Annotated in this window: 58 protein-coding genes (1 of these 58 cut by a window edge); 27 read left to right on the top strand and 31 right to left on the bottom strand. The window is 62.7% G+C overall.

Annotated elements, in window-relative coordinates:
• The first annotated feature begins 294 nt into the window (after positions 1–294).
• Positions 295–936 (top strand): LysE family translocator, encoded by a 642-nt coding sequence (locus tag ACFFP0_RS13210; RefSeq protein WP_377261270.1) that lies wholly within the window; start codon positions 295–297, stop codon positions 934–936.
• A 34-nt stretch (positions 937–970) separates the two neighbouring features.
• Here the strand turns inward: ACFFP0_RS13210 and rlmN are convergent, their stop codons facing one another.
• Positions 971–2,206 (bottom strand): dual-specificity RNA methyltransferase RlmN, encoded by a 1,236-nt coding sequence (rlmN, locus tag ACFFP0_RS13205; RefSeq protein WP_512699791.1) that lies wholly within the window; start codon positions 2,204–2,206, stop codon positions 971–973.
• 219 nt (positions 2,207–2,425) lie between these two features.
• Entirely contained in the window at positions 2,426–2,929 is a 504-nt protein-coding gene (locus ACFFP0_RS13200; protein WP_377261267.1) for an invasion associated locus B family protein, read from the bottom strand.
• A 335-nt stretch (positions 2,930–3,264) separates the two neighbouring features.
• Here ACFFP0_RS13200 and ACFFP0_RS13195 point away from each other — a divergent pair, with 335 nt between their 5' ends.
• Positions 3,265–3,831 carry a sigma-70 family RNA polymerase sigma factor gene (locus ACFFP0_RS13195; protein WP_377261265.1) on the top strand — a complete coding sequence of 189 codons (567 nt, stop codon included), beginning with the start codon at positions 3,265–3,267 and terminating at the stop codon, positions 3,829–3,831.
• Between the two features lie 21 nt (positions 3,832–3,852).
• On the opposite strand, the gene ACFFP0_RS13190 is transcribed toward ACFFP0_RS13195, so the two are convergent.
• From ACFFP0_RS13190 to ACFFP0_RS13175, 4 genes are all read right to left on the bottom strand, one after another.
• Entirely contained in the window at positions 3,853–4,251 is a 399-nt protein-coding gene (locus ACFFP0_RS13190) for a YkvA family protein (RefSeq protein ID WP_377261313.1), read from the bottom strand.
• 65 nt (positions 4,252–4,316) lie between these two features.
• Positions 4,317–4,619 carry a 4a-hydroxytetrahydrobiopterin dehydratase gene (locus ACFFP0_RS13185; RefSeq protein ID WP_377261263.1) on the bottom strand — a complete coding sequence of 101 codons (303 nt, stop codon included), beginning with the start codon at positions 4,617–4,619 and terminating at the stop codon, positions 4,317–4,319.
• A gap of 19 nt (positions 4,620–4,638) precedes the next feature.
• A complete protein-coding gene (gene thpR / locus ACFFP0_RS13180; protein ID WP_377261261.1) occupies positions 4,639–5,229 on the bottom strand; it encodes an RNA 2',3'-cyclic phosphodiesterase in 591 nt (196 codons plus the stop codon).
• A gap of 66 nt (positions 5,230–5,295) precedes the next feature.
• Positions 5,296–5,961: an arylesterase gene (locus tag ACFFP0_RS13175; protein ID WP_377261259.1), complete on the bottom strand. Its 666-nt coding sequence runs from the start codon at positions 5,959–5,961 to the stop codon at positions 5,296–5,298.
• A 77-nt stretch (positions 5,962–6,038) separates the two neighbouring features.
• Between ACFFP0_RS13175 and ACFFP0_RS13170 the strand changes: the two genes are divergently transcribed.
• The 4 genes from ACFFP0_RS13170 (at position 6,039) to ACFFP0_RS13155 (ending at position 10,936) form a co-directional block, all read left to right on the top strand.
• Positions 6,039–6,749 carry an ABC transporter ATP-binding protein gene (locus ACFFP0_RS13170; protein WP_377261257.1) on the top strand — a complete coding sequence of 237 codons (711 nt, stop codon included), beginning with the start codon at positions 6,039–6,041 and terminating at the stop codon, positions 6,747–6,749.
• Entirely contained in the window at positions 6,746–9,289 is a 2,544-nt protein-coding gene (locus tag ACFFP0_RS13165; protein ID WP_377261255.1) for an ABC transporter permease, read from the top strand. The genes ACFFP0_RS13170 and ACFFP0_RS13165 overlap by 4 nt, the downstream gene beginning before the upstream one ends.
• Before the next feature lie 234 nt (positions 9,290–9,523).
• Positions 9,524–10,270, top strand: coding sequence for a Bax inhibitor-1/YccA family protein (locus tag ACFFP0_RS13160; protein WP_377261253.1), 747 nt, complete (start codon positions 9,524–9,526; stop codon positions 10,268–10,270).
• Between the two features lie 108 nt (positions 10,271–10,378).
• Complete coding sequence (locus ACFFP0_RS13155) at positions 10,379–10,936, top strand: GNAT family N-acetyltransferase (RefSeq protein ID WP_377261251.1); 558 nt, start codon at positions 10,379–10,381, stop codon at positions 10,934–10,936.
• 12 nt (positions 10,937–10,948) lie between these two features.
• Here ACFFP0_RS13155 and ACFFP0_RS13150 read toward each other — a convergent pair whose 3' ends face one another.
• The 4 genes from ACFFP0_RS13150 to acnA form a co-directional block, all read right to left on the bottom strand.
• Positions 10,949–11,338 carry a DUF2794 domain-containing protein gene (locus ACFFP0_RS13150; protein ID WP_377261248.1) on the bottom strand — a complete coding sequence of 130 codons (390 nt, stop codon included), beginning with the start codon at positions 11,336–11,338 and terminating at the stop codon, positions 10,949–10,951.
• Between the two features lie 319 nt (positions 11,339–11,657).
• Entirely contained in the window at positions 11,658–12,407 is a 750-nt protein-coding gene (locus ACFFP0_RS13145; protein ID WP_377261245.1) for a DUF1223 domain-containing protein, read from the bottom strand.
• A 209-nt stretch (positions 12,408–12,616) separates the two neighbouring features.
• A complete protein-coding gene (locus tag ACFFP0_RS13140) occupies positions 12,617–13,354 on the bottom strand; it encodes a TSUP family transporter (protein WP_377261242.1) in 738 nt (245 codons plus the stop codon).
• Between the two features lie 141 nt (positions 13,355–13,495).
• The gene (gene acnA, locus ACFFP0_RS13135) at positions 13,496–16,189 is read right to left on the bottom strand and encodes an aconitate hydratase AcnA (RefSeq protein WP_377261240.1); all 2,694 of its coding nucleotides are present in this window, start codon (positions 16,187–16,189) and stop codon (positions 13,496–13,498) included.
• Positions 16,190–16,462: 273 nt separating this feature from the next.
• On the opposite strand from acnA, the gene ccmA reads away from it, so the two are divergent.
• From ccmA to ACFFP0_RS13110, 5 genes are all read left to right on the top strand, one after another.
• Positions 16,463–17,107 carry a heme ABC exporter ATP-binding protein CcmA gene (gene ccmA / locus ACFFP0_RS13130; protein ID WP_377261310.1) on the top strand — a complete coding sequence of 215 codons (645 nt, stop codon included), beginning with the start codon at positions 16,463–16,465 and terminating at the stop codon, positions 17,105–17,107.
• 265 nt (positions 17,108–17,372) lie between these two features.
• A complete protein-coding gene (ccmB, locus tag ACFFP0_RS13125; protein ID WP_377261238.1) occupies positions 17,373–18,032 on the top strand; it encodes a heme exporter protein CcmB in 660 nt (219 codons plus the stop codon).
• A gap of 43 nt (positions 18,033–18,075) precedes the next feature.
• Entirely contained in the window at positions 18,076–18,834 is a 759-nt protein-coding gene (locus ACFFP0_RS13120) for a heme ABC transporter permease (protein WP_377261235.1), read from the top strand.
• Between the two features lie 4 nt (positions 18,835–18,838).
• The gene (gene ccmD, locus ACFFP0_RS13115; RefSeq protein WP_377261308.1) at positions 18,839–19,030 is read left to right on the top strand and encodes a heme exporter protein CcmD; all 192 of its coding nucleotides are present in this window, start codon (positions 18,839–18,841) and stop codon (positions 19,028–19,030) included.
• Positions 19,027–19,626, top strand: a complete 600-nt coding sequence (locus ACFFP0_RS13110; protein WP_377261233.1) for a DsbE family thiol:disulfide interchange protein — start codon at positions 19,027–19,029, stop codon at positions 19,624–19,626. The genes ccmD and ACFFP0_RS13110 overlap by 4 nt, the downstream gene beginning before the upstream one ends.
• On the opposite strand, the gene ACFFP0_RS13105 is transcribed toward ACFFP0_RS13110, so the two are convergent.
• From ACFFP0_RS13105 to ACFFP0_RS13080, 6 genes are all read right to left on the bottom strand, one after another.
• Positions 19,627–20,217 (bottom strand): DUF2585 domain-containing protein, encoded by a 591-nt coding sequence (locus tag ACFFP0_RS13105; RefSeq protein WP_377261230.1) that lies wholly within the window; start codon positions 20,215–20,217, stop codon positions 19,627–19,629. It lies immediately after the preceding gene.
• Positions 20,214–20,864, bottom strand: coding sequence for a septation protein A (locus ACFFP0_RS13100; RefSeq protein WP_377261228.1), 651 nt, complete (start codon positions 20,862–20,864; stop codon positions 20,214–20,216). Before ACFFP0_RS13100 ends, ACFFP0_RS13105 begins: the two co-directional genes overlap by 4 nt.
• A gap of 52 nt (positions 20,865–20,916) precedes the next feature.
• A complete protein-coding gene (gene ftsY, locus ACFFP0_RS13095; RefSeq protein ID WP_377261225.1) occupies positions 20,917–22,311 on the bottom strand; it encodes a signal recognition particle-docking protein FtsY in 1,395 nt (464 codons plus the stop codon).
• 18 nt (positions 22,312–22,329) lie between these two features.
• Positions 22,330–23,604 (bottom strand): tRNA (N(6)-L-threonylcarbamoyladenosine(37)-C(2))-methylthiotransferase MtaB, encoded by a 1,275-nt coding sequence (gene mtaB / locus ACFFP0_RS13090; protein ID WP_377261222.1) that lies wholly within the window; start codon positions 23,602–23,604, stop codon positions 22,330–22,332.
• Positions 23,601–24,518, bottom strand: coding sequence for a diaminopimelate epimerase (dapF, locus tag ACFFP0_RS13085; RefSeq protein ID WP_377261220.1), 918 nt, complete (start codon positions 24,516–24,518; stop codon positions 23,601–23,603). Before dapF ends, mtaB begins: the two co-directional genes overlap by 4 nt.
• A gap of 212 nt (positions 24,519–24,730) precedes the next feature.
• Complete coding sequence (locus ACFFP0_RS13080; protein ID WP_377261217.1) at positions 24,731–25,315, bottom strand: biliverdin-producing heme oxygenase; 585 nt, start codon at positions 25,313–25,315, stop codon at positions 24,731–24,733.
• Between the two features lie 189 nt (positions 25,316–25,504).
• Between ACFFP0_RS13080 and ACFFP0_RS13075 the strand changes: the two genes are divergently transcribed.
• From ACFFP0_RS13075 to trmD, 6 genes are all read left to right on the top strand, one after another.
• Positions 25,505–26,098, top strand: a complete 594-nt coding sequence (locus ACFFP0_RS13075; protein ID WP_377261215.1) for a hypothetical protein — start codon at positions 25,505–25,507, stop codon at positions 26,096–26,098.
• A gap of 271 nt (positions 26,099–26,369) precedes the next feature.
• Complete coding sequence (ffh, locus tag ACFFP0_RS13070) at positions 26,370–27,947, top strand: signal recognition particle protein (protein ID WP_377261213.1); 1,578 nt, start codon at positions 26,370–26,372, stop codon at positions 27,945–27,947.
• A 12-nt stretch (positions 27,948–27,959) separates the two neighbouring features.
• Positions 27,960–28,277, top strand: coding sequence for a chorismate mutase (locus ACFFP0_RS13065; RefSeq protein WP_377261211.1), 318 nt, complete (start codon positions 27,960–27,962; stop codon positions 28,275–28,277).
• A gap of 63 nt (positions 28,278–28,340) precedes the next feature.
• Positions 28,341–28,706, top strand: coding sequence for a 30S ribosomal protein S16 (gene rpsP / locus ACFFP0_RS13060; protein ID WP_377261209.1), 366 nt, complete (start codon positions 28,341–28,343; stop codon positions 28,704–28,706).
• 115 nt (positions 28,707–28,821) lie between these two features.
• A complete protein-coding gene (gene rimM, locus ACFFP0_RS13055; protein ID WP_377261207.1) occupies positions 28,822–29,388 on the top strand; it encodes a ribosome maturation factor RimM in 567 nt (188 codons plus the stop codon).
• On the top strand, positions 29,388–30,083 hold the full coding sequence (gene trmD, locus ACFFP0_RS13050; RefSeq protein ID WP_377261204.1) for a tRNA (guanosine(37)-N1)-methyltransferase TrmD: 696 nt from the start codon (positions 29,388–29,390) through the stop codon (positions 30,081–30,083). The genes rimM and trmD overlap by 1 nt, the downstream gene beginning before the upstream one ends.
• On the opposite strand, the gene ACFFP0_RS13045 is transcribed toward trmD, so the two are convergent.
• Complete coding sequence (locus ACFFP0_RS13045; protein ID WP_377261202.1) at positions 30,065–30,811, bottom strand: sulfite exporter TauE/SafE family protein; 747 nt, start codon at positions 30,809–30,811, stop codon at positions 30,065–30,067. The genes trmD and ACFFP0_RS13045 overlap by 19 nt on opposite strands.
• Before the next feature lie 258 nt (positions 30,812–31,069).
• On the opposite strand from ACFFP0_RS13045, the gene rplS reads away from it, so the two are divergent.
• A complete protein-coding gene (rplS, locus tag ACFFP0_RS13040) occupies positions 31,070–31,588 on the top strand; it encodes a 50S ribosomal protein L19 (protein WP_377261200.1) in 519 nt (172 codons plus the stop codon).
• A 69-nt stretch (positions 31,589–31,657) separates the two neighbouring features.
• Here the strand turns inward: rplS and ACFFP0_RS13035 are convergent, their stop codons facing one another.
• A complete protein-coding gene (locus tag ACFFP0_RS13035) occupies positions 31,658–32,164 on the bottom strand; it encodes a nuclear transport factor 2 family protein (protein ID WP_377261306.1) in 507 nt (168 codons plus the stop codon).
• A 258-nt stretch (positions 32,165–32,422) separates the two neighbouring features.
• Here ACFFP0_RS13035 and ACFFP0_RS13030 point away from each other — a divergent pair, with 258 nt between their 5' ends.
• Positions 32,423–33,220 carry a transporter substrate-binding domain-containing protein gene (locus ACFFP0_RS13030; protein WP_377261198.1) on the top strand — a complete coding sequence of 266 codons (798 nt, stop codon included), beginning with the start codon at positions 32,423–32,425 and terminating at the stop codon, positions 33,218–33,220.
• A 3-nt stretch (positions 33,221–33,223) separates the two neighbouring features.
• A complete protein-coding gene (locus tag ACFFP0_RS13025; RefSeq protein ID WP_377261196.1) occupies positions 33,224–34,042 on the top strand; it encodes an amino acid ABC transporter permease in 819 nt (272 codons plus the stop codon).
• Positions 34,043–34,052: 10 nt separating this feature from the next.
• On the opposite strand, the gene ppk2 is transcribed toward ACFFP0_RS13025, so the two are convergent.
• A complete protein-coding gene (gene ppk2, locus ACFFP0_RS13020; protein WP_377261194.1) occupies positions 34,053–34,967 on the bottom strand; it encodes a polyphosphate kinase 2 in 915 nt (304 codons plus the stop codon).
• 325 nt (positions 34,968–35,292) lie between these two features.
• Between ppk2 and leuC the strand changes: the two genes are divergently transcribed.
• Entirely contained in the window at positions 35,293–36,702 is a 1,410-nt protein-coding gene (gene leuC, locus ACFFP0_RS13015) for a 3-isopropylmalate dehydratase large subunit (RefSeq protein ID WP_377261192.1), read from the top strand.
• A gap of 140 nt (positions 36,703–36,842) precedes the next feature.
• Positions 36,843–37,388, top strand: coding sequence for a SixA phosphatase family protein (locus ACFFP0_RS13010; protein WP_377261190.1), 546 nt, complete (start codon positions 36,843–36,845; stop codon positions 37,386–37,388).
• 83 nt (positions 37,389–37,471) lie between these two features.
• On the opposite strand, the gene ACFFP0_RS13005 is transcribed toward ACFFP0_RS13010, so the two are convergent.
• Entirely contained in the window at positions 37,472–39,460 is a 1,989-nt protein-coding gene (locus ACFFP0_RS13005) for a PhoX family protein (RefSeq protein WP_377261188.1), read from the bottom strand.
• Positions 39,461–39,585: 125 nt separating this feature from the next.
• A complete protein-coding gene (locus tag ACFFP0_RS13000) occupies positions 39,586–40,140 on the bottom strand; it encodes a L,D-transpeptidase family protein (protein ID WP_377261186.1) in 555 nt (184 codons plus the stop codon).
• Between the two features lie 230 nt (positions 40,141–40,370).
• Between ACFFP0_RS13000 and ACFFP0_RS12995 the strand changes: the two genes are divergently transcribed.
• A complete protein-coding gene (locus ACFFP0_RS12995; protein WP_377261184.1) occupies positions 40,371–41,054 on the top strand; it encodes a response regulator transcription factor in 684 nt (227 codons plus the stop codon).
• A 2-nt stretch (positions 41,055–41,056) separates the two neighbouring features.
• On the top strand, positions 41,057–41,512 hold the full coding sequence (locus ACFFP0_RS12990) for a cyclic nucleotide-binding domain-containing protein (RefSeq protein WP_377261181.1): 456 nt from the start codon (positions 41,057–41,059) through the stop codon (positions 41,510–41,512).
• A gap of 86 nt (positions 41,513–41,598) precedes the next feature.
• On the opposite strand, the gene ACFFP0_RS12985 is transcribed toward ACFFP0_RS12990, so the two are convergent.
• From ACFFP0_RS12985 to tesB, 6 genes are all read right to left on the bottom strand, one after another.
• The gene (locus tag ACFFP0_RS12985) at positions 41,599–42,402 is read right to left on the bottom strand and encodes an exodeoxyribonuclease III (protein WP_377261178.1); all 804 of its coding nucleotides are present in this window, start codon (positions 42,400–42,402) and stop codon (positions 41,599–41,601) included.
• A 107-nt stretch (positions 42,403–42,509) separates the two neighbouring features.
• Entirely contained in the window at positions 42,510–43,166 is a 657-nt protein-coding gene (locus tag ACFFP0_RS12980) for an outer membrane lipoprotein carrier protein LolA (protein WP_377261176.1), read from the bottom strand.
• Between the two features lie 75 nt (positions 43,167–43,241).
• Positions 43,242–45,947 (bottom strand): FtsK/SpoIIIE family DNA translocase, encoded by a 2,706-nt coding sequence (locus tag ACFFP0_RS12975; RefSeq protein WP_377261173.1) that lies wholly within the window; start codon positions 45,945–45,947, stop codon positions 43,242–43,244.
• 247 nt (positions 45,948–46,194) lie between these two features.
• Complete coding sequence (locus tag ACFFP0_RS12970) at positions 46,195–47,595, bottom strand: ammonium transporter (RefSeq protein ID WP_377261170.1); 1,401 nt, start codon at positions 47,593–47,595, stop codon at positions 46,195–46,197.
• A 31-nt stretch (positions 47,596–47,626) separates the two neighbouring features.
• Positions 47,627–47,977, bottom strand: coding sequence for a P-II family nitrogen regulator (locus ACFFP0_RS12965; RefSeq protein WP_377261304.1), 351 nt, complete (start codon positions 47,975–47,977; stop codon positions 47,627–47,629).
• 210 nt (positions 47,978–48,187) lie between these two features.
• A complete protein-coding gene (gene tesB, locus ACFFP0_RS12960) occupies positions 48,188–49,075 on the bottom strand; it encodes an acyl-CoA thioesterase II (RefSeq protein ID WP_377261167.1) in 888 nt (295 codons plus the stop codon).
• A gap of 88 nt (positions 49,076–49,163) precedes the next feature.
• On the opposite strand from tesB, the gene ACFFP0_RS12955 reads away from it, so the two are divergent.
• A complete protein-coding gene (locus ACFFP0_RS12955) occupies positions 49,164–50,378 on the top strand; it encodes a ubiquinone biosynthesis hydroxylase (RefSeq protein WP_377261164.1) in 1,215 nt (404 codons plus the stop codon).
• 80 nt (positions 50,379–50,458) lie between these two features.
• Here ACFFP0_RS12955 and ACFFP0_RS12950 read toward each other — a convergent pair whose 3' ends face one another.
• From ACFFP0_RS12950 to ACFFP0_RS12935, 4 genes are all read right to left on the bottom strand, one after another.
• Positions 50,459–50,647 carry a Trm112 family protein gene (locus tag ACFFP0_RS12950; RefSeq protein WP_377261162.1) on the bottom strand — a complete coding sequence of 63 codons (189 nt, stop codon included), beginning with the start codon at positions 50,645–50,647 and terminating at the stop codon, positions 50,459–50,461.
• 14 nt (positions 50,648–50,661) lie between these two features.
• Positions 50,662–51,339, bottom strand: a complete 678-nt coding sequence (locus ACFFP0_RS12945) for an LON peptidase substrate-binding domain-containing protein (protein WP_377261159.1) — start codon at positions 51,337–51,339, stop codon at positions 50,662–50,664.
• Positions 51,340–51,509: 170 nt separating this feature from the next.
• Positions 51,510–52,496 (bottom strand): thioredoxin, encoded by a 987-nt coding sequence (gene trxA / locus ACFFP0_RS12940; RefSeq protein WP_377261157.1) that lies wholly within the window; start codon positions 52,494–52,496, stop codon positions 51,510–51,512.
• 57 nt (positions 52,497–52,553) lie between these two features.
• Positions 52,554–53,063 carry a prolyl-tRNA synthetase associated domain-containing protein gene (locus ACFFP0_RS12935; protein ID WP_377261155.1) on the bottom strand — a complete coding sequence of 170 codons (510 nt, stop codon included), beginning with the start codon at positions 53,061–53,063 and terminating at the stop codon, positions 52,554–52,556.
• A 297-nt stretch (positions 53,064–53,360) separates the two neighbouring features.
• On the opposite strand from ACFFP0_RS12935, the gene ACFFP0_RS12930 reads away from it, so the two are divergent.
• Together ACFFP0_RS12930 and ACFFP0_RS12925 are read left to right on the top strand one after the other, a co-directional pair.
• On the top strand, positions 53,361–53,819 hold the full coding sequence (locus tag ACFFP0_RS12930) for a (2Fe-2S)-binding protein (RefSeq protein ID WP_377261153.1): 459 nt from the start codon (positions 53,361–53,363) through the stop codon (positions 53,817–53,819).
• 3 nt (positions 53,820–53,822) lie between these two features.
• On the top strand, positions 53,823–55,401 hold the 5' portion of the coding sequence (locus ACFFP0_RS12925; RefSeq protein WP_377261151.1) for a xanthine dehydrogenase family protein molybdopterin-binding subunit. The gene runs 575 nt beyond the window's last position; only the first 1,579 of its 2,154 coding nucleotides appear in the window; its start codon is at positions 53,823–53,825; the stop codon falls past the right edge of the window.

The following is a 55,401-nucleotide window of genomic DNA, read 5'->3' as shown; positions in this document are numbered from 1 at the left end:
CAAGGCATCGAGATCACGATGCCACGCCAGAACCGACCCGGACCAACTCGCAACCGACATTCAACTCCCTCCCGTCAAATGCGGGAAGTGAATCATGATTTCAAATCAAACGCAACTGTAGTACTAATGCATGTCGCGCAAAAGCGTACAGCGGTTTTGCGGCAACGACATGCATGAAACAACCATCTAAAGCCTGTCGCGTGAATCTTTTTTCACGCGACAGGCTTTAGATTGGCATAGCTTCGAAAGCCGGATAAATGGTGCATCCCGTTATCCGGCTATTCGAGCACACCCATGGATTTCCTGCCGAGCCTTGCGACCCTCCTTGCCTTCACCGCCGCCGGCCTGCTTCTGGCGTTGACGCCTGGACCCGACATGACACTGTCGATCGGCCGGGCACTCGCGCAAGGCCGGCGTCCCGCACTTTTCGTCGTTCTCGGCACCAGCCTCGGCGTCGTCTGCCACACGCTGCTGGTCGCCTTCGGCATCTCGGCGCTGATCACGGCTTCGCCGGCCGCGTTCTTCATCCTGAAGACCGGCGGCGCGGCCTATCTTCTCTGGCTCGCGATCCAGGCGATCCGCTTCGGCTCCAGCTTCTCCGTGGAAAAGGTCGAGGGTACAAAGAGCAGCACGCTCGCCAATGTCGCGACCGGCTTCTGGGTGAATATCCTCAATCCCAAGGTCATCATCTTCTTCATGACCTTCCTGCCGCAATTCGTCACGGCGGGCGATCCGTCCGTGACCGGCAAGCTGATCTTCCTCGGCATCTATTTCATCGTGATCGGCATGCCGGTGAACCTGATCGTCGTGCTCGCGGCCGATTGGCTGGCGGGCTGGCTGCAGGCCAACCCGAAAGTCCTGCGCGGCATCGACTACACCTTCGCCGGCGTCTTCTCGATCTTCGCGGCGAAAATCTTCTTCACCCAGGCAAGATAGGAAAAAGCCGGCCTGGCCCTGGCCGGCTTCCTTCTCAATCGTCCTCGCCGTGGCCGGCGATCATCATCGCCTCGAAGGCAAGCCGCTCGGTTTTGCGCATGCGCTCGGATTCCGACTTGAGCTGACCGCAGGCCGCGAGGATGTCGCGGCCGCGCGGCGTGCGGATCGGCGAGGCGTAACCCGCCTGGTTGATGAAATCCGCGAATTTCTCGATCTGCGCCCAGTCCGAACACTGGTAGTTCGTACCGGGCCAGGGGTTGAACGGGATCAGGTTGATCTTGGCCGGAACGCCCTTGAGCAACTGGATCAGCGCCTTAGCGTCTTCCAGGCTGTCGTTGACGTCCTTCAGCATCACATATTCGAAGGTGATGCGCCGTGCGTTCGAAAGCCCCGGATATTTGCGGCAGGCTTCGATGAGTTCCTTCAGCGGATACTTCTTGTTGATCGGCACCAGCATGTCGCGCAATTCGTCGCGCACCGCATGCAGCGAAATCGCCAGCATGACGCCGATCTCCTCGCCGGTCCGGTAGATTTCCGGCACCACGCCGGAGGTCGAGAGCGTGATGCGCCGCTTGGAGAGCGACAGGCCATCGCCGTCGGAGGCGATCAGCAAGGCCGTCTTGACGTTCTCGAAATTGTAGAGCGGCTCGCCCATGCCCATCATGACGATATTGGTGATCTTGCGCTCGCCCGTCGGCACGAAGGCGCCGGGCGGCGTGTCGGTGCCTGGAAAATCGCCCAGCCGGTCGCGCGCCAGCAGCAGCTGGGCGAGGATTTCCTCGGCCGTCAGGTTGCGCACCAGCCGCTGCGTGCCGGTGTGGCAGAAGGAACAGGTGAGCGAACAGCCGACCTGGCTCGAAATGCAGAGCGTGCCGCGCCCTTCCTCCGGAATATAGACGGTCTCGACCTCCACAGGACGGCCCGCCCCGCGCGGCGGGAAGCGCAGCAGCCATTTGCGCGTGCCGTCGTTGGAGACCTGTTCCTCGACGATTTCCGGGCGGGAGATGGTGAAATGCGCCTTGAGCATTTCCCGCATGTCCTTGGCCACATTGGTCATCGCGTCGAAATCGGAAACGCCGCGTATATAGAGCCAGTGCCAGAGCTGGCTGACGCGCATGCGCACCTGCCGCTCGGGCACGCCCTTTTCCTTCAAGGCGTCCGCCATCGCCTCGCGCGTGAGGCCGATCAGCGACGGCTTGCCGCTCATCAGGTCGGGACGCGGCACGAGCGGCGTCTTGAGGGGGGCCATCACGGCCTCGGAAACCGACATCTTGTTATCCCGTCGATACATGGCCCAGTCCCGCGCTCTTGCCGCGGGAGGAAAGGCATGTCTGTCTGTGAAATCCGGATCGGCCCGGAAGGCAATTCAAGCGCCGGACCATCGTCGGGCGCGGCTTTATCATCAAATTGCCGCCGCGTCACTATCTTCCCAAAAGGCGAAAGGCCGGTCGATGACCGGCCTTCACGAAATCGCGCCGCGGAACGGGGCTTACTTGCAGGCTTCGATCTGCTTCAGCGCCGCGGAGATGCCCGACAGCGAATAGGCATAGGAGGTCTTGGTTCCCCGGCCCGAGACGGCGCTCACGCTCATGTTGTGACCGGTCTTCATCGCCGCGACCAGCGCCGGCTCTTCCGCGGCGTTCTCGACCCAGGCAGCCTTGTCCTTGGTGAACATCACGAAATTCTTACCGTCGATGGTCACGGTCACCTTGGAATTCGCCTGCAGGGCATAGCCCATCATCGCCTGCGGCTCGTAGGAAATGTTCTGGCCGGGGCGTTGCGAAACGATGAAGAAGATATCGCCGTGATCGACGCTGGCGGGTTCCTTCGTCGTCGGAACGGACAGCACGTAGCAGACGGTGCTGTTGCCCGACTTGTAGGAATAGGCACCCCATGCCTTGAACTGCTGGATGCGGTTCGGCGTCTGGGCGGAAGCGACGCCGGCGCTCGCCAGCGTCAATGCCAATGCGGTTGCTATTACTCTTACAGACATGGTCTCCTGCCGGTTTTGTCTTCTTTCAACGGCCCGAGCGGGCAAGCCTTGCCAAGCTTGATCCTGATTCGGTTCATTTTGACTTAATTCTGGTTACCAAACCGTCAATCGTGCCGCTGGAATCCTGTGAATGTCCCGATCCGCCACTCCACCCTGCGCGGAATCCTCCTCGCAATGGTCCCCAAGAGCCTCATCCGGCAGGGAATTTCATGCGTTTTGCAGCCCCCAGTGACACAAGGATTGGGGCAAGAGTTTGTCCTTTTCCTAACTGTTCCAATGACATTAGAATGGTCGAATATGACGCGAATCTCATCGGAAAAGTTTGCGTAGAATAAATGGACCTTGACGAGAAAGACCACTTCGCCGGCTTGGCAAAGGCAGTGGCTGATGAGCGTGATCAGACAGCTTTCACGGCGCTGTTCGATTACTTCGCGCCGCGCCTGAAGTCCTGGCTCGTCAAGCGCTCGATGAAGCCGGACGAGGCGGAGGAACTGGTGCAGGAAGTGATGACCATCCTCTGGCATCGCGCGCATCTTTACGATCCCGCGCAATCCTCCCTGTCCACATGGCTTTTCCGCATCGCACGCAATCGCCGCATCGATGCGCAGCGCCGCGCCAGACATCGGAACATGGAAGCCTACGGACCGATGCTTCCCGTCGCCGAGACGCCGGGCGTCGATACCCTGTTCGAAAGACAGGAGCGGGACGAGCGCGTGCGCGCGGCGCTTTCCCAGATTCCGGATGAGCAGATGGAACTGGTGCGGGCAGCCTTCTTCCTCGGCCAGTCCCATTCGGAGATCGCCTCCTCCACCGGCCTGCCGCTCGGCACGGTGAAGTCACGGATCAGGCTCGCCTTCGAGCGTCTTCGCAGGGCGCTGAAGGACCCACCGCCGGAGATATGAGGGCGTCCGCCGCCATCCGCTTTATCTGCTCCGCACCCCGGCACCCATGTCCGGATTGTCCGCCAGGGACCGGTCGGCAGCCTCGTAGTGGCGGTCGGTGATATGTCCCTGGATCATCCGGAAGGCGGCGGCCAGCACCGCGAGATCGTCCGAGAAGCCGACCAGGGCGAAAAAATCGGGTACGAAATCGACCGGCAGGACAAAATAGGCAAGCGCTGCGAGCAGCACGCCGCGCACGCCCGTCGGCGTCTGCGGATCGATCGCGCAGTAATAGGCGGCGACCAGATCGCGGCTGAACGGGACCTGCCGGACGGCGCGCTTCAAGGTCGGCCAGAACCGGGCGCGGACCTGCCGCTCCTGACGGTCCTGCGTATCCTCGTCACCCGGCAGAAGAATCTCGCCGATCTTCACGTCGTCCATGGTCGCTCCGTTCGCCCGGCGCATCTTTCGCGCCGCCATTCAATATGGGCTCTCGACCATGAAGTTCAATTGCGACGCAGGAATGCCTTGTCCATGGCGCGGGCAAGCTTGAAGTCGCGGTCGGTCAGGCTCTTCGTCGCATGCGTGGTCAAAAGCACGTCGATCCGCGAATAGCTGTTGAACCAGTCCGGATGGTGGTTGAGCTTTTCGGCGCTCAACGCACATTCGGCCATGAAACCGAAAGCTTCGATGAAATTTCCGAAGACGAAGCTCTTGAAGATGGCGTCGCCTTCCGGCTTCAACTCCCATCCGTCAAGGGACGTAAGTTCGCGTTCGGCAGCCGCCGCATCCAGTTTCTCGTAGTTCATCGTGAATGCTCCCTCCCTGTTAAAGGAGGCCCTTCACCGGCTCCAGATCGGCGGCATGGGAGTGGCCATAGCTCACGTCCTGCAGCGGAAAGACCTCTTCGGTAAGATAGGGTCCGCCGCCGACCGATTCCTTCGACGACAGCAGCACGAAACGGGAGACCGTGAACGGAGCGGTATAGAAGTTGCCGCGGCCGGAGAGGTAGTGCACCACGTCGTCCAGACGGCAGTTCTTGAGCCGAGCCAGCGTCACATGCGGAGTGAACTTCCGTGGATCGGGGGGCAGGCCAATCCGCTGGCAGATCCGCTCGATTTCCGCCTGGAGCGCGTACATCTCGGGCGATGGAGCCACTCCGGCCCAGATCGAATGCGGTTTTTTCGAACCGAAGGAACCGATCCCGGTCAGTGTTGCCTGGAATTCAGGCCGGTCGATCCGGTCCAGCCTGTCGACGATCTCGTCGGCCGTCCGGCCGTCGACATCTCCGATGAAGCGCAACGTGATGTGATAGTTCTCGACATCGATCCATCGGGCTCCGGGAAGCCCGCCGCGCAGGAGGGAGAGGCTCATGGCCACATTGCGCGGAATTTCGAGGGCGGTGAAAAGTCTCGGCATGGGGACCTCCTCGAATCTTTTGCAGACGCTAACAGCGAATCATGCAATGAAGTTCCGCGCAAGCTGTTATTTTCCCGTAGTATCGATCTCCCCCAGGAAGCGTTCGATAGGCTGGAGCGTCTTTTCGACCATCACCGCCACCCCTTTGGCATTCGGATGCATGCCGTCATCGAGCTGCATGCCAGCGATGGTTGCAACGCCGTCGAGAAAGAAGGGATAGAGCGGAATTCCATATTTGTCCGAAAGCCGCCTGTAGATCGGGTTGAACCGCTCCGCGTAGTCGCCGCCCATGTTCGGTGGCGCCAGGATGCCGACCAGGAAGACCGGTATGCCGCGTTCCTTCAGCCGCGAGATCATCGCATCCAGGTTCTTCTCCGACTGTTCCGGCGAGATGCCGCGCAAGGCGTCATTGGCCCCGAGTTCGAGGATCACCCCTTCCGTGCCGTCCGGCACAGACCAGTCGATGCGCGAAAGGCCTCCGGAAGTGGTGTCGCCCGAAACGCCGGCATTGGTGACGACGACATCGTGGCCTTTCGCCTTCAGCGCCGCTTCCAGCTGCGCCGTGTAGGATTCGGAGGGCGCAAGCTGGTATCCCGCCATCAGGCTGTCTCCGAAACCGACGAGCTGGACCGGCCCGCCCTGATTTCCGCTGCCTTGCGCCGCTGCCGGAAATGCGGCGAAGCCGAGCATGGACATGACGATGAAGTGAAGGAGGCTTGCTTTAAAACTCACGATCCGTCTCCTAGATTGAGCGCTACCGCAATGCGGCATTCGGGTTCGGCTTCACGCCTAATATAGGACGGTTCGCTTTGACTAGAACAATCATCACGCTGAAGAAGGCCGATCTGACGCTGGGCAGCTCGGCAGCCTCCGTGCATGTGCTGAAGAAGATCGACCTGGAAATCCGCGCCGGCGAAGCGGTTGGCATCGTCGGCCCCTCGGGCTCCGGAAAGTCGACGTTGCTGATGGTGCTCGCCGGCCTGGAACGCCTCGACAGCGGCGAGATCGTCATCGACGGCGCTTCGCTTCATACGCTTTCCGAAGACGCCCTGGCGGAATTCCGCGGCCGCAACATCGGCATCGTCTTCCAGTCCTTCCATCTCATCGCCAACATGACGGCGCTCGAAAACGTCGCCGTACCCCTCGAACTCGCCAATACCAAGAACCCTTTCGAGATCGCGAGGCGCGAATTGACGGCGGTCGGCCTCGGCGAGCGGCTGAATCACTATCCGGGCCAGCTTTCCGGCGGCGAACAGCAGCGCGTGGCGATTGCCCGGGCACTTGCGCCATCGCCTTCGGTGCTGATCGCCGACGAGCCTACCGGCAATCTCGACACGGAGACAGGACGGCAGATCGCGGATCTCCTGTTCGCCAAACAGTCCGAACGCGGCATGACCATGCTGCTCGTCACGCACGACAATGCGCTTGCCGCCCGCTGCTCGCGACAGATCCGCGTCCGCTCCGGCGAGATCGTCGGCGATAACGCCGTCCCTGCCCCGGTCCAGATGGTCTCCGCATGAGGCTCTCCCTGCCCCGCCTTTCCATTTCCTTCCGGCTTGCGCTGCGCGAACTGCGCGGCGGCCTCACGGGCTTCTACATATTCCTGGCCTGCATCGCACTGGGCACCGGCGCGATCGCAGCCGTCAATTCCGTCTCCCGTGCCATCACCGATGCCATCGCCAGCCAGGGCCGGGAGATTCTCGCCGGCGACATCCGCTTCGAGCTCAACAACCGGGAAGCCACGGCACAGGAACGCTCCTTCCTCGACAGCCTCGGAACGGTTTCCGTTTCCACGAGCCTGCGCTCCATGGCGCGCAAGCCGGACGGTTCCGAGCAGGCGCTGGTGGAGGTGAAGGCGGTCGATGACGTCTACCCGCTTTACGGCGCCTTCGGATCGGAGCCTGCCGCGCCGCTTGCCGGCCTCCTTGCGAGCGAGGGCGGCACGTTCGGGGCGCTGGCAGCCCCTCTTCTCCTGGAACGCCTCGGCATCAGGGACGGCGACCAGATCCTGCTCGGAAATGCCCGGCTCGTCCTGCGCGGCGCGATCACCGCCGAACCCGACGCGCTGTCCGATGGCTTCGGCTTCGCTCCCCGCCTTCTCGTCAGCCGCGATGCGCTCGCAGCCTCCGGCCTGATCGCCACGGGCAGCCTGGTCGAGCATGCCTACAAGGTGCGGCTCGACGATCCTTCCCTCCGCTCGACCCTGCAGGCGCGTGCCAACCGAGAGTTCCCCAGCGCCGGCTGGTCGATCCGCACCAGCGATCGCGCGGCTCCCTCGCTGACGGAGAATGTCGACCGCTTCTCGCAATTCCTGACGCTGGTCGGCCTGACCGCGCTGATCGTAGGCGGCGTCGGCGTGGCGAACGCGGTGCGCGCCTTCCTCGATGCCAAGCGCACCACGATCGCCACATTCAAATGCCTCGGCGCTCCGGCTTCGGTCGTGACGCTGATCTATCTCATCCAGATCATGATGCTGGCCGCGGTCGGCATCGTGGCGGGGCTTGTCATCGGCGCCATGGCGCCCTTCGTGGCGCTGCAATTCCTGGAAGGCGTTCTGCCGGTTCCGAAGGACGTGACCTTCTATCCTTCGGCGCTGGTGCTGGCCGCACTTTTCGGCCTGCTGATCACCTTCGCCTTCGCTATCCTGCCGCTTGGCCATGCCCGGGAAGTGCCCGCCACGGCGCTTTTCCGTGAGCAGAGTTTCGACAATACCCGACTGCCTTCCTGGCCTTATCTTCTCGCCGCGGGCATGGCGCTCACGGCGCTGGCCGCGCTGTCGATCATGTCCGCCGAGGACCGTTTCATCGCCTCGGTCTTCCTTGCGGCGGTCGCGGGCGCGTTCATCCTGCTTCGGCTCGTCGCCGCCCTGATCGCCGGCCTCGCGAGGCGAAGCCCGCGCGTGAATTCCCCGGCACTCAGGCTTGCGATCGGCAACATCCACAGGCCCGGCGCCCTCACACCTTCCGTGGTGCTGTCGCTCGGCCTCGGCCTTGCGCTCCTCGTCACGCTGGCACTGATCGACGGCAACATGCGCCGGCAGCTCACGGGCCAGATCGCCCAACAGGCGCCGAATTTCTTCTTCGTCGACATCCAGGGATCGGAACGCAACGGTTTCCTCGATATCCTGAAACAACAATCACCGGCGGGCGAGGTGACCCAGGTGCCCATGCTGCGCGGACGCATCCTGGCCTTCAACGGGCAGGACGTGGCGCGGATGAACGTGCCGCCGGCCGGACGCTGGGTTCTGCGCGGGGATCGCGGCATCACCTACGAGGAAAAGCTGCCGGTCAATTCCATATTGACCGCCGGCGAATGGTGGCCGGCGGACTATTCCGGCGAGCCGCTCGTCTCCTTTTCTGCGGAGGAGGCAGGAGAGCTTGGCCTGAAACTCGGCGACACGGTCACGGTCAACGTGCTTGGCCGCAACATCACGGCCCGCATCGCCAATTTTCGCGCGGTGGAATGGGAATCGCTTTCCATCAACTTCGTGATGGTCTTCTCGCCGAACACCTTCCGCGGCGCACCGCATGCCTGGCTCGCCACGCTCACCGACCCGTCCGCAACCGCCCAGCAGGAGGCCTCGATCCTTCGCGCCGTGACCAACGCCTATCCGACGATCACGAGCGTGCGGGTGAAGGATGCGATCGACATCGTCGACCAGCTCGTGGGCCAGCTCGCCACTGCCATCCGCGCCGCAGCCGCGGTCGCCCTCGTCGCCTCCATCCTGGTCCTCTCGGGCGCGCTCGCGGCCGGCAACCGCGCACGCACCCATGACGCGGTCATCCTCAAGACCCTCGGCGGCACGCGCAACATGCTGATGCGCGCCTTCAGCTACGAATATATGATCCTCGGCGCCGCGACCGCCGTTTTCGCGCTCATCGCCGGCGGCCTTTCGGCCTGGTTCGTGGTCAGCCGGATCATGAAGATGCCCTCGACCTTCCTGCCCGACGTCGCGCTCCTGACCCTCGTCGTCTCCCTGGTCCTCACCGTGGGGATAGGTCTTGCAGGCACCTGGCGCATCCTCGGTCAAAAGGCCGCGCCCGTGCTCCGCGAATTGTGAGAGAACCCTTGGGTTGCATATTCGCCGGCCATGAGGGTTCGAATTCCCCTCCGAATATCCCACAGGTTGCCGAATTGCCGCCCGGGCTTGCGTTTTCGGCGGCTAAACCCCTTGTATGTCAGGCGATATCGCATCATATTTGCGGATAGGCTTGCTGGAGCTCCGCAGCGGCGCCCGGGTCTGATAGAAGGGGGCCCGACACCGTGAGTAATTCCGGAGCTTAAAGAGGAAACAATGGCTGACTTCAACAACTACCAGAACCGAATGGCGCAATCTCGCGTCCAGTCGGGTGCGATGATCGACGAGGGCCTCCGCGCCTATATGCTGAAGGTTTACAACCTGATGGCGCTCGGGCTTGCGATCACCGGCGTAGCGGCCTTCCTGACATGGCAGATGGCGGTTGCCGACGGCCAGCTTACGGCTTTCGGCCAGTTGCTCTACACCAGCCCGCTCAAATGGGTTGTCATGCTGGCCCCGCTGGCGATGGTCTTCTTCCTGAGCTTCCGCATCAATTCGATGAGCGTCGCCGCCGCCCAGACGACTTTCTGGGTCTATGCCGCGCTGATGGGCCTGTCGCTGTCCTCGATCTTCCTGGTCTTCACCGGCCAGAGCATCGTGCAGACCTTCTTCGTCACCGCCGCCTCGTTCGGCGCGCTGTCGCTCTACGGCTACACGACCAAGAGGAACCTGTCCGGCTTCGGCTCGTTCCTGATCATGGGCCTCTTCGGCCTGATCATCGCGTCGCTCGTCAACATCTTCCTGCAGTCCTCCGCGATGGGCTTTGCCATCTCCGTGATCGGCGTGCTGATCTTCGCGGGCCTGACCGCCTACGACACGCAGAAGATCAAGGAAATGTACTATGACGGCGATGAAGTCGCGGTCATGGGCCGCAAGGCCATCATGGGCGCGCTGACGCTCTACCTCGACTTCGTCAACCTCTTCACGTTCCTGCTGCAGTTCCTTGGCAATCGCAACAACTAGGCATGCGGGACACGAATACGAAGAAGGCGGCCTTCCGGCCGCCTTTTTTGTTGCTCCCTTCGCTGCCGCGGCATAGGCTCGATCATCCCGCTCAAGAACTCCTCCGCCATGACCTTCAGCCTCCGCGACGCCGCCTCCGCCGATCTTCCCGCCATCACCGAAATCTACCGCGACAGTGTGCTCAACGGTACGGCGAGCTATGAAATCACCCCGCCCGATCAGGCTGAGATGACGAGCCGCTTCGAAGGGATCAGGGCCAGGGGGTATCCCTACATTGCCGCGGAAGGCGAGGACGGAACGCTTCTCGGTTATGCCTATGCGTCCGCCTTCCGCACCCGGCCCGCCTATCGCTGGCTCGTGGAGGATTCGATCTACCTCGCGCCCGAGGCGCGGGGCAAAGGCGTCGGCAAGGCGCTCCTCAAGGAATTGCTTGTCCGCAGCGAAGCACTCGGCTTCCGGCAGATGCTGGCCGTCATCGGCGGCGCGAGCCCTGCCTCCGTGGCGCTGCATCGCGGCCTCGGCTTCGAGCTTGCCGGCACGCTGAAAGGCACGGGCTTCAAGCACGACAAATGGCTGGACACGGTCCTGATGCAGATCGCGCTCGGCGAAGGCAAGACGACGAACCCGGATCTTGCCGCCTATCCCGGTCTGCTGTTCAGCGAATAGCCGCGTCCCGCATCAGTCGATCAACTTCAGCACCTTGTCGAAGACTTTGAGGACCTGCGGCAGCTCGTGGCCGCGCTTCAGGATCATGCCGTGCGTGTTGAGCACCGAATAGGCGCCTTGCTTGTTCGCCAGCCTGGGATTCTTTTCGATCCGGAAAAGGGGCATCTCCCCCGATCGTTTGAAGATGGAAAAGACCGCCCGGTCCTTGAGGTGGTCGATCGCGTAGTCTTTCCACTCCCCCTCACCGACCATGCGACCGTAGATTTTCAGGATCGCATCGAGCTCGCGCCGGTGGAACGTCACCGGAATGGGATCGAGGCTCTGCCTATATTCATTGAGGTTGACGACGACGGTTGTCTCCCGGGATCTTTCTCCTCCCGGCAATTCCGGCTGATCGGTCATCAAGGCTCCCAAATCGTCAAATGTCGGAGATGTGACAGTGTGCCCGAGAGCTTGAAGCGTTTCAAGGCTAAATGGAATGCGCTCGAAAGAGCAACCGGCATTCCCATTGCTGTGGATAGCTGCCGTGAGTTTTTATTCTTGCCCCATTTCGGACAAAACAGTGCCCGATTTCGAAGCGAAATTGAGCATGTTGGTTGGCGCGTTTCTTAGCGCCATATGGCCCGGTCCGGTGGCATTGACCCTTACCCCCAGCCCCCCAATGTTCCTGGGCCGGGCCGCCGACAACTTCCGGAAAAGATGGAGAATCGGACCGTTACGGTCAGTATTTCTTGCGTCCGGCCATAAGGATCGTGGCTCCGAGAATCGCCGCGGGCTCTCCGCCCGGTCCGGAGGACTGCAGCAGAATGGCACAGCCGTCCTTCTTCGACTTGCCCATCAGCTTGCCGGGCAAGGTCAGCTTCATGCTTTGGCCGTTCCATGTGCCGACCGACTGGACGTCATAGACGGCATGCCAGTAGTCCATGGTCTTGCCGCTGTTCTCGCCCTTGGTGATCTCCACCTGCTGCCGTTTGGTGAAATAGGCCACGACCACGTCGGCCTGCCCTTTGCCCTCGCCGATCTCGATCTCGATCTCGTCATCCCGCATGGCGGCGGTCACCGGCACGATGAGTCCCTTGCCGATGTCGCCAAGCTCCTTGACCTTGTCGTTTATCGCGCTCAGGTCCCTGCCCTTGACGTGATCCCGGCCATTGATGACGGCCTGGGGCGTATAGACGCCGCTGCGGCCAAGCGACTTGGCATAGCCGTATTGCCGCTCGGTATTCTCCTTCGAGCTCAGCGTGTCAACCCAGCCGAGATAATTCCAGTAGTCGACATGATAGGAGAGGGCCACCACATCGCCCTGGGCCACGAGATCGCGCAATGTCGTATCCGCCGGCGGGCAGGATGCGCAGCCTTGCGATGTGAAGAGCTCGACGACGCCTTTCGGTGTCCTTACTTCCCCCGCCAGCACCGCGCCCGCATAAAGCAGGCCCGCAAGAACGACTACGGAGCGGAAGCGGAACGGCATGGATGGCTGACCTTTTTATCAGGATATCTGTTATTCACGATTGCTCGCGCCGATCAAGGGGGATCGACATCGGCCAACCTTCGGGATGGCGGAAAGTAACCATCCCGCCCCCTCAAGAGAAAGTCACGAAGGGGTGAGGACCGGATATTTGATCGGCTTTGCCCGATACGGTTGCCTGCGCGCCGGACCTCCCGCAACCGGCAGCCGGATCAGATCAGTCTCAACACACCTTGCGTGAAATAGACGGCGCCGACGCCGGTGACGATCCAGCGCGTCCAGGCCCGGAAATTGGCATCCGTCATCTTCTGCAGAATGCCGTTGCCGGCCCGTGCGCCGAGAATTGCGATGGGAGCGGCGAGCAGGATCGAGATCCAGTCGGCAGGCGGCAAGGCCGAGGCGGCATTCCAGTAGAACGCCACCTTCGTCGCATGCGACGCAACCTGCACCGCCGCCTTGGTGGCGATCACCTTGCGCCGGTCCATCTGGGTGCGGATGAAGAAGATATCGATGGTCGGCCCCGAAACGCCGACGCCCACGGTCAACGCCCCGGCAATCAATCCGCAGACGAGTGCGTGATGCGGCCTGGAGGCGTCGAGCTGCAGCTTGGAAACCGGCAGCCAGACGAGGATGGGCATCAATCCGATCGCAATCGACACGACGATGATATCCGGCTGATAGTCGACGATCAGCAGCACGATGCTGGATATCAAGAGACCCAGGCCGAGGATGCCGAGAATCCTGTAATCGATATAGGCGCGGGAGAACCAGGCGCGCGAACCATTGGACACCATCTGGATGACCCCATGGATGGCGATGGCGGTGCCGACGGGAAACAGGAAAAGCAGGACCCAGAGCAGGATAAGCCCGCCCGCCATGCCGAAGATTCCCGAAAGCAGCGATGTCAGGAAAACGGTAACGGCCATTCCGATGAGGATGACGACGGTCAAGGGCAGGTGACCCTGGATCAGGATGACTTCAGGCCCGGTCGGACTAATATCCGAATCCTGATCTACATCAAGAAGTTAAGGGGAGCATATTGAAAAAGGCATCCGCCGGAACGAACTCCGGCGGATGCTTTCGTTTGTCGCTTAGGCGACGAGGTCACGAAGAACGGTCTGCAGGATGCCGCCGTTGTTCATGTAGATGACCTCATCGAGCGTATCGATGCGGCAAAGGATGTTGATTTCCTTCACCGAGCCGTCGCCGTAGGTGATCTTGGCGATCTTCCATTCGCGCGGCTTGATGTCGCCTTCGAGGCCGTCGATCTCGACGATCTCGTCGCCCTTGAGGTTCAGCGAAGCCCAGGTCGTGCCTTCCTCGAAGACGAAGGGAACGACGCCCATGCCGACGAGGTTCGAACGGTGGATACGCTCGAAGGACTGCGCGATCACGGCCTTGACGCCGAGCAGGTTGGTGCCCTTCGCAGCCCAGTCGCGCGACGAACCGTTGCCGTATTCGACGCCGGCGAAGATGACGAGCGGAACACCCTCGGCCTTGTATTTCATGGCCGCGTCGTAGATCGACATCTCTTCCTTGGACGGATAGTGGATGGTGTAGCCACCTTCCTTGCCGTTCGGGCCGAGCATGTGGTTGCGGATGCGGATATTGGCGAAGGTGCCGCGCATCATCACTTCATGGTTGCCGCGGCGCGTGCCGTACTGGTTGAAGTCCGCGACGGCGACGCCGTTTTCCGTGAGGTATGCACCAGCAGGCGATGCCGCCTTGATCGAACCGGCCGGGGAAATGTGGTCGGTGGTGATCTTGTCGCCGAAGAGACCGAGGACGCGGGCGCCCTTGATGTTCTTCAGGCCGGCGCCTTGTCTGCCCATGCCGACGAAGTAGGGCGGGTTCTGCACGTAGGTCGACTTGTTGTCCCAGGCATAGGTGTCGCCCGCGGGCACGTTGACCGCCTGCCAGTTTGCATCGCCCTTGAAGACGTCCGCATACTTGGTTTCGTAAAGTTCACGGGTCACGTATTTCTGGATGAATTCCTGCACCTCATGCGAGGTCGGCCAGATGTCCTTGAGATAGACCGGCTTGCCGTTCTGGTCCTCGCCGATCGGCTCCCTGGTCAGGTCCTTCTGCACCGTGCCGGCCAGCGCATAGGCGACGACGAGCGGCGGCGAAGCGAGGTAGTTGGCCTGGACGTCCGGCGAGATGCGGCCTTCGAAGTTGCGGTTGCCCGAGAGCACGCCCGAAACGATGAGGCCCTTGTCGTTGATCGTCTTGGAGATCGGCGCCGGCAGCGGCCCGGAATTGCCGATGCAGGTCGTGCAGCCGAAGCCGACGAGATTGAAGCCGAGCTTGTCGAGGTCAGCCTGCAGGCCGGACTTGGCGAGGTATTCGCCGACGACCTGCGATCCCGGTGCGAGCGAGGTCTTGACCCACGGCTTGGACTTCAGGCCCTTGGCGACCGCATTGCGGGCAAGAAGGCCGGCGGCGATCAGAACCGACGGATTGGACGTGTTGGTGCATGACGTGATCGCGGCGATCGCCACGTCGCCATGGCCGAGATCGAAGTCGGTGCCTTCGACCGCATAGCGGTTGGAGAGCTGGCCGGGCTTCTTGTATTCGCCTTCCAGCGACGTCGCGAAACCGGAAGCGATGTTTTCGAGCGGGATGCGGCCTTCCGGACGCTTCGGGCCGGCCATCGAGGGAACGACGTCACCGAGATCGAGTTCCAGCGTGTCGGTGAAGACGAGGTCGGAACCGTCGCCCTCGCGCCACATGCCCTGCGCCTTGGAATAGGCTTCGACCAGCGCAATGCGCTCATGCGTGCGGCCGGACATGGTGAGGTAGTTGATGGTTTCGCCGTCGACCGGGAAGAAGCCGCAGGTCGCGCCGTATTCTGGGCCCATGTTGCCGATCGTCGCGCGGTCGGCCAGCGGCATGTTGTCCATGCCCGGGCCGAAGAATTCGACGAACTTGGAAACGACGCCCTTCTTGCGCAGCATCTGCACGACGGTGAGCACGAGGTCGGTCGCCGTGACGCCTTCCTTCAGCTTGCCGGTGAGCTTGAAGCCGATGACTTCCGGCAGCAGCATGGAGACCGGCTGGCCAAGCATCGAGGCTTCCGCTTCGATGCCGCCGACGCCCCAGCCGAGAACGCCAAGGCCGTTGATCATCGTGGTATGCGAGTCGGTGCCGACGCAGGTATCCGGATAGGCGACCGTTTCGCCGTCCTCTTCCTTGGTCCAGACCGTCTGGCCGAGATATTCTAGGTTGACCTGATGGCAGATGCCGGTGCCGGGCGGAACGACGCGGAAATTCTTGAACGCCTGCTGGCCCCACTTCAGGAAGCGGTAACGCTCGCCGTTGCGCTCGTATTCGAGCTCGACGTTCTTGGCGAAGGCCTGCGGAGTGCCGAATTCGTCGACGATGACGGAGTGGTCGATGACGAGATCGACCGGGACGAGCGGGTTGATCTTCTCCGCATCGCCGCCGAGCGCCTTGATGCCGTCGCGCATGGCTGCGAGGTCCACGACGGCCGGAACGCCGGTGAAGTCCTGCATCAGGACGCGCGCGGGACGGTAGGCGATTTCCGCCTCGGTGAGACCCTTGTTGTTCAGCCATTCGGCGACGGACAGGATCTGCTCCTTGGTGACCGACTGGCCGTCTTCGAAACGCAGCAGGTTTTCGAGCAGGACCTTCATCGAAAAGGGCAGCTTGGAAACGCCGGCAAGGCCGTTCGCTTCTGCCTTCGGAAGGCTGTAATAGACATAGTCCTTACCGCCTACGGTAAGGACGGAGCGACAATTAAAGCTGTCGAGAGATTTGGTCACGGAAAACAACCCCGCTGATATCAAGAGCCAACACGCGCGTGCGGACGCCTATGCACTGGAATGCACTATAGGATGCGGGTGCGACCATTTCCGCTGTCCGCACGAGAAGATTTTTGAGGTCCTCAGGTCCGGCGCTAGGTGGAAGTCACGCCGGCCGCTGGCGTGGTTGCACCGCTTATAGATAATTTCTAAGAAGGGTTCCAGACACTATGAGCCCCATCTCGAACAATTTTTTAGGTCGAGATGATGAAAATGCTAACGAAGGTCCTTCCGATGCGGCTGGCGGCCGAAAATGTGAGCGCAAGACGCGGCGAAGACCTGATTTTCAAGGGCATCTCCTTCGACCTCAAAACGGGCGACGCTCTGGTCCTGACCGGCCGGAACGGGTCCGGAAAATCGACATTGCTGCGCGTCGTCGCCGGCCTGCTGCGCCCGGAGACGGGCCGCGTCGCATGGAATTCCGAAAGGGCCGAATCGGGCATGCGCGCCGCCGAGGCCTGCCACTATCTCGGCCACCGGAACGCCATGAAGGCGGAGCTTTCCGTTTTCGAGAATCTCTCCTTCTGGAAGGACTTCTTCGGCGATTTCGACGGTGGCAAAGGGGTTTCTGTCGGAGAGGCGGCCGAGGCCGTCGGCCTCGGCGGAATCACCCACCTGCCCTTCGGTTATCTCTCCGCCGGCCAGCAGCGCCGCATGGCGTTTGCCAAGCTGCTCGTCTCCTATCGTCCGGTCTGGATTCTCGACGAGCCGACCGCGGCGCTCGACGTGAATGCGGAAGCCGTCTTCACGACCCTGATCAAGATGCATCTCGATGAAGGTGGCATCGTGCTCGCCGCAACCCACCAGCCGCTCGGGCTGGAGAATGCGAAGGAACTGAGGATGACGGGATTTGCGGGCACGATGGAGGAGAGGTGGTGACGCATTTTCATTCTCCTGCCTGCGCTCCCGTCACCCCCCTCTGCCCTGCCGGGCATCTCCCCCACAAGGGGGGGGATCGGATAGCAGCAAGGTCCCGCCCTCCATATAAGCTATCAATTGCCGCCCCGACCGCCGGCCCAGTTATCGCACCGGAGCACATGTTAGACGATCGGGGAAGCCGGCGCGCCTTGCCGATCTCCCCCCTTGTGGGGAAGGTGCCCGGCAGGGCAGAGGGGGGTAATCAACGCACCGGGGAACAGATACAATGATCTCCCTCCTCCTTCGCGACCTTAAACTTTCGGTACGCGCCGGCGGCGGGGCGCTGATCGGCGTCCTGTTCTTCATGACGGTGGTGGCGGTCATTCCCTTCGGCGTCGGGCCGGACCTCAATCTCCTGTCGCGCATCGGCCCGGCGATCGTCTGGATCGGGGCGCTGCTTTCCGCCCTTCTCGGCCTGGACCGGATGTTCCAGACGGACCGGGAGGACGGTTCGCTCGACCTGCTGCTGATGCAGGAGCACCCGCTGGTTCTGACCGTACTGGTCAAATGCCTGGCGCACTGGCTCGGCAACGGCCTGCCGCTGGTCATCGCCTCGCCGCTGCTCGGCCTCTTCATGAACATGAGCGAGCTTGCGATCGGAGCGACCATGCTGACCCTGCTCGTCGGCACGCCGGCCCTCACCTTCATCGGCGCTGTCGGCGCTGCGGTTGCGGTGGCGCTGCCCCGCGGCGGGCTGCTTGTCTCGATCCTCGTCCTGCCGCTTGCCATTCCTGTCCTGATCTTCGGTGTCAGCGCTTCCTACGCCGCGGTCGAGGACCCCGCCCCTTTTATGCCGCCTTTTCTGATATTGGTGGCGATCACGATGTTTTTTGCCGTGCTCGGTCCGCTCGGCGCGGCATTGGCTTTGAGAAATGCCGGTGATTGACTAGAATCAAGACATTCTTGGCGTCCTGCACTAGAAAGCGTTCATGACCGAAAGCCTCGCCATCACGAAATTCAGCGATCTCGCCAACCCGACGCGATTCCTGGCGCTCGCGGCGCGCATATTGCCCTGGATGGCGGCCCTGACCGCGCTCCTTTTCGCGCTCGGGCTTTACCTGAGCTTCACGACCGAAGGCGATTACCAGCAAGGCCAGACGGTGCGCATCATGTATGTCCACGTCCCCGCGGCGTGGTTGTCGATGATGTGCTATACGGTCATGGCCGTCTCGGCGATCGGCACGCTGGTCTGGCGCCATCCTTTGGCCGACGTGTCGCACAGGTCCGCAGCGCCGCTCGGCGCCGCCTTCACGCTGATCGCGCTCGCCACCGGTTCGCTCTGGGGCAAGCCCATGTGGGGTACATGGTGGGTATGGGACGCGCGGCTGACTTCCGTCTTCGTCCTTTTCCTGATGTATCTCGGCCTCATCGCCCTGAACCGCGCCATGGACGATCCCTCCCGGGCCGCCCGCGTCTCCGCCGTGCTGATCCTGGTCGGTTTCGTCAACATTCCGATCATCAAATTCTCGGTCGACTGGTGGAACACGCTGCACCAGCCGGCGAGTGTCATCCGCATGGACGGCCCGACCATAGACCCGGAATTTCTCTGGCCGCTTCTCGTCATGGCGGTCGCCTTCACCCTGCTTTTCTTCACCCTGCATGTGATGGCGATGCGCAACGAGATCTGGCGCCGCCGCGTGTCGGCCCAGCGCCGCATGTCGGCGCGTCTGGCGGGACGGGAGGCGTGAGATGATGACGCATGCCTTCTACATCGGGACAGCCTACGCCGTCACGGCTTTGATCACCCTCTGTCTCATCGGCTGGGTATGGCTCGACGGCCACGCCCGCCAAAAGGAACTGGCCGAACTGGAAGCTTCCGGAATCCGCCGCCGTTCCGCACCGCAGAAGCCGCAGGGCGATGCAGCCCAGGGAGACAGCGCATGAGTGTCGAAACCGAAAACAGGCCGGCGGAACGCAAGGGGCTGGCGCGCTACGCGCTGGCGCTGGTTCCCCTCGTCGTCTTCCTGGGCTTTGCGGGCGTGGCGGGCAAGATGCTCTACGACCAGGACGTCAACGGCCGCGACATCTCCGCCATCCCCTCGGCGCTGATCGGCAAGAAGGCGCCGTCGCTTTCGCTTCCCTCTCTGGAAGGCTCCGGTACGGCGGCGCTGACCGATGCGGCGATCACCGGCAAGCTGACGCTCGTCAACGTCTTCGCCTCCTGGTGCGTGCCCTGCCGGCAGGAACATCCGATCCTCAAGGAACTGGCAAACGATAGCCGACTCACAATCGTCGGCATCAACTACAAGGATCGCAATGACAACGCATTGCGCTTCCTCGGAGAGCTCGGCAATCCCTACAACGCGATCGGCGTCGATCCGAACGGCAAGGCCGCGATTGACTGGGGCGTCTACGGCATCCCGGAAAGTTATCTGGTCGGCCCGGACGGGACCATACTCTACAAGAGGGTCGGGCCTTTCGACGAGCGGAGCCTGACGCAGGAACTCCTGCCCGCGATCGAAAAGGCCGCAAGGGGCTGATCAGGGCAGTGCCGCCTGCCACTCCCGGATTGCGTCGACCGGCCAGACGAGCATCAGCACGTTGAGCGTCAGGTTGTCGCGGATGATATAGGCCGTCAGCAGTTCGAAGAAGATCGCGATCGCCACCGTCAGCCAGACGGGCAGGCGCGCCGCGGCGAAAAAGCCGAGTATCATGAAGACGGTGTCCATGGCCGAATTCAGGATGCTGTCGCCGCTGTAACCGAGCGCCATCGTCGCCGTGCGGTAGCGGTCGATCACCATTGGCGAGTTTTCCGCGATCTCCCAGGCCGCCTCGATCAGCACCGCGAGCGAAAGCCGCGCCGTCAGCGGCGCGCGGCGGAGGATGAGCCAGCCGAGACCGTAGAACAGGAAGCCGTGGATGATGTGCGACGGCGTGTACCAGTCCGAAAGGTGCTGCGAATTGCCGCTGGTGTTCACCCCACCTTCCCACAGCTTCACGTAACCGCATTCGCAGATCGGAATGCGGCCCATGACATGGAGAATGGCGATCTGCAGCAGCAGGAGGGCAAGGGCGCCGAGGAGCCAGCGCTTCGATGCGGAACCGGGGGGGGAGAGTTCGGCCGTGGTCACTTCTCGGTTTCCGCAGCCTGTTCCTGGACCGTGTGACGCATGATGAGCGGCATCTGGGCGAGCGTGAATGCAATGGTGATCGGCATCGTGCCCCAGACCTTGAAGTTGACCCAGACCGTATCGGAGAAATTGCGCCAGACGACCTCGTTCAGCACCGCGAGGAAAAGGAAGAAGAGCCCCCACCGCAACGTGAGCTTCTTCCAGCCGGTCTCGTCGAGCTGGAACGCCGCATTGAAAACGTAGCCGAGCAGCGACTTGCCGAACATCAGGCCCGCGAGCAGCGTCACGCCGAAGAGCGAGTTGACGATGGTCGGCTTCATCTTGATGAAGGTTTCGTCCTGCAGCCAGATCGACAACGACCCGAAGACAAGGACCACGACGCCGGAGACGAAGGGCATGACCGGCAGATGATGGAAGACGATCTTGGAGATGACCAGCGAAACGACGGTGGCGACCATGAAAAGCGCCGTCGCGACGAGCAGCGGCCCGCCGATTGCCGTAAGCGCCGGGAACGTGTTGACCAGCCATTCGCCACGCAGGTTGCCGAAGAAGAAGACGAGAAGCGGGCCGATTTCCAGCGCGAGCTTCAGCATCGGATGCTGCTTTTCTTCCTTGGTCGGCGTGATGTCGCTTTCGATCGTCTGCATGGGTCCCACTTCAAGGCTGCTGTTCACAGAGCCAAATCGTCTTTCTGTGTCATCAATGCGTCAAACCGGCAATAGCCTTGGCGAAATCCTGCGCCTCGAAAGGTTCCAGGTCGTCGATGCCTTCGCCGACGCCGATGAAATAGACCGGCAGCTTGTGCTTGGCGGCGATGGCGACGAGAATGCCGCCGCGCGCCGTACCGTCGAGCTTGGTCATGATGAGGCCGCTGACGCCCGCCACGTTGCGGAAGATCTCCACCTGGTTCATGGCGTTCTGGCCGGTCGTCGCATCCAGTGTCTGCAGCACGGTATGCGGCGCATCCGGATCGAGCTTGCCGAGCACGCGGACGATTTTTTCGAGCTCCGCCATCAGCTCCGTGCGGTTCTGGAGGCGGCCGGCCGTGTCGATGATCAGCACATCCGATTTGTTGGCCCGCGCCTGCTCGTAGGCGTCATAGGCAAGCCCCGCCGCGTCGGCGCCGAGCTTGGTGCCGATGAATTCCGATCCGGTGCGGTCCGCCCAGATCTTGAGCTGCTCGATCGCAGCCGCACGGAACGTATCGCCGGCGGCCAGCATGACCTTGAGGCCGGCTCCGGAAAGTTTCGCGGCCAGCTTGCCGATCGTCGTCGTCTTGCCGGTGCCGTTGACCCCGACGACGAGGATGACATGCGGCTTGTGATTGAGATCGAGCTGCAGCGGCTTGGCGACGGGCGAAAGCACCTTGGTGATCTCGCCGGCCATGATCCGCGAGACGTCCTCGCCGGTCACATCCTTGCCGTAGCGCTCCGAGGACAGCGCGCCGGTGATGCGCATCGCCGTCTCGACGCCGAGATCCGCCTGGATCAACAGGTCCTCCAGCTCTTCCAGCGTATCCTCGTCCAGCTTGCGCTTGGTGAACAGCGCCGTGATCTGGCCCGTCAGTTGCGACGACGTGCGGGCGAGACCGGCGCGCAGGCGCTGGAACCAGGTGAGTCTCGGAGCGGGCGCTGCGGCAACGGGTTCCGGTTCGGGGAGCGCGGTGGAGAAACCTTTGGGGAGAGCGGGCACCTCACGGCTGCCATTCTCGGCAGAGGTGGATAAATCCGCAGCAGGAACCTCTGATGCTTGCCCGGCCTCGGCTTCCGCCTCCAGCAAGGACAGCGGCGCCACGCCGGTATCGGACGCGTCTTCGGCATCGGGAAGAATCGGAAGCGTTTCCTCTTCCTCGGTCTCGGATTCGGAAAGCTCGACGTTTTCCGCAACGTCGTCCGCCGAAGGACCGCCGGCGGTCTCGATCTCCGTCGCAGCGACCGGATCGACGGGCGAGACCGGCAAATCTTCGTCGTGGGGCCGCGGCTCCGGCTGCCCGGCCTCGACGGCGGCAATCTCGTCCGGCCTTTCCGCTTCGGGTGCCTGCTCCTCGGCGGGCTTGCCGAAGGTGAAGACGCGTTTGATGAAGCTCAATGCCATGAGAAATCCGTCTTCCGGTTATGCCGCCATTGCCGGCGCCACCTGCATTTCCAGGTGCCTGCCGTTGTGGCCGGTAATGATAACGCGCTTGAGGTCGCGGGGAACAAGGCCCGGCGCCGCGACCAGCGAAAAGTTTTCCGTATGCGCCATGCCGTTCATCTCGATGATGATCGTCTGCTCGGTCCCGACCATGCGGTCGAGATGGGCATGGTGCAGCGCCTCGCCGCGTGAACGAAGCCGCGCCGCGCGATCCTTGACCAGCCTCCGGTCGACCTGCGGCATCCGGGCTGCCGGCGTGCCGGGCCGCGGGCTGTAGGGAAAGACATGCAGGAAGGAAATGCCCGCCTCTTCCGCGTGGCGTACGGCATTCTCGAACATCTCCTCCGTCTCGGTCGGGAAGCCTGCGATCATGTCGGCCCCGAAAGCGATGTCGGGCCTCAGGCGGCGTGCCTGCTCGATGAAGGCGAGCGCCTCGGCGCGCGAATGGCGCCGCTTCATCCGCTTCAGGATCAGGTCGTCGCCATGCTGCAGCGAGAGATGGAGATGCGGCATGAAGCGCGGTTCGTCGGCGATCAGATCCCACAAATGCTTGTCGGCTTCGATGCCGTCGATCGACGACAGGCGGAGCCGCAGGATGTCCGGCACCTGTTTCAGCAAGGTCTTGGCGAGATATCCGAGCGACGGCTGGCCCGGCAGGTCGGCGCCGTAGCTGGTGGCGTCGACGCCGGTCAGCACGATCTCGCGATAACCGCTTTCCGTGAGCTTGCGGGCCTGTTCGACCACGGCGCCCATCGGCACCGAGCGGGAATTGCCGCGACCATAGGGGATGATGCAGAAGGTGCAGCGGTGGTCGCAGCCGTTCTGCACCTGGATGAAGGCGCGCACATGCCCGTCGATATGCCTGACCATCTGGGGTGCGGTGGCCTTGACGCTCATCATGTCGTTGACGCGGACTTTTTCTTCCGCCGGCACGCCGAAATCCGGCAGTGACCGGTAGGAAGCGCCTGTCAGCTTCTCCTCGTTGCCGAGCACGGCGTCCACTTCCGCCATGTCGGCGAAGGTCTGTGTCTCGGTCTGCGCCGCGCAACCGGTGACGATGATGCGGGCATGCGGATTTTCGCGCCGCGCCCGGCGGATCGCCTGGCGGGCCTGCCGCACCGCCTCGCCGGTGACGGCGCACGTGTTGACGAGGATCGCATTGTTGAGCCCCGCCTTTTCGGCCTCGGCCCGCATCACTTCCGATTCATAGGTGTTGAGCCGACAGCCGAAGGTGATGACCTCGACGCCGCTCACTTCGCAAGGCTCCCGGGGGCCACGCTTTCCGGCTCTTCATCGCGCAGGAAGACACCCGTCGCCGGGTTCACCTTGCCGGACCACTCCCATTCGGCAGGGCCGGTCATGACGACGTGGTCGTCTTGGCGCCATTCGATGACGAGCGGCTGGCGGACCGGGCTGGAGGCCACGTCGATCGTCACCTTGCGGCCGGTGCGCCCGGTGCGGGCGGCAGAAACGGCGCAGGCGCAGGCGGCCGAGCCGCAGGCGAGCGTCAGCCCCGCGCCACGCTCCCAGGTACGGGTACGCAGCGACGCGTCCGAGGTGACCTGGGCCAGCGTGATATTGGCCTTTTCCGGAAACATCGGGTGGTTTTCGAGGAGCGGGCCGAAACGCTCGAGATCGAAACTCATCGGATCGCGGTCGACCCAGAAGATCGCATGCGGATTGCCCATCGACATGGCCGACGGTGAATGCAGCATGGGTGCGTCGATCGGGCCGATCTGCAACTCGATGCGGCTGGTGTCGAAGAATTCCTCGGCGAGCGGGATCTTGTTCCACTCGAAGACGGGCTTGCCCATGTCCACCGAAATCGTCCCGTCCTCGTGCTCGACGGCGTTGAGAATGCCGGCGACGGTCTGGAAGGTGAAGGCCTTGCGGCCGGTCTCGGCGGCGAGCGCCTGCACGACGCAGCGCGTGCCGTTGCCGCAGGCCTGCGCCTTGGAGCCGTCGGAATTGAGGATATCGATGAAGGCGTCCGTGCCCTGGGCCTTCGGATCATGGATCGCCATGATCTGGTCGAACCGGGTGGCGGGATCGGCGTTGAGCGCGATTGCGGCCTCCGGCGTGACCTTGTCGGCGCGACCGCGCATGTCGACGACCAGGATCTTGTTGCCAAGCCCGTTCATCCGCGCGAATTCGACCAAATCTGCCATGACGCCAATCCATCCGTGCAATTAATTGCACACTTCTCGGCGTATATGGCGGAATTGCATGAAAATTACCAGTGGCCGTGAATGCGCAAACCCGTCACCCGGCGACCTTTGCTTTTGGCGATCCCAAGGGCTTGGATGAAGGCAGGCCCGCCGCACCCTTTCGGGGCGGAGAGAACGGACGCGGCGAGCCGCCCCGCGACCTCCGTCCCGAATTATCCGAACACCTGCTCCACCAGCGCATGCACCCGATGGAAGGCCGCCTTCGCGCCTTCGGCAACCTCCACCTCGTCGGCCTTGGAAAGATCGAGCGCGTTGAACGCCGCGACGAACGTTCGCCAGTGCAGGCCGCGCCCTTCCGGATGCGGGGCAAGATGGCGGGCGCCGAATTCCGCCGAAAGGCCGAGCTTCGCCGCTTCCTTCAGGAGGAAGGCCGCGCCGAGAGTGGAGCCCTCGGCAACGTAAAGCCAGCCGAGCGCCGCCGGGCTCGTCCGCGGGGAAGCTTCGACGTGGGAGGCCGCCGGCATGACCCCGCTGATGTCTGCGATATCCTGGCGAAGGAGCGAAAGCCGGGCGCGGCCCGGAAGATCCGGCACCAGGCGACCCAGCAGCAGATCGTTATAGAGTGGATCGACATCCGCATGAAAACGGTGCTGGACATCCAGGAACAGGGCGTAGCGCTCGCGGCTATCGAAAGGTCCCGCTGCCATGATGCGTTTGTCGAGACGCTCGTGGGTGGCGTCGGTAATGGCCTTCAGGCGTTCAATCCGGGTTGGTGGCGCTTCGAGTTCGATTTGCATGATCAAGGTTCCGGATTCGTCAGAATTTGGCGATCTTCGCCGGTCATTTCACGGGTGGAGCCTCCGCGCGGGTCCATCCGCCACGGAAAATCTGTAGGGATTGCGGCATCCATCCGCAATAGCGCGCTTGCCGTTCGGGGAACCTGCCATAGGTAGGGTGAGCGTCGAATACAGAGACCCGGAGATTTCATGCCCGATATGAAGACAACCCTTCTTGCCGCAACGCTCGTTCTGATGACCCTTCCAATGACGGGTCGAGCCGAGGAACTGCCGGCACCCGTCCACGGCGTCACTTTCGAGGAATGGGCCTCGGCCAATGGCCGGCTCGCGAACAAGATGGATCGGGGCGAAGTCCTCAACGTCCTCCAGATCGACGACGCGGCCTTCGAGGAGGTGAACGAACATTTCCTCAGGGTGCTGAAAAACGGCAATCCGGCGGGTGAGACCTTCCGGGTCTATGGCACGGCGTTCGGAGATCCCAATCAGGGCCGTTTCAAGAATGCCGGCAAGCCGGTCGGGACGAAGAACAAGCTCGCCACCTTCGACGATTACGCGCGCGTGCAGGGCCACCTGCAAGCCGCGACGAAGGCGGGAATCGATCCGCAGAAAGTCCTCGATGAACACAACCTGACGCCCTACGAATATTCGCAGGAGGCAGGCAAATGGGTTCGCCAACTCGCCGAAAACGCCTCGAAGGAGAATGGCGCGGAGGCGACGCTGAAATGGAACAGCACGATTGAGGCTTATGAAGCGGAATACACCGCCCGATACGGACGGAAATGACGTCGTCCAGGGCCTGCCGGCTTCTGAAACGAGCGGGAAAGCGCAAAGCTCGGGTGCAAACTTGACTTTCCCGCCCTTTTCCTGTTTAAGCTCGGCGATCTGCTGACAAGTCGAGAACTTGGAGCCGCCGACCGGGGCCGACAGACCGAGCCCGGAGGTCAACACCCGACAGCGCGTTGCGCCCTCGGGTGCTTTTTGGCTTTGCGTCTTGTTTTCGTCGCAGAAAGACCCGACGTTTTGGGCACTCCGAAACGTCTAGAAGGAAGAAACGATGTTCGAAAGCCTCCAGGACCGTCTTGGCTCCATCTTGAGTGGACTGACCGGCCGTGGCGCATTGAGCGAGGCGGATGTCTCCGCCGCTCTGCGCGAGGTTCGCCGTGCGCTTCTGGAAGCGGACGTGGCGCTGGAAGTCGTGCGCTCCTTCACCGATCGGGTGCGGGAAAAAGCCGTCGGTGCGGAAGTCCTGAAGTCGATCAAGCCCGGCCAGATGGTCGTCAAGATCGTCCATGACGAACTCATCGAGATGCTCGGCTCCGAAGGCGTCGGCATCGACCTGCATGCTGTTGCTCCGGTCGTCATCATGATGGTCGGCCTGCAGGGTTCCGGTAAGACGACCACGACCGGCAAGATCGCCAAGCGGCTGACCGACCGCGAGAAGAAAAAGGTGCTGATGGCGTCGCTCGACACGCGCCGCCCGGCAGCCCAGGAACAGCTTCGCCAGCTGGGCGTCCAGACCGGCGTCGACACGCTGCCGATCGTCGCCGGCCAGTCGCCGACCGATATCGCCGCCCGCGCGGTGCAGGCGGCAAAGCTCGGCGGCCACGACGTCGTCATCCTCGATACCGCCGGCCGCACGCATATCGACGAGCCGCTGATGCAGGAGATGGCGGAGATCAAGCGGAAGTCCAATCCGCATGAAATCCTGCTCGTCGCCGATAGCTTGACCGGCCAGGACGCCGTCAATCTCGCCCGCAATTTCGACGAGCGCGTCGGCATCACCGGCCTCGTGCTGACCCGCATGGATGGCGACGGCCGCGGCGGCGCTGCCCTTTCCATGCGCGCCGTCACCGGCAAGCCGATCAAGCTCATCGGCACCGGCGAGAAGATGACGGAGATGGAGGAATTCCATCCCCGCCGCATCGCCGACCGCATTCTCGGCATGGGCGACATCGTCTCGCTGGTCGAGAAGGCCGCGGAGAACATCGACGCCGAAAAGGCGCGCGCCATGGCCGAGAAGATGGCCAAGGGCAAGTTCGACCTGAACGACCTCGCCGAACAGCTGAAGCAGATGAAATCGCTCGGCGGCATGGGCGGCATCATGGGCCTGATGCCGGGCATGAACGGCATGAAGGACAAGCTTGCCGCGGCCGGCATGAACGACAAGGTGTTCGACCGCCAGCTCGCCATCATCTCCTCGATGACCAGGGCCGAGCGCGCCAATCCGGATATCCTGAAGCACAGCCGCAAGAAGCGCATCGCCGCCGGTTCCGGCACGGATGCCTCCGACATCAACAAGCTTCTGAAAATGCACCGCCAGATGGCCGACATGATGAAAATGATGGGCGGCAAGGGCAAGGGCGGCATGATGAAGCAGATGATGGGCGGCCTCGCTTCGAAGATGGGCCTCGGCGGCATGGGGGGAATGGGCGGCATGCCCGATCTTTCCAAGCTCGACCCGAAGCAGATCGAGGCACTGCAGAAGCAGGCGGAAGCCGCTGGCCTTAAGCCCGGCTCGATGCCGGGCCTCCCGGGCGGCGGAATGGATGGCCTGCCGGGTCTGGGTGGCGGCAAGCTGCCTGGTCTCGGCGGCGGGTTCCCAGGTCTTCCCGGCCTGCCCAAGAAGAAGTAAGGGAGGAGATTCGTGGTTGATCCAGAAGTGAAAGCCAGGCTCGCAAGCTACCGCCAGTCGATCGACAACATCGACGCGGCGCTCGTGTACATGCTGGCGGAGCGTTTTCGCTGCACCAAGGAAGTGGGCTTCCTGAAGGCCCAGTACGACCTGCCGCCGGCCGACCCGGCGCGCGAGGAATACCAGATCGAGCGCCTTCGCCACCTGGCGAAGGAGGCGCATCTGGACCCGGATTTCGCCGAGAAGTTCCTGAACTTCGTCATCAAGGAAGTCATCCGGCATCATGAAGCGATCGCCGCCGAACACGGCGGCACGAAAGAAACTGCCTGAAACACGTCGAAGAACCAGCCCGCCTGATGGCGGCCTCAAGAAAAACCTCAAGGAGTAAGTGAAATGTCCCTGAAAATTCGTCTCGCCCGCGGCGGCTCCAAGAAGCGTCCGTATTACCACATCGTCGTTGCCGACGCCCGTTCGCCCCGCGACGGCCGCTTCCTCGAAAAGCTCGGCGCCTGGAACCCGATGCTGGCCAAGGACGACGCCAAGCGCATCGAACTGAACGCCGAGCGCATCCAGGAATGGATCGCCAAGGGCGCCCAGCCGACCGACCGCGTTCTCCGCTTCCTCGCCGAAGCCGGCATTGCGCAGCGCGAAGCCAAGAACAACCCGGAAAAGGCAAAGCCGGGCAAGAAGGCCCAGGAGCGCGCCGCCGAGAAGGCCCAGAAGGCTGCCGACGCTGCAGCGGCTGCCGCCGAAGCATAAGCTTGCCACGATTCCTTTGTGGCAACGGGCGGCGTGGCGACGCGCCGCCCGTTTTGCTGTTTGCATTTCTCCGTGTTCCGCTTAAATGAGGCGCGACACAACCGGAACAAACCGCATGCCGAAACTCGAAAACCCTGTTCTGATGGCGACCATCGGCGCTGCCCAAGGCTTGCGGGGCGAGGTGCGCGTAAAATCCTATACGGCCGATCCGACGGCGCTCGGCGACTATGGCAATTTGCACGGCGAAGATGGCCGGACCTTCGAGATCCTCGAAATCCGCGAGGCGAAAAACGTCGTGGTGGTCCGCTTCCGCGGCATCAACGACCGGAACGCCGCAGAGGCGCTGAACGGGATCGACCTCTACATAGACAGGGACAACCTGCCAGACGAGGAGCTGGAGGACGACGAGTTCTATTATGCCGACCTCGAGGGCCTCGAAGCGGTCGATCAGGACGGCAAGAGCTACGGCACCGTGAGCGCGGTCTATGATTTCGGCGCAGGCGACCTCCTGGAGCTCAAGGGTCCCGGCCGCCGCCCAGCCCTCATTCCCTTTTCCGAAGCCGCGGTGCTGGAGATCGACCTCGAAGGCGGCCGGATTCTCATCGACCCCGAAGCCGCAGGCTTGACCGGAAGCCCGGAGGATGACGGCCCGGCGCCGAGCTTCCCCCGCAAGGGCAAGTGATGACCTTCCGCGCCACGATCCTGACGCTCTACCCGGAAATGTTTCCCGGGCATCTCGGGCTTTCGCTCGCCGGCAAGGCGCTGGAGCGCGGGCAATGGTCGCTCGATACCGTGCAGATCCGCGATTTCGCCGAGGACAGGCACCGCACGGTGGACGACACGCCCGCGGGCGGCGGCGCCGGCATGGTGCTGAAGCCGGATATTCTGGCGAAGGCGATCGATCATGTCTCGACCGAAGACAACCGGCCGCGCCTGCTGATGAGCCCGCGCGGGAAGCCGCTGACCCAGCAAAGGGTGCGCGAACTCGCAACGGGAGACGGCGTGGTGATCGTCTGCGGCCGGTTCGAAGGCGTCGACCAGCGGGTGATCGATGCGCGCAACCTCGAAGAGGTTTCGATCGGCGACTATATTCTTTCGGGCGGCGAGCCCGCGGCGCTGACGCTGCTCGACGCCGTCATCCGCATCCTGCCGGGCGTCATGGGCAACGCGCTTTCCGGCACGCATGAAAGTTTCGAGGACGGGCTGCTCGAACATCCGCAGTATACGCGGCCGCAGGTCTTCGAGGGCCGGGAGATCCCGGCCGTGCTCACCTCGGGCAATCACGCGGCGATCGACAGATGGCGGCTGGAGGAAGCACGGAAACTGACGGCCAAGCGCCGGCCGGACCTTCTTTCCGATCAGCCGGTCACGAAGTAGTAGACCGTCAGCGCCACGCCCACCGCCACGACACACCAGCGCAGGACCGCCTGCGGCACTCGCCGCGCCATCCATACGCCGGCATAACCGCCGAGCGCGCCGGCCGGTATCATGACCAGCGCCTCCGGCCAGGCGATCACGCCGCCGCCGACGAAGACGATGATGGCGACCGCGGCGATCAGCACCGCCAGCAGGTTCTTCAGCGCATTGAGATGATGATAGGTGCCGCCGGTCGTGATGCCCAGCACGGCCAGCATCATGATGCCCATTCCGGCGCCGAAGAAGCCGCCATAGATCGACGTCAGGAATTGCCCGATGGTGCAGGCCGGCGAATTCGCCGACCGCTCGGCGGAGTTCTTCGGCTTCAGCCAGGGGCCGGCGGCGAATACGGCCGTCGCGGCGGCAAGCAGCCAGGGCACGATCTCCCGGAAGGAGGGATTGTCGAGCGACAGAAGCAGGAAAGCCCCGGCGAAAGCGCCGACGACCGAGACGACGGCGAGCACGAGCGCGCTGCGCCAGCGATGGGAGATTTCATCCCAATAGGCGATGGTCGAGGTGATATAGCCCGGAAACTGCACGATCGACGAGGTGGCGTTGGCCGAAATCGGCGGAATGCCGGCAAGGGTCATGGCGCCGAATGTCAGGAACGTGCCTCCGCCCGCAATGGCGTTCACCGCACCGGACAGAAAGCCGGCGGCCGCCAGCAGCGCTATCATTGTGATTGTCATGATGTTTCCTCATCCCCGCCACTACATATCCGTTTCGCCACAGGGCGGCAACGGCGGCGTTTTCGTCACAAAATCGCAATCAACGGGATGACAAGCGGGCCGGTTTCGTGTAATGGCGCACCCGGAAATGGGAAATCTCCCGTCGACCAGAACCAAAGAACGACGAATCCGCTCTGCCGAACAGGCAAATCCCGAGGCTTTGACCAAGGGTATCGATGAGCGCGCTGGCTGTTTCAAAAGAACCAAAGGTTTGAGACAATGAACATCATTCAGCAGCTTGAGGCCGAACAGGTCGCCAAGATCGAAGCAAAGCGCACCCTTCCCGAATTCTCTCCGGGCGACACCGTCCGTGTCAACGTCCGCGTCACGGAAGGCAACCGTACCCGCATACAGGCCTATGAAGGCGTCTGCATCGCCCGCTCCGGCGGCGGCCTGCACGAAAGCTTCACCGTCCGCAAGATCTCCTACGGCGAAGGCGTCGAGCGCGTATTCCCGGTCTACTCCCCGCTCGTCGAAAGCGTGGAAGTCGTCCGCCGCGGTAAGGTCCGCCGCGCCAAGCTCTACTACCTGCGCGATCGTCGCGGCAAGTCAGCTCGTATCGTCGAGAACACCGGCACCCGCGCCCGCAAGCTGAACGAAGCCGAGCGTCAGGCCGCTGCCGACGAGAAGGCACGTATCGAGGCTGAGAAGGTCGCAGCCGCCCAGGCTCTGGCCGCCGAAAAGGCAGCAGCGGAAGCTGCAGAAGCAGCCAAGGCTGCGGAAGCTTCTGCCGAATAAGCTTCGGACAGGATCATCGAAAAGGCGGCTTTTCAGCCGCCTTTTTTTGTTTGATGCGGAACGTGCCGCTCAGTTCCTGACGGCGGGGTCCCAATGCTCGTCCGCCTTCCCGTCCACGAACCGCCAAGTATCGTACCAGGTGGTCGTATAGGTCCTGGACGAATCCTTCGGATCTTGCATCTGGCGCACATAACCGACAGTGACGAGATCGCCTTCGGCCGTGACGAAGGCGACGGGCGTTTTCATCTTGTCCGGTATGGGGCCTGGCTGCCGCTTCAGGATCTCGGTGAAATAGCGCACGACGCCGGCACGCCCCGAGGCGGCATTCGGATTGTGCTGGATATAGCGCTCCGTCAGATACTGGTCCGCCTTGTCCCAGTGGTTTGCTTCGAGAAGGTCGCGAACGATCCGGTAGGCAACCTGCTTGTTTGCGTGCAGCCGCGGGTCCGGACTGGTGAAAAGCGCTTCCGCATCCGCCGCCGCGACGACGGGCTCCTGTGCAAAGGACGGCACGGCAATGCCGGCAACCGTTCCGGCCACGGTCAGGATCAGCGCCATATAGTGCGATGTCCGCATCACGGAAATCCTCCAATCTTTTGGTCTCTTCAGGCGGGGCGACCATAGGAGGCGGGAGGCGGGCGCGAAAGAAGGCAGTTTTCGCGCCCTTGGTTCCCCGAAGGGAACCAGCCTCGGTTCAGGCGGCCACAGGCTTTCCGGCACAACCACCAATCCGTCGCGGCAGGCAACGCACGCCTGGATGGGCGCCAATTCGCGGCTTGCCAATCGGCGGAAATTCGTGAGAGTCGGAAGAACCGCTTTTTTGAGGAGTGTTCCATGCCCGTCCGCCGCACCGTCCTCGCCGGCCTTGCCGCGCTCGTTTTCGCTCCGGCCGCCAGTCTCGCGGACGGCCTCCCGGACCTCAAGGGCCGCACGGTGGTGGTGGTGACGGAAAACGCCTATCCCCCGCTTCAGTTCGTCGACCCGAAATCCGGCCGGGCGATCGGCTGGGAATATGATGCGATGAACGAGATCGCCAAACGGCTGAACGCCAAGGTCGAATACCAGAACACGAGCTGGGACGCGATGATCCAGGCGGTCTCCGATGGCCAGTACGACATTGGCATGACCGGCATCACCATCAAGGACGATCGGAAGGAGAAGGTGGATTTCTCCACCCCCTACATGCGCTCGCAGCAGCTCATGCTGGTACGTGGCGACGAGAAGCGCTTCACGGACGCCAGGAGCTTTGCCGGCATTGAAAACGGACTGATCGGCGCACAGCCGGGAACGAGTCCGTTCTACACCGCCGTCTACGAGGTTCTCGATGGCAACGAACAGAACCCACGCATCAAGCTCTTCGAGACCTTCGGCGCGACGGTGCAGGCGCTGAAGGCCGGCGATGTCGACCTGGTGCTGACCGACAGCGTTGCCGGCGAAGGTTATGTGAAGGCTTCCGGTGGTTCGCTCAAGATCGTCGGCGAACCGCTCGGCACGGAGGACTTCGGCTTCATCTTCAAGAAGGGGTCGGACCTCGTTGCGCCTGTGAACGCGGCGATAGCGGCGCTCAGGGCCGATGGCATGCTCGAGGCCCTGAACAGGAAATGGTTCCTCGACTACAAGATGGGTCAGTAGGGAATGGCGCCTCCGCGCCGGAAGACCGCGGACCCCGGGGATTTCCCGTGGTGGCTTTTCGCCTTCGGGGTGCTTTCCGCAGGGCTTGCGGCCGTCATCGCCGTCAACGACCTCTATGCGCAGGTTTTCGGCGTCGTCGTGCAGGGCATCGGCATCACCGTTGGCGTGACGCTTGCGGCCTTCGGGCTCGCGACGGCGCTGGGGCTGGCGATCGCGCTGGCTGGCCTGTCGGGCAACATCGTCTTGCGACAGGCTGCGCGTTTCTACGTCGAACTGATCCGCGGCATCCCGATCCTGGTCCTGCTCTTCTATATCGCCTTCGTCGGCGCACCCGCCTTCGTGGCGCTTTACAACTGGGCGCTTTCACCGCTCATCGAGCGGGGCTGGGTCGAGGAGCTCCTCGTCCGCGACGTCTCGCTGCTCTGGCGGGCGGTGATCGCGCTGACGATCGGTTACGCCTCCTTCATCGCCGAAATCTTCCGCGCCGGCTTCCAGTCGGTGGACGAGGGCCAGATCGAGGCGGCCAAGGCGCTCGGCTTCACGCGTTTCCAGCGCTTCCGGCTGATCGTCTTCCCGCAGGCGATGCGCGTGATCTTCCCGCCGCTCTCCAACGATTTCGTTTCGATGGTGAAGGACTCCTCGCTCGTCTCCGTGCTCGGCGTGGCCGACATCACGCAGATGGCCAAGGTCTATGCGGCAGGCTCGTTCCGCTTCTTCGAGACCTATTCGATCGTCACCTACATCTATCTGCTGCTGACGATCGGCCTGTCGCTTGCGCTTCGCGGCCTCGAAAGCCGGATGCGCAAGCGAACGGAACGATGACGATCAGGCCTCAGTAGACTTCCGGCACATGCATTTCCGGCGGCACCGGATGGCGGGCATAATCCTCGTGGCGAACGCGGTCCGGCAGTGTGATCGGCTCCTTCGGCACTGTTTCGTACGGCACCTGAGACAGGAGATGCGCGATCATGTTGAGCCGCGCCTTCTTCTTGTCGACCGCCTGCACGACCCACCAGGGCGCTTCCGGAATATGGGTGTACTGAAGCATCTCTTCCTTGGCCTTGGTATATTCCTCCCAGTGGACGCGGCTCTGCAGGTCCATGGGGGAGAGCTTCCACTGCTTCAGCGGGTCGTGGATACGCATCTTGAAGCGGAATTCCTGCTCCTCGTCGGTGATCGAGAACCAGTACTTCAGGAGGATGATGCCGGAGCGGACGAGCATGCGTTCGAATTCCGGCACGGAGCGGAAGAACTCCTCCAGCTCGTCCGGCGAGCAGAAGCCCATGACGCGCTCGACACCGGCGCGATTGTACCAGGACCGGTCGAACAGGACCATTTCGCCGGCGGAGGGCAGGTGCGGCACGTAACGCTGGAAATACCACTGGTGCCGCTCGCGCTCCGTGGGCGCCGGAAGCGCGACCACGCGGCAGACACGCGGATTGAGGCGCTGGGTGACGCGCTTGATCGCACCGCCCTTGCCGGCCGAATCCCGGCCTTCGAAGATCACCACCATCTTGAGCTTCTTGTACTGGACCCAGTCCTGCAGGCGGACCAGCTCATGCTGCAGCCTGAAGAGCTCGCGGAAATAGAGCTTGCGGTCGAGCGTCTGCTCGGCGGGGCCCGACATGCCCTCGGCGACGAGCTCGTCGAGCTGATCCTCCTCCATCTGCAATTCCAGCTCTTCATCGAAGCTGTCGGCGATCTCGTCCTTGATGCGGCTGAGTTGTTCGTGAATGGGTTCAGACATGACGGCGTTCCTCGCGTTTGAGACGCCAGATGAAGCACGTTTCAGCGAAGACTTTATGACAGTGATGCGACAGATCGGTTGCGAAGCAATCCCGTTGCCGAATTTGTCGAAAACTGATATTTGAGCCGCCATGGGATCGAAATTCGGATGTCTCGCGAACCATGTCGTCGTGCTGCAGGATCACAAGCGCCTGCCGGCACGCTTCTTCGCGCGGGTTTCCGGGGCGCTTTGCGACCGACTTGGCTGACCTGGTTCAGCATCTTCGGCAGCCGGCGGCTGCCGGCCACCAATCCCTTGTTCCATTCAGCTAAAACGGATAGCAGCCATGAGCGCACCCCGCACCCTCTACGACAAGATCTGGGACGACCACGTCGTTTCCGAGGACGAGAACGGCACCTGTCTTCTCTATATCGACCGTCACCTCGTGCACGAGGTGACGTCGCCGCAAGCCTTCGAAGGCCTGCGCATGGCCGGCCGCAAGGTCCGCGCCCCGGAAAAAACGCTGGCCGTCGTCGACCACAACGTGCCGACCACAGCCGACCGGCATGAGGGCATCAAGAATGAGGAAAGCCGCATCCAGGTCGAGGCGCTCGCCCAGAACGCCAAGGATTTCGGCGTCGAATATTATTCCGAAAAGGATATTCGCCAAGGCATCGTCCATATCGTCGGGCCTGAACAGGGCTTCACCCTGCCGGGCATGACCATCGTCTGCGGCGACAGCCACACCTCCACGCACGGCGCTTTCGGCGCGCTGGCGCACGGTATCGGCACGTCCGAGGTCGAGCACGTCCTCGCCACCCAGACGCTGGTGCAGAAGAAGGCGAAGAACATGCTGGTGCGCGTCGACGGCCAGCTTCCGCCGGGCGTCACCGCCAAGGACATCATCCTCGCCATCATCGGCGAGATCGGCACCGCCGGCGGCACCGGCCACGTCATCGAATTCGCCGGGGAGGCGATCCGCTCGCTCTCCATGGAAGGCCGCATGACGGTCTGCAACATGACGATCGAAGGCGGCGCCCGCGCCGGCCTGATCGCCCCGGACGAGACGACCTTCGAATACATCAAGGACAAGCCCCGCGCGCCGAAGGGCAAGGCGTGGGACATGGCCCTCGACTACTGGAAGACGCTGAAGACGGACGAAGGCGCGCATTTCGACAAGGTGGTCGTGCTCGACGCCGCCAACCTGCCGCCGATCGTCTCCTGGGGTTCCTCGCCGGAAGACGTCGTTTCCGTTCAGGGCGCCGTTCCGAACCCGGACGATATCCAGGACGAGACGAAGCGCGCCTCCAAGTGGCGTGCGCTGGAATACATGGGCCTGAAGCCGGGCACCCGGATGACCGATATCGCGGTGGACCGCGTCTTCATCGGCTCCTGCACCAACGGCCGCATCGAGGATCTGCGCGCAGCCGCAAAGGTCGTCGAAGGAAAGAAGGTGGCTTCGACCGTTTCCGCCATGATCGTTCCGGGTTCGGGGATCGTGAAGGAACAGGCGGAAGCCGAGGGCCTGGACAAGATCTTCAAGGAGGCCGGCTTCGAATGGCGCGAGCCGGGCTGTTCCATGTGCCTTGCCATGAACGACGACCGGCTGAAGCCGGGCGAGCGCTGTGCCTCCACCTCGAACCGCAACTTCGAGGGCCGCCAGGGCTACAAGGGCCGCACCCATCTCGTCTCGCCAACCATGGCTGCCGCGGCAGCGGTCGCCGGCCACTTCGTCGATATCCGCGACTGGAAGTAACCCGCTTCCGCCGGATATTCCCCGATGCCGTCCGTTCCGCGGGCGGCATTTTTGTTGCAGAATGACTGGTCTCGCGGTTGTCCGGCGACGATCCGCCCGGATCGCAGCATGCTGCATCGCTTCTGGAGAAAGTATCCGCCATGTCCGCCAAACCGAAGAAGAAAGACAGGGCAGGCCGCCGGCTGATTCTCCTGCGGCATGCCAAATCCGCATGGCCGGAGGGCGTGGCGGACGAGGAGCGCCCCCTTGCCCCGCGAGGCCGGAAGGCCGCTCCGCTGATGGGCGACTATATGGCTCGCGAACGGCTTGTCCCCGATCTCGGGCTGGTCTCCCCCGCACGGCGCACGCAGGAGACATGGGCGCTGGTCCGGGACAAGCTGCCCGGACGAGTGGACGTGCGCGATCACGCCGGCCTCTACGAGGCGTCCGGGGCGCAAATCCTCGACGTTCTGGCCGAGGTCGAAGCCGCTTGCCGCAATCTGCTGATCATCGGGCACAATCCCGGCCTTCAGGAACTTGCGCTTCTGCTCTCCGATACGGGAAACGCCGATACCCGGCAGAAGATAGCCGAAAAATACCCGACCGCAGGGCTTGTCGTGATCGATTTCGACACCGCAGACTGGCAGGGGGTCGGCGAGGGATCGGGCCGGTTGGAACGGTTCGTCACCCCGCGTTCCCTTGAGTGAAGGAAGACGACGCGCGACAGCTTCCAAGTGGATGAAAGGCCCCGCCGATTGCAGCGGGGCCTCCTGTTTTCAGGGATTGCGCGTCAGACCGCGATCTTGCCGCCGCCGATCTTGGTGATCGCCACGACCGCGGGGCGGACCGGTATGTCGTCCTTGAAATCCGGCCAGCGGGTGGAAAGATCCTCGTAGTAGGACGGGCGGCCATGGCCCGACCAGTCTTCGCCGCCATCACCCGGATGCTGGACGGCGACGAAGGCCGTTTCATCGTCGGGCGTGAACAGCGGGCCGCACATTTCCGCGCCGACCGGCACGCGGAAGAACAGCTTCGACGTCGCGCGGGCCGCGCCCTCCGTATCGACGGCCCAGAGCCCGTCGGTGCGGCCGGTGGCCTTGTTGCTGTTGCCGTCCGTCGAGACCCAAAGGCGGCCCGCCGAATCGACGGCACAGTTGTCCGGCATGCCGAACCAGCCGTTCTTGGTCGTCTCGGTCGAGAAAGAGGCGCCGACGGCGGCAACCGACGGATCGCCGCATTTCAGCAGCACTTCCCACTTGCCGCTCGTGGCTGTGAAGTCGCCGCCGTCTTCGGCAATCTCGATGATGTGGCCGAAAGCATTTTCCGCGCGCGGGTTGGCGGCGTCCACCTGATCCGCCTTGCGGCGGGAGTTGTTAGTGAGCATGACATAGACCTTGCCGTTGATGCCGTTCGGCTGCACGTCTTCCGGGCGGTCCATCTTCGTCGCCCCGAGCAGGTCGCCCGCGCGCCGGGTCTCGATCAACACGTCCGCTTGGCTGGCAAAGCCGTTTTCCGCCGTCAGCGGCCCCTGGCCATGGATCAGCGGCAGCCACTGCATCGTGCCGTCTTCGCCGAACTTGGCGACATAAAGCGTACCGGCGTCGAGCAGGTTCAGGTTCGCGGCGCGATCGTTGGCATTGTAGGTGCCGTCGGTCACGAACTTGTAGACGTAGTCGAAGCGCTCGTCATCGCCGAGATAGAAGACCACCTTGCCGTTCCGGGCCACGATAGACTCGGCACCTTCGTGCTTGGTGCGGCCGAGGGCCGTACGTTTCTTCGGCGTGGACGTTGGGTCCATGACATCCACCTCGACGATCCAGCCGAAGCGGTTCGGCTCGTTCGGCTCCTTGGCGAGATCATAGCGGTCGTAGAAATTCGCCCACTCGTAACCGCCTTCCGGAACGCCGTAGCGCTTGTAGTTGGCGGCTTCCTTGTGCCCCTCCGGCAGCTTGCCCGAGAAGTAACCGTGGAAGTTCTCTTCGGCCATGATGTAGGTGCCCCAGGGGGTCACCCCGCCGGCACAGTTGTTGAGGGTGCCGATGACGCGGGTGCCTGCCGCGTCGGCGGAGGTCTTCACGCGATCATGCCCTGCAACCGGTCCGGAAAGCTGCATCTCGGTCGTGGAGGTGATGCGGCGGTTGTAGCGCCCATCGGGAACGACCTGCCATTTGCCGCCGACCTTGCGGATTTCGACGATCGTGCCGCCATGCGCGGCCATCTCCACGTCGACCTGATCCTTGCTGAGCGCGCCCTGCTTGACCTTGCCTTCGGCGATGGTGACGAGGCCGGGGAACATCAGGTGAGGGTTGGTGTATTCGTGGTTGACGACGAGCAGGCCGTGTTCGGAGGAGCCTTCCAGCGGAATGAAGCCGACATAGTCGTTGTTGTAGCCGAACTGGCGGACCTGGGCTGCGGCGGTCTGGTTCTTCGGATCGAAGGCCGGCGAGTCCGCGAAGATCGCATCGCCCCAGCGCAGCAGGATATCCGCATCATAGCCTTCGGCCACATGGTGATTGGCATCGACCCCCGCCTCGACTTCCGGGAAGGAGAAGGCGGAACCGCCTGCGGCACGGGCTTCCTCCGCGCTCATCAGCGCCACGGGGCCGACGGTTGCGGCAATCGCCGAAACAGCCAGCGATCCCTGAAGAAAATTGCGGCGCGAGAAGCGCTTGCTGATGATCTCACCCATCGTCGGGTTGACGCTGGAGTTATGTCCGTCGCCATCGGCGTCTTCGAGTTGGGTCGTGGGGAATATCTTCTGGGAAAGATGTTCGGTCATCGGGACTATCTCCAAGGTTGTAAACTGGCCTAATTTTCTCTTCTTTTAGAGCCGTTCTAAACCTAGAGATGCTGTATTACGGTTTTGCGACATCCGGAGACCGCCACGGCTGCCCATGGCAGCCTTCAACGGATTTTGAACACCATCCCCGCCCGCAGGAAACGGATGAGCTGGAGCATGTCGCGCAGGCTCACCGCGATGCAGCCGGCCGTCGGCTGGTAGCCCGGCTTGATGAGATGGAAAAAGATTGCCGAACCTCCATGCCGGCGGCGTGAACGGATGTTCCAATCAAGCACGATGCAGATGTCATAGAGCCCGTCGGCCCGCATCATCTCCTCGTGGCTTGGCCGGAACGGCGCCCTGACGAGGCGATTGTAGGCTGGATGTTCCGGCTGGTCGCACCAGAGCATGTCCTTGCGAATGCGACGGATCGGCAGCGCCGTCGGCGGCAGGCGGACCCGCTCGCCGCGCACGAAGCCGTAGAGAACGGGCATGGCCGCGACGGGCGTGGCGCCGTCTCCTTCCCTCTTGAAGGCGCTCGTACCGGAACGGCCGAGCGCCGCGCGGACAGTGATGCCGCCGAATGAAACGATGCCCTGCCTGCGGTCGCGCGGCGCAGTCCTGACGGTGATCGCATTGGGATGGTGGCGCGAGCCGTGAAAACGCTGCATTTTTCTCACAAGTTTTTGCTTTGAATATGATTTCGTTTGAATTCATAGCACATTGGAGCGCCGAGCGGCCCTATGGATGCGCAACGGATGCTCTAACTTATTGAATCTAGGCATCGTACTTCCGAAAATCGATTTCGATTCTCGAGCCGATGCTGTAGGGATTGAGGACGAAGGCCCTGATCGCGTTTGGCTGCAGAATTGCAGGCCATCAACGCGGGCAGCAAGAGAAAGGCTTCAGGATGGCAGCGCGTACGATACTCCTTGTGGACGACGACGACGACCTGCGCGAGACTCTGGTCGAGCAACTGTCGTTTTACGACGAATTTTCGATCCTGCAGGAGGCCAATGCCGCCAAGGCGCTGCAAACCGCCAAGAATACCCAGATCGACCTCCTGATCATGGATGTCGGCCTGCCGGACATGGATGGCCGCGAAGCGGTGAAACTGCTTCGCAAGAACGGCTTCAAGGCGCCGATCATCATGCTGACCGGCCACGATACCGATTCCGACACGATCCTCGGGCTGGAAGCCGGCGCCAACGACTATGTCACGAAGCCGTTCCGCTTCGCCGTGCTGCTCGCCCGCATCCGCGCCCAGCTTCGCCAGTACGAGCAGAGCGAGGACGCCACCTTCACCGTCGGCCCCTATCTCTTCAAGCCGAGCCAGAAGCTGCTCACCACCGAGGACGGCAAGAAGATCCGGCTCACGGAGAAGGAAGCGGCGATCATCCGCTATCTCTACCGCGCCGGCCAGAAGGTCGTCACGCGCGATGTATTGCTGGAGGAAGTCTGGGGCTACAATTCCGGCGTCACCACCCACACGCTGGAAACCCACGTCTACCGCCTTCGCCAGAAGATCGAGCGCGACCCGTCCAGTGCCGAAATCCTGGTTACCGAAAACGGCGGTTACAAGATCGTTCCCTGACCATGTCGCTGACCGAAGATATCCGCCTGCTGACCCAGGTCCCGCTTTTCAGGGACATGAACGACGACCAGCTTCGCCTCGTCGCCTTCGGCGCCGAGCATCGGCCTGTGGTTACCGGCCAGGAACTCTTTCGGGAAAGGTCGCCGGCGGAATCGGCATTCATCGTCGCACGAGGCCGTTTCGAACTGCTGACCGCCGACCGCAATGGCGAAATGAAGGTACAGGCGACCGTCGGGCCGGGCACGCTTCTGTCCGAACTCGCACTGGTCACCATGGTCGAACGGAAGTTCACGGCGATAGCGGTCGAGGATTCCGAAGCCCTGAAAATCAGCCGGTCGCTGTTCTATCGCCTGCTGGAGGAATATCCCGAGGTCGGCCGCATGATCGAAAGCCGCATTCGCGACAATATCTCGACCCTCGCCAAGGCCGCGGCTGCGATGGGGCACAGGTTCGCGTAACCTCTTGCCCCCAGACCACACCTCTTCCCCGCCGCGGGAAGATGTCCCGGCCAGGCGGATGAGAGGTGGAAGCGCGCCCTTGAATGTCAGAACTTGAACACGGCCGTCACCGGCACATGGTCGGAAGGCTGGTTCCAGCCGCGGGCTTCCTTCAGCACCTCGATGCGATCCAGGAACGGCCCGAGATCGGGTGACGACCAGATATGATCGAGCCGGCGCCCCTTGTCCGCCGCTTCCCAGTCCTTGGCGCGATAACTCCACCAGGTATAGATCTTCGCCGGCTCCGGCGTGTGCTGCCGCATGAGGTCGAGCCAGCCGCCCCGGGCGATGACGTCCTTGAGGCCTTCGGTCTCGACCGGAGTATGGCTGACGATCTTCAGGAGCTGCTTGTGCGACCAGACATCGTGCTCCAGCGGCGCGATGTTGAGATCCCCGACGAGGATCGATGAAATGCCGGGCATCGCGTCCGCCTTCAGCGCCTTCATCTCCTCGACGAAATCGAGCTTGTGGCCGAATTTCGGATTGACCGTCCGGTCTGGCTCGTCGCCGCCGGCCGGAACATAGAAGTTATGCACACGGATGCGCCGCGAACCGCGCTCGACGATCGCTGAAATGTGCCGCGCGTCGCCGACGCCGCAATAGTTCTGCCGGTGGTCCTCGGCGAGCGGGATCTTCGAGGCGATCGCAACGCCGTGATAACCCTTCTGGCCGTGGATGATGATGTATTGGTAGCCCAGGTCCTTCAGCGGCTGCAGCGGAAATTCCGGCTCCTGGCACTTGATCTCCTGCAGGCAGAGGATATCCGGCTTGTGGCGGACGAGGAACTGCTCGACGATCGGCATGCGCAGCCGGACGGAGTTGATGTTCCAGGTGGCGATGGAAAATGTCATGATTGAACCTCGACGTGTCGCCGAGGTTTAGGAAATTTTTCAGGCGCTGAGAAGCAAAAAGGGCCGCCGCGACGGACAGCCCTTTCACATTGGTGAACCGGAGAAGATTACATCTTCCGCACGTCGTCATAGGGGATGGTGAAGACCCTCTCGTCGAAATTCACGCCGTTCTGGACATTGTAGATCATCACCGACGTGTCCTTGTTCTGGGCATCGGTGATCGTCCACTGGCGCAGGTCATAGGTCTTCGAATCGAACATCATGGTGATGGTCGAATCACCGAAGACGGTCTTGTTGCCGAGAACGATGGTGGTGAGGTCCGTTTCCTCGCGGACATCGCGGACCATCTGGTTGCCGAGATCGATGCGCTCGGCCAGCAGCAGGCTGAGCGGCGTCTTGGAAAGCGGGTAGATATCCCATGTCTTGAGCTTCAGGTTGCCGATCACCACGTTCCTGCCATCGGCGATGACACGGATCGGCGACGGGTTCTCGAAGTTGAAGCGCAGCTTGCCCGGCCGCTCGATGTAGAACTTGCCGCCGGTCTGCTCGCCGCGCGGGCCGAACTGCACGAATTCGCCCATCATGGTTTTGACCGAGGAAAAGTGGTCGGCGATCTTCTGCGCCGCGGCGGAGGGCACGCTCTGGGCGAAGGCCGGGGCAGGCGCGAACGCTGCAGCCGCAAGACCCACGAGCCCGAGCGAAAACTGCCTGCGGCCGATCGCATGGGAACGGGAATCTGAAAGGATGGATTTTTCGTTCTTCATTCTGGTCTCCTTCCCTCTATTCCTCCGTGCGAAAGGCGGCGTCTTGATGGCCGCCTTTCTTTTATCACGAAAGCCTTACCGGTCGAGGACATCGCCTTCCGTGGGCACGAGGATTTCACGCTTGCCCGCATGGTTGGCCGGCCCGATCAGCCCTTCCTGCTCCATCCGCTCGATCAGCGATGCGGCGCGGTTGTAGCCGATGCCGAGACGGCGCTGGATATAGGATGTAGACGCCTTGCCGTCGCGCAGCACGATCGCCACCGCCTGATCGTATGGATCTTCCGAATCAGCGAGATTCGACGTGCCCGCCGGGCCGCCGCCCGCGCCGCCGTCCTCGTCGTCATCGGCCGTGATCGCATCGAGATATTGGGGCGCTCCTTGCGTTTTCAAGTAGGACACGATCTCCTCGACCTCGATGTCGGACACGAACGGGCCGTGGACACGCTGGATGCGCCCGCCGCCCGCCATATAGAGCATGTCGCCCATGCCGAGGAGCTGTTCGGCCCCCTGCTCGCCGAGAATGGTGCGGCTGTCGATCTTCGACGTGACCTGGAAGGAGATGCGGGTCGGGAAGTTGGCCTTGATCGTGCCGGTGATGACGTCGACCGAGGGGCGCTGGGTCGCCATGATGACGTGGATACCGGCCGCACGCGCCATCTGCGCCAGGCGCTGCACAGCGCCTTCGATATCCTTGCCGGCGACCATCATGAGGTCGGCCATCTCGTCGATGATCACGACGATATAAGGGATCGGCGCGAGATCGAATTCCTCCGTCTCGTAGATCGCCTCGCCGGTCTGTCGGTCGAAACCGGTCTGCACGGTGCGGGTGAGGATCTCGCCCTTCTCGATCGCCTGCTCGACGCGGCTGTTGAAGCCGTCGATGTTCCGGACACCGATCTTCGACATCTTCTTGTAGCGCTCTTCCATCTCGCGGACGGTCCATTTGAGCGCGACGACGGCCTTCTTCGGATCGGTGACAACAGGGGAAAGCAGATGCGGAATGCCGTCGTAGACGGAGAGTTCGAGCATCTTCGGATCGATCATGATCAGACGGCACTTCTCCGGCGTATAACGATAGAGAAGCGACAGGATCATCGTGTTGATGGCGACCGACTTGCCCGAACCGGTCGTGCCGGCGACGAGCAGATGCGGCATCTTGGCGAGGTCTGCGACCACAGGCTCGCCGCCGATCGTCTTGCCGAGCGCCATGGCGAGCTTCGCCTTGCTGGTTTCGAAATCCTTGCTGCCGATCATCTCGCGCAGATAGACGGTTTCGCGGGTGCGGTTCGGCAGTTCGATGCCGATCGCATTGCGACCCGGCACGACGGCGACGCGGGCGGCAATCGCGCTCATCGAACGGGCGATGTCGTCCGCAAGGCCGATGACACGAGAGGACTTGATACCCGGAGCGGGCTCCAGTTCATAAAGCGTGACGACCGGACCGGGCCGGACATGGATGATCTCGCCCTTGACGCCGAAATCCTCCAGCACGCCTTCCAGGAGGCGGGCGTTCTGCTCCAGCGCGTCGGCGGAAAGCGATGTGTCGCGGGCGACCGCTTTCGGTTCGTTGAGAAGATGCACGGAAGGAAGCTGGAAACCTTCCGGGGAGATGAACGACGTCTGGGCTTCGCGGGCGAGACGGGCGCTGGGCCTGGGCGGCGCGGCGGCCGGCGCGACACGCGGCTGGGCGCGGCCGCCTGCGGGCTGCGGCGCGCGGGAGGTGACGAACGGCGCATCATCGTCGTCATCGTCATCCGCGAGAATACCGGCCGGACGCGGAGGCATGTCATCCACGCCGAACGGCGGATCGTCGTCGTAGTCATCGTCGTCATGGGCGGAAATCGGCGGGGCTGCCACGATCCTGCGCGAGCCGGCAGCGCGTGCCGCCGGACCGTCGAGGGACGGTTCCAGACGGTGGCCGGCAACGGCTGAAGGCGCCTTCGCGCGGACAGGCTCGTTCAGCGTTCCGAATTCGTCGTCGTTGAAATCATAGGGCTGGTCGAAGCCGACATGGGCGCGCGGCTTAACGCCGGCAAGCCGGCGCAGGCGCGCCTGGGCGATATACCAGTAATGCGCAAGCGCACCGAATGCGAGGAAACCGGCAAATCCGCCTTCCTCGTCGTCCTCGTCGTCGGCATCTTCCCGCTGGGGACGCGCCTTCGCGGCAGCCACCGGCCGGTCGTCGTCCTCGGCATCCTCCTCGAAAGCCTCGCCCACGAGGCCGGAGGCAAACAGCATGAGCCAGATGCAGGGAAGCGTGAAGATGCAGCCGAGTACGATCGCCACCATGCCGGTTGGATAGGCTCCGACGAAAAGCGCGGGGAACCTCAGGATCATGTCCCCGATCACCCCGCCGATGCCGTTCGGGATCGGCCATGTGGGCGGCGCTGGAAAGCAGCCGAGCGTCGCGGAAGCAAGCAGCGTGCCGCCGCCCCAGGCGGCGAGCCGGGCCGGGATGCGATCGTATCTGCGGCCCGAGATCAGCGCCAGCGCGAAAGCCAGCACCGGCAGCAACGCCACGATGCTGGCAAGGCCGAGGAACTGCATCATCAGGTCGGCGAAAGCCGCGCCGGGAAAGCCGAGTATGTTGGTGGGAGCGTTGTCGGTCGCGTAGGAGAAGCTCGGATCGGCGACGTTCCATGTGGCGAGCGCCGCCACCGCGAGCGCCAGCGCCGCAAAGAGGCCGAAACCGGCAAGTGCGAGTGCCTGCCTCCACACGAAGGCGGTCAGCACCAAGCGGGTGGACCGGTTTGCCATAGCCGCCGAACTGCTTCTGCCCATCGTATGTGTCCGCTGTCCTTGGAACGCAACCCTTCACGCGAATCGGCAGACCGCCGGCCGATTCACACAACTCCGGCAGAGAGTAGCGTGACGATGGTTAATGTGGCTTTAACCGCGATGCATATCCGAAAGCCTGAAAACACGAACAAAAAAAGCCCGGCGCGAACGCCGGGCCAATGCAGCTTCCCATGGGAGGCTGCGACGGGACTGAAAGCGCCGGGGACGATGCGCCGGCGCAAACTCGGGCTTACGAGTGGTAAGCGGCTTCGCCGTGGGTCGCGAGGTCGAGGCCCTCGCGCTCGGCTTCGACCGTGACGCGCAGGCCGACGATGAGGTCGACGACCTTGTAGAGGATCGCTGAACCGATACCCGACCACAGAAGCGTGACGACGACACCCTTGAGCTGCGCCCAGACCTGGGTGGCCGTGCCAGCATAGGAAGCGGCGAAATCGGCGGTCGAATAGTCGACGATGCCGGCACCGCCGAGAGCGGGATTGACGAACACGCCGGTCAGGATCGCGCCGATGATGCCGCCGATGCCGTGGACGCCGAAGACGTCCGCCGTATCGTCATAACCGAACTTGTTCTTCACGGTCGAAACGAAGAAGTAGCAGACCGGAGAAACGATCAGGCCCATGATGATGGCGCCCATCGGTCCGACGAAACCGGCGGCCGGGGTGATGACGACGAGTCCGGCGACGGCGCCAGAGGCGGCACCCAGCATGGATGCCTTGCCGCGGGCGAAGGTCTCGACGATCGACCAGGAAATGACGGCGGCAGCGGTCGCGACGAAGGTGTTGATCATCGCGAGAGCGGCATAGGCATTGGCTTCGAGGTTGGAGCCGGCGTTGAAGCCGAACCAGCCGACCCACAGCAGGGAGGCGCCGACCATGGTGAGCGTCATGGAGTGCGGGGCCATCATGTCCTTGCCGAAACCGGTGCGCTTGCCGACCATGATGGCGCCGACCAGACCGGCGATGCCGGCATTGATGTGAACGACCGTGCCGCCGGCGAAATCGATGGCGCCGAAGCCGAAGATAAGGCCGGTCGGGCCGTCATAGGCGCTCGGGCCACCCCAGAACCACACCATGTGAGCCATCGGGAAATAGATGAAGGTGAGCCACAGGATCGTGAAGAGGATCACGGCCGAGAACTTGATGCGCTCGGCGAAAGCGCCGATGATCAGCGCGGGCGTGATCGCGGCGAACGTCATCTGGAAGCAGACGAAGGCCAGTTCGGGAATGGCCGCACCCTTGGTGAAGCTTTCCGAAAGCGTCGTGGTGTCGACACCGGCGAGGAACATCTTGGAGAAGCCGCCGACGAAGCTGTTCAGCGAACCGCCATCTGTAAAGGCCAGCGAATAACCGTAGGTGACCCAGACGACCATGGCCACGGCGGCGATCATCATGACCTGCATCAGCACGGAGAGCATGTTCTTGGTGCGGACAAGACCACCGTAGAACAGCGCCAAGCCGGGAACGATCATCAGAAGGACGAGAATGGCAGAAATCAGCATCCAGGTCGTGTCGCCCTTGTCGACCGTCATGGCCGGCGCAGCAGCATCCTGCGCAAAGGCGACGACGGGCGCGAACAGTGCCGCAGTCGTGGCGCCCAAACGTCCCAAAATAGAAAACCTGTTGAATTGCATAGCTAAAAAACTCCCCTGTCAGCCGTGCTTATTAGAGCGCTTCTGTGTTGGTTTCGCCGGTACGGATGCGCACGGCCTGTTCGATCGAATAAACGAAAATCTTGCCATCGCCGATCTGGCCGGTCTTGGCGGCCGAGGCGATCGCTTCCACCGCCTTGTCGACGAGATCGGAGGGGACGGCGACCTCAATCTTCAGCTTCGGCAGAAAACTCACGGCATATTCGGTGCCGCGATAGATTTCGGTGTGTCCCTTCTGGCGCCCGTAACCTTTGACTTCGGTGACGGTCAGGCCCTGGATACCGACAGCCGTGAGGGCTTCGCGCACCTCATCCAGCTTGAACGGCTTGATAATGGCCATCACGATTTTCATCTGGCTTCCCATCCTTTGTTTGTCTTCGGCGTAAAAGGCCGACTCTCCTGATCGCTGGCAGATCATGACAACGACTGGCTAGTTACATTCAAAGGGCGTGCCAGATTCGAATAAGGCTATAAGTTATTGAAATATAAAAGCTTGTAAAAGCGGCCTTAAGAAACGGGCATTTGAATGGCGCAAAGGCGGTCAAAATTTGTGCAAATTTTGAAAAATGCACAATTATCGTTCATTTGCCTTTTTCCGAATCAGTCCTTCCTGTGCGACGGAAGCAATCAGCGTGCCGGAACGGCTATAAATGCTTCCGCGCGTCATGCCGCGGGCGCCGGAAGCGCTCGGGCTGTCCTGCGTGTAAAGCAGCCAGTCGTCGAACGGAAAGGGCCGGTGAAACCACATGGCATGATCCAGGCTCGCAGCCTGGAGCGCCGGGTCGAAAATCGAAATGCCGTGCGGATAAAGGGAAGCGTCGAGCAGGGTCATGTCGGAAAGCCAAGCCAGCACCGCCGCCTGATAATGCCGGTCGGCCGGCACCGCGCCGACGGTGCGGACCCAGATATCCTGGCGCGGCTCGAGCTTGTCCCTGGTCAGGTAGTGAAGAAGCGATGTCGGCCGCACCTCGATCGGCCGCTCCCGGTCCCAATACCGCCGGACCGATTCCGGCGCATGCTCCAGGAAGAGCGCCTTGAATTCCTTCTCTCCCATCAGGTCTTCCGGCTGGGTGACGGAGGGCATGTCTATCTGGTGTTCGTACCCCTCCTCCTCGACCTGGAAGGAGGCGGACATGGAAAAGATCGCCTTGCCGTGCTGCACCGCCACGACCCGCCTCGTCGTGAAGCTTGACCCGTCGCGGATACGCTCCACCTGATAGAGGATCGGCACGGCGGGATCGCCCGGCCGCATGAAATAGGCATGCAGGGAGTGGACGAAACGATCGGCCTGAACGGTCCGCTGGGCAGCCATCAAGGCCTGGGCGATCACCTGGCCGCCGAAGACCCGCTGCCAGCCGACCTCCGGGCTCAGGCCGCGATAGAGGTTTTCCTCGAGCTTTTCGAGATCGAGCGTCGCGATCAGCTGGTCCATGGCGGACGAAGATTCGGTCTGGCGCGACATTATGACGGACTCCGGCAATAGGAAGCGGCTGCTCGATGGTCTATATGCATGACAGGATATTCTCAAGTCTCACGGGAGCTTAAGGCCAATGCTCGATATGCTGGTTGCAGGAGGCGGTTATGTGGGGCTCGCGATTGCGGTCGCGGTCAAACAGGCGGCCCCCCATTTGCAGGTCGAGGTGATCGAGGCAGCGCCGGCCGGCGCCTGGGAAAAGGATGAGCGCGCCTCCGCCATCATCGCGGCCGCGGCACGCATGCTCGAAGTGTTCGGCATCTGGAAGGAAATCGAGCCGGACGCGCAGCCGATCGCCAGGATGATCGTCACCGACAGCCGCACCTCCGATCCCGTAAGACCGGTCTTCCTGACATTCGACGGCGAGGTCGAGGAAGGCAAGCCCTTCGCCCATATGATACCGAACGTCTCGATCGTCAGGGCCTTGCGAGGCGCGGCCGAGCGTCTCGGCATCCCGATCCGGCACGGGCTTTCCGCCACAGGCTTCCAATCCGAAAGCACCCGCTGCACCGTATCCCTGTCCGATGGCTCCACCCAGGAGACCCGCCTGCTCGTGGCCTGCGACGGCGTGCGCTCCAGGCTCCGCGACATGGCCGGCATCAGGACCGTCAAATGGGATTACGGCCAATCGGGCATCGTTGCAACGGTCGCCCACGAACGGCCGCACGAAGGCGTCGCGGAAGAGCATTTCCTGCCCTCCGGCCCCTTCGCCATCCTGCCGCTCACCGGCAACCGCGCGTCGCTGGTCTGGACCGAGCGGACATCGGAAGCCGAGCGCCTGGTCGCATCCGACGATCTGGTGTTCGAAGAAGAGCTGCAGCGGCGCTTCGGCCACAAGCTCGGCGAATTGCGTCTGGTTGGCGGGCGGCGGGCCTTTCCGCTCGGCCTCACGCTTGCCCGCGCCTTCGTCGCGCCACGCTTCGCGCTGGCCGGCGACGCGGCGCACGGCATCCATCCGATTTCGGGTCAGGGGCTCAATCTCGGCTTCAAGGACGTCGCGGCGCTGGCCGAAACGGTGGTGGAGGGGGACCGCCTCGGCCTCGATATCGGCGCGCTCAACGTACTGGAACGCTACCAGTCCTGGCGGCGCTTCGATACGTTCCGCATGGGCGTGACCACCGACGTGCTGAACCGGCTGTTCTCGAACGACATCACCCCCATCCGCATCGCCCGCGACTTCGGTCTCGGCATCGTCGATCGCCTGCCGGGGCTCAAGACCTACTTCATCGACCAGGCAGCGGGGAAGACCGGTGAAGGCGGACCCAGGCTGCTGGCCGGCGAAGCGATCTAAGTTCGCCGAAAACCGCTCCTCATCCGCCTGCCGGCAGGGCAATCCCCTCCCCCTCCTGCATACGGGGTGAAGAACAAACCTCAATCCTCGATCTTTCGGGCCTCGGAAATCAGCATGATCGGAATGCCGTCCCGGATCGGATAGGCGAGCTGCGCCTTCTGCGAGATCAGTTCGTTGGTCTCCCGATTGAACGACAGCCGGCCCTTCGTCAGCGGGCAGACGAGGAGATCGAGAAGTTTCGGGTCGACCTTGCTGAGCTTTTCGTCCATGCCGGCCACCATTGCTATTGGAGAATGGTGTCGGTATCGCTGAAACCGCGCGCCAGGAAGATTTCGGTGATGGCGATCAGCGTCTCAGCGCGGGTCTTGAGGTCGGGAGCCTCCAGCAGGGCCTGTTTCTCGGCCGGGCCGAAAGGCGACATCATGGAGAGAGAATTGACAAGCGTCCGGTTGCCGGCGCGCTCGACGCTTTCCCAATCCGCCTCAAGCTTGTTGGCATCGAGATAGGCCCGGAAAACGCGCAGAAGCTCGACGCGGTCGACGGAACTCTCGTCGTCCTCCGCCGAGAGATCGGCCAGGAACGGCGCGATCCTGAAGGTGCGGTAGGGATGCCCCTCCCCCGTCTCGTCCAGCAGCCGGAAACGGCACACCCCGCTGATCGAGGCGATGTAGCGTCCGTCACCCGTCTCCGCAAACGAGGTGATCCGGCCGATGCAGCCGACGGTCGACAGAACCGGGCGCGGACCTTCCGCAGGCTCGCCGGTTTCCAGAAGCGACGGCTGCACGATGCCGATCAGCCGGTCGGCGGCAAGCGCGCGGTCGAACATCGCGAGGTAACGCGGCTCGAAGATGTTGAGAGGCAGTTGCCCGCCCGGCAGAAGCAGGGCACCCGTCAGCGGAAAAACGGGAATCGTTTCCGGCAAATCCTCCCGTTTCACATATCGTGCATTTCCCACATGCATGGGACCGAGACCTCCCAGATCGTCAGCAAGAACCGCCGCTCGGAATAATGTGGGGCGACGGCCGAAGAACGCAAGAGCGCTCCGGATCACACATGCTCAAACCGAATCCGATTGCCATTCCGGCCGCCATTTCGACCCGCCGACGTGACCGGGGCGGAGCCGCCCGCCGGTCATGAGAAGAGGATGGACGACAGCTTGCGGCGTGCGGAGATCGTCGCCGGGTCCTTTGGACCCCAGACTTCGAAGAACTGCAGAAGCTGGCGGCGGGCGCCGTCGTCGTCGAAAGCGCGATCCTTGCGCATGATCATCAGCAGATGCTCGGCCGCCTCGTCTCGCCTGCCTTCGACATTGAGGATCTTGGCAAGCTTCATGCGGGCCTCGTGATTGTCCGGATGCAGCGCGAGATCGTGTTCGAGCGCGACCGGATCGCCGAGCTTGCGGGCTTCCTCGATCTGCTCCAGCTTCTTGGCGACCGCCTGGATGGCCGGGTCCTTGGCGAGATCTTCGGGAATGGAGGCAAGCACCTGGCTGGCCCGGGGGATATCGCCCGTGGCGATCAGGCATTGCATCATGCCGGCCGCCGCCTTGGCGTTTTCCGGATCGGCCTGCAGGACCGCGCCATAAAGCTGGGCGGCTCCCTGGATATCGCCTCCGGCAAGCATGGTTTCGGCCTCGCCAAGCACGGATTCGATCTCGGCTGCCTGGTCGACGCCAGCAGGCCCGGCGATCCTGTCGATGAATTGGCGCACCTGGCTTTCGGGAACCGCGCCCATGAAGCCGTCGGCCGGGCGGCCATCCACGAAGGCGATGACGGCAGGGATGGACTGGATGCCGAGCTGGCCGGGAATGGACGGATGGTCGTCGATGTTCATCTTGACGAGTTTCACCCGGCCCTGACCTTCGTTGACGACCTTTTCGAGCACGGGCGTCAACTGCTTGCAGGGACCGCACCAGGGGGCCCAGAAATCCACGAGAACCGGCTGGCGACGCGATTCCTCGATGACATCCTTGGTAAAGCCCGCCGTGCTGGTGTCGGTGACATAGGAACCGCCGGATGACGCTGCTGGCGCCGCGCCGTAGTTCGCCGAAGCGGTCACCTGCCCGCCATAGGCGCTGGCGCCGTAGGAACCGCCATAGGGGTTGTCTCTGCCGCTCATCGATGTTCTCCCGGGAACGCTCTGTGTCGTGGTTGTATCGCTCGCAAAGATCGTATGTCAGTCCGTCACTTTCAAGACAAGCGGCATGTGGCCGGTCGCCTCCAGAAAGCGGATGAGGTCGTCGCGGCCGATCGATGTCGTCGCGTCGTTGGACAGCGGATGGCCGTTGACGACATCATGCTTCATGAGATCTTCGTCCAGCACGAAGGTAACATTGCGCCCGGTATCGTTGAAAGCGCCGAACACCGTCACCGATCCCGGAATCACGCCGAGATATTCCATCAGCTTTTCCGGCCTGCCGAAGGAGACGCGGCTCGCGGCGCCGATCACCTTGTGAACCGTCTTGAGATCGACCGTCGCGCGTTCCTCGACCGTCAGGACGAAATACCGGTCCTTCTTGTCCTTGACGAAGAGGTTCTTGGTATGCCCGCCGGGTATCTCCTCTCGCAGGCTTTCCGATTCCGCCACGGTGAAAACCGGCGGATGCATCTTGGTCGAATGGGAAATGTTGAGGCTGTCGAGGAAACGGAACAGGTCCTCGGCGGTTTTCGAAGCGGTTTCGGTCATTCTCGGGGAATTGCTCTGTTGGTGGGCTTGTCGAGTATAGCCTCAATATGCCCTCCGGCCAAGCGAGGCGCACACAATCTCGTGAAGCGCTTGAACTTGTACGACGGTCGGCCAAGTTATTATAACCGGAGGCTCATCCGATTGGAGGCGCCTCCGCGATCATCAAGAATAAGAAGCCTCGATTTTTCATTCGATTTCGGTGCGTCATTTTTCCTCGCCCTCGGCCCCGGCCGATAACTGCCGCTTTTCATCCATCGCCGGCGCGAGATGCCGGCTTCTCTCAAGAAAGGTCCGCCCATGGTCACCTTCACGCTCAACGGACAGGAACGAACGTTCGACGGCGACCCCGACACCCCGCTCCTTTGGGTCATTCGCGATTTCGAAAAGCTCACCGGCACGAAATACGGCTGCGGGGTCGCCCAGTGCGGCGCCTGCACCGTGCATCTCGACGGCATGCCGCGCCGAGCCTGCGTCACCCCGATCTCGATGATCGAAGGTTCGGACGTCGTCACGATCGAGGGCATTTCCGGAAAGGAAGCCGATGCCATCAAGACCGCATGGGCGGGCCTGGACGTACCGCAATGCGGATACTGTCAGTCCGGCCAGGTCATGTCGGCGGTGGCCCTTCTTCAGATGGTGCCGAAACCGACGGACGCGGATATCGACGGCGCAATGGCCGGCAATATCTGTCGATGCGCCACCTACCATCGCATCCGGGCAGCGATTCACAACGCCGCCAACTCGATGGAGGGCTGAGCCATGACGTTGCATGATATCACCGCCACCCGCCGCGGCTTCCTCGCCGGCTCCGGCCTCGTCATCGGCGTCGCGATCGCACCCAGGATTCTCGCTGCGGCGCAGACCGGCGTGCATGCCGGCGGCGATCCGGCGCTCGCCCCGCTGAACGCCTTCGTGAAGATCGGAACCGACGACACCGTCACCGTGCTTTCCAAGCACATCGAATTCGGCCAGGGCCCCTTCACCGGCCTCGCCACCCTCGTCGCCGAGGAGCTCGACGCCGACTGGGGCCAGATGCGCGCGGTCCACTCGCCGACCGACAACAAGGTCTACGCAAACCTCTCCTTCGGCCTGCAGGGCACCGGCGGATCGAGCTCGATCGCCAATGCCTACGAGCAGATGCGCAAGGCGGGCGCCACGGCGCGCGCCATGCTGGTCGCGGCTGCGGCCGAGGAATGGAATGTGCCGGCTTCCGAGATCACCGTCCAGAAGGGCCGTATCCAGCATGCCGCATCGAACAGGGAAAGCGGGTTCGGCGCCTTTGCCGAAAAGGCCTCCCGCCGGACGCCGCCAGCCGAGCCGAAGCTCAAGGACCCCAAGGATTTCGTGCTGATCGGCACGGAGCTGCCGAAACTCGACACACACGGCAAGACGAACGGCACCGCGATCTTCACGCTCGACATCACGCCGGACAACCTGCTGATCGCGGTGGTCGCCCATCCGGAGCACTTTGGCGCGACCGTGAAAAGCTTCAACGACGCCGAAGCCCGCAAGATACAGGGTGTCGTCGATGTGAAACAGGTCCCGCAAGGCGTCGCCGTGTATGCGGACAATACCTTTGCAGCCTTGAAGGGCCGCGATGCGCTGAGCATCGAATGGAACCTTTCCCAGGCCGAGATCCGCTCCTCGGAGGAACTCGCCGCCGAATATGTCAGGCACTTCGGCGAACCGGGACTGGAGGCGACCAACAGGGGCAATGTCGAAGAGGCCTTCAAGGCGCAGGGCCTGCAGATGCTGGACGTGGAGATCGTCTTCCCCTTCCTGGCGCATGCGCCGATGGAGCCGCTCGACGCGGTCTTCGTCAAGGCGGATGACGGCTCGATCGATATCTACAACGGTGCGCAGTTCCCGGGCTTCGATCAGTCGACCGCGGCCGGCATCCTGGGCCTCGACGAGCCGAAGGTGCGGGTCAATACCCAGCTCGCCGGCGGCAGTTTCGGCCGCAAGGCGCAGTTCGGCTCGCCCTACATGCAGGAAGCGGCCGCCGTCTACGCCGCGACGGACGGGTCCCGTCCGCTCAAGCACATGTGGACCCGCGAGGACGACATACGCGGCGGTTATTACCGCCCGATGTACGCCCACAGGATGCGCGGCGCGATCAATGCGGAAGGGCAGATCACCGCCTGGGAGCAGGTGATCGTCGGCCAGTCGATCATGGCCAAGGCGGATCTCGATCCGACCTCGGTCGAAGGGGCGTCGAACCTGCCTTACGCGATCCCCAACCTCAAGGTGACCTCCCATAACGTCCAGCTCGCCGTGCCGCCTCTCTGGTGGCGCTCGGTCGGGCATACGCATACGGGCTTTGCTGTCGAGACCTTCG

The sequence above is a fragment of the Neorhizobium puerariae genome (assembly GCF_042429745.1).
GTDB classification, from domain to species: Bacteria; Pseudomonadota; Alphaproteobacteria; order Rhizobiales; family Rhizobiaceae; genus Neorhizobium; species Neorhizobium puerariae.
Note: the sequence above shows the minus strand (reverse complement) of the source record. Positions and strands in the feature narration are given on the sequence as shown.

What these genes read in the sequence shown, in the direction of transcription:
- thpR (WP_377261261.1), bottom strand. Translation starts at nt 5,229, where the DNA reads ATGCCGAGACTTTTCACCGCCCTCGAAATTCCGCGCAATGTGGCCATG.
- ppk2 (WP_377261194.1), bottom strand. Translation starts at nt 34,967, where the DNA reads ATGTCTGAACCCATTCACGAACAACTCAGCCGCATCAAGGACGAGATC.
- ACFFP0_RS13035 (WP_377261306.1), bottom strand. Translation starts at nt 32,164, where the DNA reads ATGCGGACATCGCACTATATGGCGCTGATCCTGACCGTGGCCGGAACG.
- ACFFP0_RS13165 (WP_377261255.1), top strand. Translation starts at nt 6,746, where the DNA reads ATGAGGCTCTCCCTGCCCCGCCTTTCCATTTCCTTCCGGCTTGCGCTG.
- leuC (WP_377261192.1), top strand. Translation starts at nt 35,293, where the DNA reads ATGAGCGCACCCCGCACCCTCTACGACAAGATCTGGGACGACCACGTC.
- ACFFP0_RS13080 (WP_377261217.1), bottom strand. Translation starts at nt 25,315, where the DNA reads ATGCAAATCGAACTCGAAGCGCCACCAACCCGGATTGAACGCCTGAAG.
- ACFFP0_RS13120 (WP_377261235.1), top strand. Translation starts at nt 18,076, where the DNA reads ATGACCGAAAGCCTCGCCATCACGAAATTCAGCGATCTCGCCAACCCG.
- ACFFP0_RS13030 (WP_377261198.1), top strand. Translation starts at nt 32,423, where the DNA reads ATGCCCGTCCGCCGCACCGTCCTCGCCGGCCTTGCCGCGCTCGTTTTC.
- ACFFP0_RS12955 (WP_377261164.1), top strand. Translation starts at nt 49,164, where the DNA reads ATGCTCGATATGCTGGTTGCAGGAGGCGGTTATGTGGGGCTCGCGATT.
- rlmN (WP_512699791.1), bottom strand. Translation starts at nt 2,206, where the DNA reads ATGTCGGTTTCCGAGGCCGTGATGGCCCCCCTCAAGACGCCGCTCGTG.
- ACFFP0_RS12930 (WP_377261153.1), top strand. Translation starts at nt 53,361, where the DNA reads ATGGTCACCTTCACGCTCAACGGACAGGAACGAACGTTCGACGGCGAC.
- ccmA (WP_377261310.1), top strand. Translation starts at nt 16,463, where the DNA reads ATGCGGCTGGCGGCCGAAAATGTGAGCGCAAGACGCGGCGAAGACCTG.
- ACFFP0_RS13190 (WP_377261313.1), bottom strand. Translation starts at nt 4,251, where the DNA reads ATGGACGACGTGAAGATCGGCGAGATTCTTCTGCCGGGTGACGAGGAT.
- ACFFP0_RS12990 (WP_377261181.1), top strand. Translation starts at nt 41,057, where the DNA reads ATGTCGCTGACCGAAGATATCCGCCTGCTGACCCAGGTCCCGCTTTTC.
- dapF (WP_377261220.1), bottom strand. Translation starts at nt 24,518, where the DNA reads ATGGCAGATTTGGTCGAATTCGCGCGGATGAACGGGCTTGGCAACAAG.
- ACFFP0_RS13160 (WP_377261253.1), top strand. Translation starts at nt 9,524, where the DNA reads ATGGCTGACTTCAACAACTACCAGAACCGAATGGCGCAATCTCGCGTC.
- ACFFP0_RS12965 (WP_377261304.1), bottom strand. Translation starts at nt 47,977, where the DNA reads ATGGGAAGCCAGATGAAAATCGTGATGGCCATTATCAAGCCGTTCAAG.
- ACFFP0_RS13110 (WP_377261233.1), top strand. Translation starts at nt 19,027, where the DNA reads ATGAGTGTCGAAACCGAAAACAGGCCGGCGGAACGCAAGGGGCTGGCG.
- ccmB (WP_377261238.1), top strand. Translation starts at nt 17,373, where the DNA reads ATGATCTCCCTCCTCCTTCGCGACCTTAAACTTTCGGTACGCGCCGGC.
- ACFFP0_RS12950 (WP_377261162.1), bottom strand. Translation starts at nt 50,647, where the DNA reads ATGGACGAAAAGCTCAGCAAGGTCGACCCGAAACTTCTCGATCTCCTC.
- ACFFP0_RS12935 (WP_377261155.1), bottom strand. Translation starts at nt 53,063, where the DNA reads ATGACCGAAACCGCTTCGAAAACCGCCGAGGACCTGTTCCGTTTCCTC.
- ftsY (WP_377261225.1), bottom strand. Translation starts at nt 22,311, where the DNA reads ATGGCATTGAGCTTCATCAAACGCGTCTTCACCTTCGGCAAGCCCGCC.
- ACFFP0_RS12945 (WP_377261159.1), bottom strand. Translation starts at nt 51,339, where the DNA reads ATGCATGTGGGAAATGCACGATATGTGAAACGGGAGGATTTGCCGGAA.
- ACFFP0_RS13185 (WP_377261263.1), bottom strand. Translation starts at nt 4,619, where the DNA reads ATGAACTACGAGAAACTGGATGCGGCGGCTGCCGAACGCGAACTTACG.
- ACFFP0_RS13155 (WP_377261251.1), top strand. Translation starts at nt 10,379, where the DNA reads ATGACCTTCAGCCTCCGCGACGCCGCCTCCGCCGATCTTCCCGCCATC.
- tesB (WP_377261167.1), bottom strand. Translation starts at nt 49,075, where the DNA reads ATGTCGCGCCAGACCGAATCTTCGTCCGCCATGGACCAGCTGATCGCG.
- ACFFP0_RS13210 (WP_377261270.1), top strand. Translation starts at nt 295, where the DNA reads ATGGATTTCCTGCCGAGCCTTGCGACCCTCCTTGCCTTCACCGCCGCC.
- ACFFP0_RS13075 (WP_377261215.1), top strand. Translation starts at nt 25,505, where the DNA reads ATGCCCGATATGAAGACAACCCTTCTTGCCGCAACGCTCGTTCTGATG.
- ACFFP0_RS13195 (WP_377261265.1), top strand. Translation starts at nt 3,265, where the DNA reads ATGGACCTTGACGAGAAAGACCACTTCGCCGGCTTGGCAAAGGCAGTG.
- ffh (WP_377261213.1), top strand. Translation starts at nt 26,370, where the DNA reads ATGTTCGAAAGCCTCCAGGACCGTCTTGGCTCCATCTTGAGTGGACTG.
- ACFFP0_RS13150 (WP_377261248.1), bottom strand. Translation starts at nt 11,338, where the DNA reads ATGACCGATCAGCCGGAATTGCCGGGAGGAGAAAGATCCCGGGAGACA.
- trxA (WP_377261157.1), bottom strand. Translation starts at nt 52,496, where the DNA reads ATGAGCGGCAGAGACAACCCCTATGGCGGTTCCTACGGCGCCAGCGCC.
- ACFFP0_RS13100 (WP_377261228.1), bottom strand. Translation starts at nt 20,864, where the DNA reads ATGCAGACGATCGAAAGCGACATCACGCCGACCAAGGAAGAAAAGCAG.
- ACFFP0_RS12975 (WP_377261173.1), bottom strand. Translation starts at nt 45,947, where the DNA reads ATGGGCAGAAGCAGTTCGGCGGCTATGGCAAACCGGTCCACCCGCTTG.
- ACFFP0_RS12995 (WP_377261184.1), top strand. Translation starts at nt 40,371, where the DNA reads ATGGCAGCGCGTACGATACTCCTTGTGGACGACGACGACGACCTGCGC.
- rimM (WP_377261207.1), top strand. Translation starts at nt 28,822, where the DNA reads ATGCCGAAACTCGAAAACCCTGTTCTGATGGCGACCATCGGCGCTGCC.
- ACFFP0_RS13025 (WP_377261196.1), top strand. Translation starts at nt 33,224, where the DNA reads ATGGCGCCTCCGCGCCGGAAGACCGCGGACCCCGGGGATTTCCCGTGG.
- trmD (WP_377261204.1), top strand. Translation starts at nt 29,388, where the DNA reads ATGACCTTCCGCGCCACGATCCTGACGCTCTACCCGGAAATGTTTCCC.
- ACFFP0_RS13045 (WP_377261202.1), bottom strand. Translation starts at nt 30,811, where the DNA reads ATGACAATCACAATGATAGCGCTGCTGGCGGCCGCCGGCTTTCTGTCC.
- ACFFP0_RS13145 (WP_377261245.1), bottom strand. Translation starts at nt 12,407, where the DNA reads ATGCCGTTCCGCTTCCGCTCCGTAGTCGTTCTTGCGGGCCTGCTTTAT.
- ACFFP0_RS12985 (WP_377261178.1), bottom strand. Translation starts at nt 42,402, where the DNA reads ATGACATTTTCCATCGCCACCTGGAACATCAACTCCGTCCGGCTGCGC.
- ACFFP0_RS12970 (WP_377261170.1), bottom strand. Translation starts at nt 47,595, where the DNA reads ATGCAATTCAACAGGTTTTCTATTTTGGGACGTTTGGGCGCCACGACT.
- rpsP (WP_377261209.1), top strand. Translation starts at nt 28,341, where the DNA reads ATGTCCCTGAAAATTCGTCTCGCCCGCGGCGGCTCCAAGAAGCGTCCG.
- ACFFP0_RS13010 (WP_377261190.1), top strand. Translation starts at nt 36,843, where the DNA reads ATGTCCGCCAAACCGAAGAAGAAAGACAGGGCAGGCCGCCGGCTGATT.
- ACFFP0_RS13005 (WP_377261188.1), bottom strand. Translation starts at nt 39,460, where the DNA reads ATGACCGAACATCTTTCCCAGAAGATATTCCCCACGACCCAACTCGAA.
- rplS (WP_377261200.1), top strand. Translation starts at nt 31,070, where the DNA reads ATGAACATCATTCAGCAGCTTGAGGCCGAACAGGTCGCCAAGATCGAA.
- ccmD (WP_377261308.1), top strand. Translation starts at nt 18,839, where the DNA reads ATGACGCATGCCTTCTACATCGGGACAGCCTACGCCGTCACGGCTTTG.
- ACFFP0_RS12980 (WP_377261176.1), bottom strand. Translation starts at nt 43,166, where the DNA reads ATGAAGAACGAAAAATCCATCCTTTCAGATTCCCGTTCCCATGCGATC.
- ACFFP0_RS13200 (WP_377261267.1), bottom strand. Translation starts at nt 2,929, where the DNA reads ATGTCTGTAAGAGTAATAGCAACCGCATTGGCATTGACGCTGGCGAGC.